General features: G+C 36.2%; 67 protein-coding genes, 3 riboswitches and 2 other annotated features (1 of these 72 only partly in view). Of the genes, 52 read left to right on the forward strand and 15 right to left on the reverse strand.

What is annotated here, in order from left to right; genetic code table 11:
- From MKX31_RS05115 to MKX31_RS05125, 3 genes are all read left to right on the forward strand, one after another.
- Positions 1-94, forward strand: the end of a protein-coding gene (locus tag MKX31_RS05115; RefSeq protein WP_000041146.1) for a flavodoxin. The gene continues 353 nt to the left of window position 1, outside the view; the window shows 94 of its 447 coding nt (coding positions 354-447); its start codon lies off the left edge, out of view; it ends in the stop codon at positions 92-94.
- 24 nt (positions 95-118) lie between these two features.
- Complete coding sequence (locus MKX31_RS05120; protein WP_088048377.1) at positions 119-892, forward strand: hypothetical protein; 774 nt, start codon at positions 119-121, stop codon at positions 890-892.
- A gap of 98 nt (positions 893-990) precedes the next feature.
- Positions 991-1,152: a hypothetical protein gene (locus tag MKX31_RS05125; RefSeq protein ID WP_016088745.1), complete on the forward strand. Its 162-nt coding sequence runs from the start codon at positions 991-993 to the stop codon at positions 1,150-1,152.
- Positions 1,153-1,154: 2 nt separating this feature from the next.
- On the opposite strand, the gene MKX31_RS05130 is transcribed toward MKX31_RS05125, so the two are convergent.
- Positions 1,155-2,057: an aminoglycoside phosphotransferase family protein gene (locus MKX31_RS05130; RefSeq protein ID WP_098103453.1), complete on the reverse strand. Its 903-nt coding sequence runs from the start codon at positions 2,055-2,057 to the stop codon at positions 1,155-1,157.
- Between the two features lie 83 nt (positions 2,058-2,140).
- Between MKX31_RS05130 and MKX31_RS05135 the strand changes: the two genes are divergently transcribed.
- Positions 2,141-2,659 carry a hypothetical protein gene (locus tag MKX31_RS05135; RefSeq protein ID WP_064476700.1) on the forward strand — a complete coding sequence of 173 codons (519 nt, stop codon included), beginning with the start codon at positions 2,141-2,143 and terminating at the stop codon, positions 2,657-2,659.
- 63 nt (positions 2,660-2,722) lie between these two features.
- Here MKX31_RS05135 and MKX31_RS05140 read toward each other — a convergent pair whose 3' ends face one another.
- The 3 genes from MKX31_RS05140 to MKX31_RS05150 all read right to left on the reverse strand — a co-directional run bounded on the left by MKX31_RS05140 (position 2,723) and on the right by MKX31_RS05150 (position 4,498).
- Positions 2,723-2,872, reverse strand: coding sequence for a hypothetical protein (locus tag MKX31_RS05140; protein WP_000744621.1), 150 nt, complete (start codon positions 2,870-2,872; stop codon positions 2,723-2,725).
- A gap of 18 nt (positions 2,873-2,890) precedes the next feature.
- Entirely contained in the window at positions 2,891-3,064 is a 174-nt protein-coding gene (locus tag MKX31_RS05145; RefSeq protein WP_000343561.1) for a hypothetical protein, read from the reverse strand.
- 69 nt (positions 3,065-3,133) lie between these two features.
- Entirely contained in the window at positions 3,134-4,498 is a 1,365-nt protein-coding gene (locus MKX31_RS05150; RefSeq protein ID WP_000665397.1) for an MATE family efflux transporter, read from the reverse strand.
- Between the two features lie 181 nt (positions 4,499-4,679).
- Here MKX31_RS05150 and uppP point away from each other — a divergent pair, with 181 nt between their 5' ends.
- On the forward strand, positions 4,680-5,471 hold the full coding sequence (gene uppP, locus MKX31_RS05155; protein ID WP_000796250.1) for a bacitracin resistance undecaprenyl-diphosphatase: 792 nt from the start codon (positions 4,680-4,682) through the stop codon (positions 5,469-5,471).
- A gap of 29 nt (positions 5,472-5,500) precedes the next feature.
- On the opposite strand, the gene MKX31_RS05160 is transcribed toward uppP, so the two are convergent.
- Positions 5,501-6,088 (reverse strand): thioredoxin family protein, encoded by a 588-nt coding sequence (locus MKX31_RS05160; protein ID WP_002070995.1) that lies wholly within the window; start codon positions 6,086-6,088, stop codon positions 5,501-5,503.
- Between the two features lie 33 nt (positions 6,089-6,121).
- On the reverse strand, positions 6,122-6,553 hold the full coding sequence (locus tag MKX31_RS05165; protein WP_001287952.1) for a YrvL family regulatory protein: 432 nt from the start codon (positions 6,551-6,553) through the stop codon (positions 6,122-6,124).
- Between the two features lie 162 nt (positions 6,554-6,715).
- Here MKX31_RS05165 and MKX31_RS05170 point away from each other — a divergent pair, with 162 nt between their 5' ends.
- Positions 6,716-7,135, forward strand: a complete 420-nt coding sequence (locus tag MKX31_RS05170) for a MarR family winged helix-turn-helix transcriptional regulator (RefSeq protein ID WP_000081442.1) — start codon at positions 6,716-6,718, stop codon at positions 7,133-7,135.
- Between the two features lie 136 nt (positions 7,136-7,271).
- Positions 7,272-7,427 carry a hypothetical protein gene (locus MKX31_RS05175; protein WP_000184929.1) on the forward strand — a complete coding sequence of 52 codons (156 nt, stop codon included), beginning with the start codon at positions 7,272-7,274 and terminating at the stop codon, positions 7,425-7,427.
- Between the two features lie 22 nt (positions 7,428-7,449).
- Here the strand turns inward: MKX31_RS05175 and MKX31_RS05180 are convergent, their stop codons facing one another.
- Positions 7,450-8,673 carry a dicarboxylate/amino acid:cation symporter gene (locus MKX31_RS05180; protein ID WP_340980226.1) on the reverse strand — a complete coding sequence of 408 codons (1,224 nt, stop codon included), beginning with the start codon at positions 8,671-8,673 and terminating at the stop codon, positions 7,450-7,452.
- Between the two features lie 783 nt (positions 8,674-9,456).
- On the opposite strand from MKX31_RS05180, the gene MKX31_RS05185 reads away from it, so the two are divergent.
- The gene (locus MKX31_RS05185) at positions 9,457-10,800 is read left to right on the forward strand and encodes a TrkH family potassium uptake protein (RefSeq protein ID WP_000454120.1); all 1,344 of its coding nucleotides are present in this window, start codon (positions 9,457-9,459) and stop codon (positions 10,798-10,800) included.
- A gap of 33 nt (positions 10,801-10,833) precedes the next feature.
- On the opposite strand, the gene MKX31_RS05190 is transcribed toward MKX31_RS05185, so the two are convergent.
- Positions 10,834-11,226 carry a hypothetical protein gene (locus tag MKX31_RS05190; protein WP_002007169.1) on the reverse strand — a complete coding sequence of 131 codons (393 nt, stop codon included), beginning with the start codon at positions 11,224-11,226 and terminating at the stop codon, positions 10,834-10,836.
- 203 nt (positions 11,227-11,429) lie between these two features.
- Between MKX31_RS05190 and ytfJ the strand changes: the two genes are divergently transcribed.
- Both ytfJ and MKX31_RS05200 read left to right on the forward strand, forming a co-directional pair.
- The gene (gene ytfJ / locus MKX31_RS05195; protein ID WP_064476678.1) at positions 11,430-11,897 is read left to right on the forward strand and encodes a GerW family sporulation protein; all 468 of its coding nucleotides are present in this window, start codon (positions 11,430-11,432) and stop codon (positions 11,895-11,897) included.
- 108 nt (positions 11,898-12,005) lie between these two features.
- Positions 12,006-12,095, forward strand: coding sequence for a hypothetical protein (locus tag MKX31_RS05200; protein ID WP_000608225.1), 90 nt, complete (start codon positions 12,006-12,008; stop codon positions 12,093-12,095).
- A gap of 351 nt (positions 12,096-12,446) precedes the next feature.
- Here the strand turns inward: MKX31_RS05200 and MKX31_RS05205 are convergent, their stop codons facing one another.
- Together MKX31_RS05205 and MKX31_RS05210 are read right to left on the reverse strand one after the other, a co-directional pair.
- Entirely contained in the window at positions 12,447-12,686 is a 240-nt protein-coding gene (locus MKX31_RS05205; RefSeq protein ID WP_000101010.1) for a YkuS family protein, read from the reverse strand.
- A gap of 126 nt (positions 12,687-12,812) precedes the next feature.
- Positions 12,813-13,052, reverse strand: coding sequence for a DUF3911 family protein (locus MKX31_RS05210; RefSeq protein ID WP_340980230.1), 240 nt, complete (start codon positions 13,050-13,052; stop codon positions 12,813-12,815).
- 68 nt (positions 13,053-13,120) lie between these two features.
- Between MKX31_RS05210 and MKX31_RS05215 the strand changes: the two genes are divergently transcribed.
- The 21 genes from MKX31_RS05215 to MKX31_RS05315 all read left to right on the forward strand — a co-directional run bounded on the left by MKX31_RS05215 (position 13,121) and on the right by MKX31_RS05315 (position 31,717).
- On the forward strand, positions 13,121-13,327 hold the full coding sequence (locus MKX31_RS05215) for a hypothetical protein (protein ID WP_048561401.1): 207 nt from the start codon (positions 13,121-13,123) through the stop codon (positions 13,325-13,327).
- Between the two features lie 141 nt (positions 13,328-13,468).
- The gene (gene ilvE, locus MKX31_RS05220) at positions 13,469-14,365 is read left to right on the forward strand and encodes a branched-chain-amino-acid transaminase (protein ID WP_064476677.1); all 897 of its coding nucleotides are present in this window, start codon (positions 13,469-13,471) and stop codon (positions 14,363-14,365) included.
- Between the two features lie 17 nt (positions 14,366-14,382).
- Positions 14,383-14,610 (forward strand) — a binding site (T-box leader).
- A gap of 73 nt (positions 14,611-14,683) precedes the next feature.
- Positions 14,684-16,384: an acetolactate synthase large subunit gene (ilvB, locus tag MKX31_RS05225; RefSeq protein WP_064476676.1), complete on the forward strand. Its 1,701-nt coding sequence runs from the start codon at positions 14,684-14,686 to the stop codon at positions 16,382-16,384.
- Positions 16,381-16,890 carry an acetolactate synthase small subunit gene (gene ilvN, locus MKX31_RS05230; protein ID WP_000822948.1) on the forward strand — a complete coding sequence of 170 codons (510 nt, stop codon included), beginning with the start codon at positions 16,381-16,383 and terminating at the stop codon, positions 16,888-16,890. Before ilvB ends, ilvN begins: the two co-directional genes overlap by 4 nt.
- Positions 16,891-16,910: 20 nt before the next feature.
- A complete protein-coding gene (gene ilvC, locus MKX31_RS05235; protein ID WP_340980233.1) occupies positions 16,911-17,927 on the forward strand; it encodes a ketol-acid reductoisomerase in 1,017 nt (338 codons plus the stop codon).
- 1 nt (position 17,928) lies between these two features.
- On the forward strand, positions 17,929-19,449 hold the full coding sequence (leuA, locus tag MKX31_RS05240) for a 2-isopropylmalate synthase (RefSeq protein WP_340980234.1): 1,521 nt from the start codon (positions 17,929-17,931) through the stop codon (positions 19,447-19,449).
- A gap of 77 nt (positions 19,450-19,526) precedes the next feature.
- The gene (gene leuB / locus MKX31_RS05245) at positions 19,527-20,591 is read left to right on the forward strand and encodes a 3-isopropylmalate dehydrogenase (protein WP_340980235.1); all 1,065 of its coding nucleotides are present in this window, start codon (positions 19,527-19,529) and stop codon (positions 20,589-20,591) included.
- Complete coding sequence (leuC, locus tag MKX31_RS05250) at positions 20,591-21,985, forward strand: 3-isopropylmalate dehydratase large subunit (RefSeq protein WP_064476672.1); 1,395 nt, start codon at positions 20,591-20,593, stop codon at positions 21,983-21,985. The genes leuB and leuC overlap by 1 nt, the downstream gene beginning before the upstream one ends.
- Positions 21,963-22,544 carry a 3-isopropylmalate dehydratase small subunit gene (leuD, locus tag MKX31_RS05255; protein ID WP_064476671.1) on the forward strand — a complete coding sequence of 194 codons (582 nt, stop codon included), beginning with the start codon at positions 21,963-21,965 and terminating at the stop codon, positions 22,542-22,544. Before leuC ends, leuD begins: the two co-directional genes overlap by 23 nt.
- Before the next feature lie 308 nt (positions 22,545-22,852).
- Positions 22,853-24,115, forward strand: a complete 1,263-nt coding sequence (hisZ, locus tag MKX31_RS05260) for an ATP phosphoribosyltransferase regulatory subunit (protein WP_064476670.1) — start codon at positions 22,853-22,855, stop codon at positions 24,113-24,115.
- Positions 24,091-24,726, forward strand: coding sequence for an ATP phosphoribosyltransferase (hisG, locus tag MKX31_RS05265; protein WP_001244476.1), 636 nt, complete (start codon positions 24,091-24,093; stop codon positions 24,724-24,726). Before hisZ ends, hisG begins: the two co-directional genes overlap by 25 nt.
- Before the next feature lie 11 nt (positions 24,727-24,737).
- Positions 24,738-26,027 carry a histidinol dehydrogenase gene (gene hisD, locus MKX31_RS05270; RefSeq protein ID WP_088048380.1) on the forward strand — a complete coding sequence of 430 codons (1,290 nt, stop codon included), beginning with the start codon at positions 24,738-24,740 and terminating at the stop codon, positions 26,025-26,027.
- On the forward strand, positions 26,027-26,611 hold the full coding sequence (gene hisB, locus MKX31_RS05275; protein ID WP_001206365.1) for an imidazoleglycerol-phosphate dehydratase HisB: 585 nt from the start codon (positions 26,027-26,029) through the stop codon (positions 26,609-26,611). Before hisD ends, hisB begins: the two co-directional genes overlap by 1 nt.
- Positions 26,612-27,241 (forward strand): imidazole glycerol phosphate synthase subunit HisH, encoded by a 630-nt coding sequence (hisH, locus tag MKX31_RS05280; protein WP_000560364.1) that lies wholly within the window; start codon positions 26,612-26,614, stop codon positions 27,239-27,241.
- Positions 27,214-27,933, forward strand: coding sequence for a 1-(5-phosphoribosyl)-5-[(5-phosphoribosylamino)methylideneamino]imidazole-4-carboxamide isomerase (gene hisA / locus MKX31_RS05285; RefSeq protein WP_088048381.1), 720 nt, complete (start codon positions 27,214-27,216; stop codon positions 27,931-27,933). The genes hisH and hisA overlap by 28 nt, the downstream gene beginning before the upstream one ends.
- Entirely contained in the window at positions 27,927-28,685 is a 759-nt protein-coding gene (gene hisF, locus MKX31_RS05290; RefSeq protein ID WP_064476667.1) for an imidazoleglycerol phosphate synthase cyclase subunit, read from the forward strand. Before hisA ends, hisF begins: the two co-directional genes overlap by 7 nt.
- Positions 28,682-28,987: a phosphoribosyl-AMP cyclohydrolase gene (gene hisI, locus MKX31_RS05295; RefSeq protein WP_340980239.1), complete on the forward strand. Its 306-nt coding sequence runs from the start codon at positions 28,682-28,684 to the stop codon at positions 28,985-28,987. Before hisF ends, hisI (MKX31_RS05295) begins: the two co-directional genes overlap by 4 nt.
- Before the next feature lie 10 nt (positions 28,988-28,997).
- A complete protein-coding gene (gene hisI, locus MKX31_RS05300) occupies positions 28,998-29,321 on the forward strand; it encodes a phosphoribosyl-ATP pyrophosphatase (RefSeq protein ID WP_064476666.1) in 324 nt (107 codons plus the stop codon).
- Positions 29,322-29,334: 13 nt separating this feature from the next.
- Positions 29,335-30,354: a histidinol phosphate phosphatase domain-containing protein gene (locus tag MKX31_RS05305; protein WP_064476665.1), complete on the forward strand. Its 1,020-nt coding sequence runs from the start codon at positions 29,335-29,337 to the stop codon at positions 30,352-30,354.
- A 67-nt stretch (positions 30,355-30,421) separates the two neighbouring features.
- The gene (locus MKX31_RS05310) at positions 30,422-30,598 is read left to right on the forward strand and encodes a DUF4025 domain-containing protein (protein WP_088048382.1); all 177 of its coding nucleotides are present in this window, start codon (positions 30,422-30,424) and stop codon (positions 30,596-30,598) included.
- Positions 30,599-30,745: 147 nt separating this feature from the next.
- Positions 30,746-31,717, forward strand: coding sequence for an NAD(P)-dependent oxidoreductase (locus MKX31_RS05315; RefSeq protein ID WP_340980242.1), 972 nt, complete (start codon positions 30,746-30,748; stop codon positions 31,715-31,717).
- 29 nt (positions 31,718-31,746) lie between these two features.
- Here MKX31_RS05315 and pssA read toward each other — a convergent pair whose 3' ends face one another.
- Positions 31,747-32,448 carry a CDP-diacylglycerol--serine O-phosphatidyltransferase gene (pssA, locus tag MKX31_RS05320; protein ID WP_000285422.1) on the reverse strand — a complete coding sequence of 234 codons (702 nt, stop codon included), beginning with the start codon at positions 32,446-32,448 and terminating at the stop codon, positions 31,747-31,749.
- A gap of 182 nt (positions 32,449-32,630) precedes the next feature.
- Positions 32,631-34,517 (reverse strand): LTA synthase family protein, encoded by a 1,887-nt coding sequence (locus MKX31_RS05325; protein ID WP_088048383.1) that lies wholly within the window; start codon positions 34,515-34,517, stop codon positions 32,631-32,633.
- Positions 34,518-34,770: 253 nt separating this feature from the next.
- Between MKX31_RS05325 and MKX31_RS05330 the strand changes: the two genes are divergently transcribed.
- The 12 genes from MKX31_RS05330 to MKX31_RS05385 all read left to right on the forward strand — a co-directional run bounded on the left by MKX31_RS05330 (position 34,771) and on the right by MKX31_RS05385 (position 45,778).
- On the forward strand, positions 34,771-35,166 hold the full coding sequence (locus MKX31_RS05330) for a DUF3888 domain-containing protein (protein ID WP_001228833.1): 396 nt from the start codon (positions 34,771-34,773) through the stop codon (positions 35,164-35,166).
- 89 nt (positions 35,167-35,255) lie between these two features.
- A riboswitch (Lysine riboswitch) is annotated at positions 35,256-35,437 on the forward strand.
- A 178-nt stretch (positions 35,438-35,615) separates the two neighbouring features.
- Complete coding sequence (gene lysA / locus MKX31_RS05335) at positions 35,616-36,932, forward strand: diaminopimelate decarboxylase (protein WP_064476662.1); 1,317 nt, start codon at positions 35,616-35,618, stop codon at positions 36,930-36,932.
- A 117-nt stretch (positions 36,933-37,049) separates the two neighbouring features.
- A riboswitch (SAM riboswitch) is annotated at positions 37,050-37,158 on the forward strand.
- Between the two features lie 72 nt (positions 37,159-37,230).
- Entirely contained in the window at positions 37,231-37,374 is a 144-nt protein-coding gene (locus MKX31_RS05340) for a YezD family protein (RefSeq protein ID WP_000116163.1), read from the forward strand.
- Positions 37,375-37,460: 86 nt separating this feature from the next.
- On the forward strand, positions 37,461-38,165 hold the full coding sequence (locus tag MKX31_RS05345; protein ID WP_064476661.1) for a phosphoadenylyl-sulfate reductase: 705 nt from the start codon (positions 37,461-37,463) through the stop codon (positions 38,163-38,165).
- A 38-nt stretch (positions 38,166-38,203) separates the two neighbouring features.
- The gene (sat, locus tag MKX31_RS05350; RefSeq protein ID WP_064476660.1) at positions 38,204-39,340 is read left to right on the forward strand and encodes a sulfate adenylyltransferase; all 1,137 of its coding nucleotides are present in this window, start codon (positions 38,204-38,206) and stop codon (positions 39,338-39,340) included.
- A gap of 12 nt (positions 39,341-39,352) precedes the next feature.
- Positions 39,353-39,946, forward strand: coding sequence for an adenylyl-sulfate kinase (gene cysC / locus MKX31_RS05355; RefSeq protein WP_048561381.1), 594 nt, complete (start codon positions 39,353-39,355; stop codon positions 39,944-39,946).
- A gap of 11 nt (positions 39,947-39,957) precedes the next feature.
- On the forward strand, positions 39,958-41,580 hold the full coding sequence (locus tag MKX31_RS05360) for a nitrite/sulfite reductase (protein ID WP_088048384.1): 1,623 nt from the start codon (positions 39,958-39,960) through the stop codon (positions 41,578-41,580).
- Between the two features lie 10 nt (positions 41,581-41,590).
- Positions 41,591-41,791 (forward strand): DUF3906 family protein, encoded by a 201-nt coding sequence (locus MKX31_RS05365; RefSeq protein WP_064476658.1) that lies wholly within the window; start codon positions 41,591-41,593, stop codon positions 41,789-41,791.
- A gap of 85 nt (positions 41,792-41,876) precedes the next feature.
- Positions 41,877-42,653, forward strand: a complete 777-nt coding sequence (cobA, locus tag MKX31_RS05370) for a uroporphyrinogen-III C-methyltransferase (protein ID WP_000521275.1) — start codon at positions 41,877-41,879, stop codon at positions 42,651-42,653.
- A gap of 1 nt (position 42,654) precedes the next feature.
- A complete protein-coding gene (locus MKX31_RS05375) occupies positions 42,655-43,410 on the forward strand; it encodes a sirohydrochlorin chelatase (protein WP_340980245.1) in 756 nt (251 codons plus the stop codon).
- A complete protein-coding gene (locus MKX31_RS05380; RefSeq protein ID WP_098111202.1) occupies positions 43,385-44,002 on the forward strand; it encodes an NAD(P)-binding protein in 618 nt (205 codons plus the stop codon). Before MKX31_RS05375 ends, MKX31_RS05380 begins: the two co-directional genes overlap by 26 nt.
- A gap of 61 nt (positions 44,003-44,063) precedes the next feature.
- Positions 44,064-44,311 (forward strand) — a binding site (T-box leader).
- Positions 44,312-44,422: 111 nt separating this feature from the next.
- A complete protein-coding gene (locus tag MKX31_RS05385) occupies positions 44,423-45,778 on the forward strand; it encodes a sodium-dependent transporter (RefSeq protein ID WP_064476656.1) in 1,356 nt (451 codons plus the stop codon).
- Between the two features lie 30 nt (positions 45,779-45,808).
- Here the strand turns inward: MKX31_RS05385 and MKX31_RS05390 are convergent, their stop codons facing one another.
- Positions 45,809-45,970 (reverse strand): hypothetical protein, encoded by a 162-nt coding sequence (locus tag MKX31_RS05390; protein WP_001096003.1) that lies wholly within the window; start codon positions 45,968-45,970, stop codon positions 45,809-45,811.
- 102 nt (positions 45,971-46,072) lie between these two features.
- Positions 46,073-47,344 (reverse strand): murein hydrolase activator EnvC family protein, encoded by a 1,272-nt coding sequence (locus MKX31_RS05395; protein WP_340980247.1) that lies wholly within the window; start codon positions 47,342-47,344, stop codon positions 46,073-46,075.
- Positions 47,345-47,837: 493 nt separating this feature from the next.
- Here MKX31_RS05395 and gltP point away from each other — a divergent pair, with 493 nt between their 5' ends.
- The 9 genes from gltP (at position 47,838) to MKX31_RS05440 (ending at position 55,572) form a co-directional block, all read left to right on the forward strand.
- On the forward strand, positions 47,838-49,109 hold the full coding sequence (gene gltP / locus MKX31_RS05400; protein ID WP_064476654.1) for a glutamate/aspartate:proton symporter GltP: 1,272 nt from the start codon (positions 47,838-47,840) through the stop codon (positions 49,107-49,109).
- A 66-nt stretch (positions 49,110-49,175) separates the two neighbouring features.
- On the forward strand, positions 49,176-49,694 hold the full coding sequence (locus MKX31_RS05405) for a DUF402 domain-containing protein (protein ID WP_088048387.1): 519 nt from the start codon (positions 49,176-49,178) through the stop codon (positions 49,692-49,694).
- A 120-nt stretch (positions 49,695-49,814) separates the two neighbouring features.
- Positions 49,815-49,920: riboswitch (SAM riboswitch) on the forward strand.
- Between the two features lie 94 nt (positions 49,921-50,014).
- Positions 50,015-51,331, forward strand: a complete 1,317-nt coding sequence (locus tag MKX31_RS05410; RefSeq protein WP_064476694.1) for a Na+/H+ antiporter NhaC family protein — start codon at positions 50,015-50,017, stop codon at positions 51,329-51,331.
- Positions 51,332-51,560: 229 nt separating this feature from the next.
- On the forward strand, positions 51,561-51,917 hold the full coding sequence (locus MKX31_RS05415) for a lmo0954 family membrane protein (protein ID WP_064476652.1): 357 nt from the start codon (positions 51,561-51,563) through the stop codon (positions 51,915-51,917).
- Between the two features lie 67 nt (positions 51,918-51,984).
- Entirely contained in the window at positions 51,985-52,647 is a 663-nt protein-coding gene (locus MKX31_RS05420; RefSeq protein ID WP_098111205.1) for a PspA/IM30 family protein, read from the forward strand.
- Positions 52,648-52,753: 106 nt separating this feature from the next.
- The gene (gene liaF / locus MKX31_RS05425; protein WP_098111206.1) at positions 52,754-53,494 is read left to right on the forward strand and encodes a cell wall-active antibiotics response protein LiaF; all 741 of its coding nucleotides are present in this window, start codon (positions 52,754-52,756) and stop codon (positions 53,492-53,494) included.
- The gene (locus MKX31_RS05430) at positions 53,494-54,549 is read left to right on the forward strand and encodes a sensor histidine kinase (RefSeq protein ID WP_064476649.1); all 1,056 of its coding nucleotides are present in this window, start codon (positions 53,494-53,496) and stop codon (positions 54,547-54,549) included. The genes liaF and MKX31_RS05430 overlap by 1 nt, the downstream gene beginning before the upstream one ends.
- Positions 54,546-55,178: a response regulator gene (locus tag MKX31_RS05435; RefSeq protein ID WP_098111207.1), complete on the forward strand. Its 633-nt coding sequence runs from the start codon at positions 54,546-54,548 to the stop codon at positions 55,176-55,178. Before MKX31_RS05430 ends, MKX31_RS05435 begins: the two co-directional genes overlap by 4 nt.
- Before the next feature lie 97 nt (positions 55,179-55,275).
- Positions 55,276-55,572, forward strand: a complete 297-nt coding sequence (locus MKX31_RS05440; protein ID WP_116329309.1) for a DUF3922 domain-containing protein — start codon at positions 55,276-55,278, stop codon at positions 55,570-55,572.
- A gap of 23 nt (positions 55,573-55,595) precedes the next feature.
- Here the strand turns inward: MKX31_RS05440 and brnQ3 are convergent, their stop codons facing one another.
- A complete protein-coding gene (gene brnQ3 / locus MKX31_RS05445) occupies positions 55,596-56,951 on the reverse strand; it encodes a branched-chain amino acid transport system II carrier protein BrnQ3 (RefSeq protein WP_064476648.1) in 1,356 nt (451 codons plus the stop codon).
- Between the last annotated feature and the right edge of the window lie 44 nt (positions 56,952-56,995).

Raw genomic sequence — 56,995 nt, forward strand, 5'->3', positions numbered from 1 at the left:
GTTAGAAGGACTAAAAGTAGAATTAACGCCAGAAGATGAAGATGTAGAAAAATGTTTACAGTTTGGAGCTGAATTTGTAAAACACCTTTCTTAATGGCAGAAGGGAGATGAAGAGCAAGTGCATGAGAAAATCGCAATCAAAACGATGACAGATTATCATTTGTATGATTTTATGCGTTGTCCGCATAAATTTTATTTCCGTCATATAAAAAGAAGAGAACCTTCTTCATTTGAATGGCAACAAATCGCACAAATGATTGTGAATCGAATTATTAATGAATATTACACACTACCTGCGGGCCAACAAACGAAAATCGTACTTTTAATATTAATAGAAAAGTATTGGAAAAAGGTAAGGATTAATATGTTTGCTTCAAAGACGGAGTATTATATTGTGTTAGCGAAGCTAACGGATCACTTATTACAGTTTGTTGAAAGAGATGATAGTCAGATACCGCCGTTATTTTTATATGAAAAATTTCAAACATATATGGAAGAGTTAGGTGTCCACATGTCATTGACAGTAGAAGTTGGTGAGTGGAGTACTGAGTCGTTTGTAATTAAAAAGTATGTTGTCGATGCGGATGAGGAAATGCTTGCTCTTTGTCAAAAGTTAATGACAGTATTCAGTTATAAAGCTTTTGGCATTCTTCCCGGAAAAATTGAAGTTATTAATTTAATAGAAGGAACTAAGTATGAGTACATTCCGAAACAGGAAGATATTATAACTGGAATGGCTGATTTATCTAGAATGAAAGAAATGTTGCAACAACCTGAGCATTATACAGAGCGTCATTTTCGTTCTGAGTGTATAAGTTGTGCGTTTCGTAGTGAATGCCAAAGGGAAGAAGCAAAGAAAGAAGCGAAACAGAAGAAAAATATCGTACATTAAAGGATACAAGTTTGTATCCTTTTTTGTTATTGACATGAAAAGCTTTTCATCATATACCGTATATTTGTAGCAGATTTTAATAAAGGGAGGAATAATCAATGAAAGATGAAACGAAAGTATTTCAATGGTTAAAAGAACAGAATGCTCCTTTTGGAATTCAACTGCAAATTTTACAAGCATTTCAACTGTATCAAGTTATTGTTGAAATGGATAAAAAGTTAATGATGTATGAGGAGAGAGAGTATAGGGAGAGAATGTAATCTCATCCCTGTAGTATTACTTTCAGTTGTTCTGTACCCGCTAGGAATTCAAGTTCATTCTTTGTTTCAAAGCTATAAACAATATTATGTAGTAAAGGGCTGTATTGATAAAAACTCGTGATGCGGTGAATGAGTAATGGGTCATCGTGTGAAGTAAGCGTACTGTATTGTTTATATACAGCTGTAGTAAATTCATGTCCGAAATTATAGTATAGTCCAGCAAAGTCAAAAGCAGGATCGCCAATTTGAGCATCACCAAAATCGATAATCCCTGAAATGTTTTTGTTCTGCTTATTAAATAAAATGTGATGATGTGTAAAATCAGCGTGAATAATTGTATTTTGAAAAGTGGTTGTATCGATAAAAGTAAAGAAATTTTCGAATAACCGATTTAAAGATGATTTCTGTAACGAAGTAAGACTGTTAGTAACATACTGATTTAATTTAGTTTGTAGCTCTTTCCAGTAGGTCAGTTTTTTTTCTATAGGGAATTCTAACGCTTCCACACGTTTTAAAGGAATACTATGTAGAGTCGCAAGGAAGGTGGCTAATTGTGTAATAAGTGCTTCCCGCTCTTGTTTTTCTAGTGTAGTAACTATTTCTGGTTTTAACGGCTCACCATGAATGAGTGTATAGTAACTACAAAGTGGAACCGCATCAGCATTATTGCTATATAATAGGTGATACTGTGGGACCTCAATTTCATGTAGTGAACAAGAGAGAAGTGTGCACAGTTCTTTTTCTAACGGAATTCGCATTGCATATTCCTGTTTTCGCGGGAAACGAAACAGTAGTTCATCATTGATAATAACCGCTACATTATCCCATCCTTCTTCATTTTGTTTATATGAATGTATAGAAAGATTAGGCAAAGCTTCTTTTATATATTGTTTGTAAGAGTCCATAATTGTTCCTCATTTCTATGTTAACTTATTCCACTTTATGATATCAGAATTTTCTTTCTATATGTTAAAATATACCTATCATTATGAAGAGGGGCGGGAGTATTATGAAGAAAAGACTATTCATCACTTCTTTATGTATCGCTTTTGGATTGTTTTGGTCATATAAAGAAGAGGTTTTTGCTAGCTTTAAACTGATTGATCAGTACGGATTAAATAATGAATTAAAGAACAAAAGTATAGAAACTTTAACTCATAATGAAATGAAAAAGGTAGGAGAACATTTTGTGACAGAGCAATTATCAGTGTTTGGGCTTAATAATAAAGAAGATGTGAAACGAAAAGGTGAAGAACTATTTGTAAATAGAGGATATGAACAATTAATAGGAAATTATTATCCAAATCGGTTTCGGGATTTAGAGTATAAATTTATAAACGAGGACATACGTGAAGTGACGGATGAAAGTTTTCGTTATCAAACTGCAGCGTACGTTGCGGGTACTGAAAATGGTAAGAGAAGCGAAATGAAATTGAATTATGAAATGAAAATTGTAAAGGTTAATAATATATTTAAGGTGTTAGAACAAAAACAGTACGTACAATAAAGTGAAACATGAATGAGTGCCACAAATAGCCGATAAAAAAATCCCCCAGTTCTTTGAGGGATTCTAAAGATTTTCATTTTGTTGACCAAGTTCTTTTTGAGCAATATATAAATTTCCTTGCTCGACTTGTTTCTGAGTAAGAACAGAATCACCTGCATATCCTTTTTCTGTTTTTACAGTTCTTTTTGAACGATTGGAATTTTGTTTCTTCATATAATAGACCACCCTCCATCAAAAATAAACGAAAATGATGAGTACGAGTAACACAGCGGCAAAAATGGTAATGCCCATTAAAAACGAGGTGTTTTTATATTTAGGTGTCTTATGTACATCTTGCCGATATCCAGGTGAAATTTCAGGGGCGAATTCTTCATCGAATGATTGCTTTTTTTCTTTTTCGTCCATATGTATCCACCTTTCTTTTTCATTATGTTATACGTTCAAAGAAAAAATATGCATAAAGAAAACCACCCTCTATCGTGAGCGGCGGTTTTCTGTTGTATATTTTCTTTGAACTTGAAAGAGACGGACAAGAAGGAAAGTGGCACCAAATGCTAGACCGATAATAAGACCGATCCAATATCCTTTTGCTGCCCAGTCAGTGTAAGTTGCTAATATGTAACCGAGAGGGAGACCTATTACCCAATAAGCGATTAATGTCATAATTAAGGAAACATTTACGTCTTTATAACCACGTAGTGCCCCTTGTACAGGAGTTGCAATTGCATCTGAAATTTGAAATAAAATCGCAAATATAAGAAATTCTTTTGCTAAATGATGAACTTGTATATCTGTCGTATAAATAGAAGCAATTGCATCATCAAAGAAATAGAGAAGAATTGAATATAATAGGGCGAATGCAAGTGCTAAGCCAATCCCGATAAATCCATATTGTTTTGCGTTATTGTATCGCTTTGCTCCAACTTCGAATCCAACAGCGATGGTCATTGCCATTGCTAAACTTAAAGGAGTCATATATAACAAGGAAGCGAAGTTCATAGCTGCTTGATGAGCTGCGATTGTTGTCGTACTAAAATTACTCATCATAAGTGTCACCGCAGCGAAAATACTTGTTTCAAAAAAGATAGCAAATCCAATAGGGACGCCAAGTTTTAAGAATTCAGTCCAACTTGAAAGAGAAGGACGATATAATTGTTTAAAGATATTGAAAGATGCGAAAGGTTCTTTCGTACGAATAATAATAACGGTAATAATTAAAATGCACCAATAGGTTGCTGCAGAAGCAATTGCCGCTCCAACACCACCGAGTTTTGGAAAACCGAAATGACCAAAAATTAATACATAATTTAATACTACGTTAATTGGTAATGATAGTAATGTAATGATCATCGTTGTGCGAGTTTTTCCTAATGCATCAATAAACCCGCGTAAAACAGTGTAAGTAAATAAAGGGATAATTCCAATTGCAATAATACTTAAAAATTGTGCCGCAATACGTTCCACAGGTTCTTCCAGGCGCATGCCGTTTAAAATAGGTGAAACAGCGAAGAAACCGATAAGGATGACCACGAAACTAGCACAAATTGCTAAATATACTGCTTGTATGACAACTTGGGGAACATCCTCTTTTTTCTTGGATCCAATGAGCTGTGCAACAATTGGAGTGGTAGCCATTAAAATTCCTGTTAATCCGGTACTAACGGGAAGCCATATACTTGTTCCGATAGCAACACCCGCTAAATCAATAGGACTTGCGTGCCCTGACATTGTCGTATCGAAAAAACTCATTGCAAATAATGACATTTGCGTTACGAAAATCGGGAAAAATAGTAATACAAATTGCTTTAATTTTTGTGAGAATGAATTAGTTTCTTTCATAAAATCCCCTTTCCGCTAAAAAAACAAACTCTTACTATCATACAATTTAATCAAAAAATAGAAAAGAAATACGCGCATACAACATGTACAATCAATAAAAAAAGGATGCACTTTAAAAGGGGATAAGGTATTATGATAAGGTGTGAAAAATTACATATTCGTTATTAAGGAGGCACTACTCGTGGCTGATTGGTTAATTGGAATAATCATGGGGGCTGTTGAAGGTTTAACAGAGTTTTTACCAGTTTCATCAACAGGACATATGATTTTAACAGGTCATTTACTTGGATTTGACGACGAGAGAGCGAAAGTTTTCGAAGTTGTTATTCAATTGGGATCGATTTTAGCAGTTGTTGTTATATTTTGGAAGCGTCTATGGTCTTTAGTAGGTATAGGGAAAGTAACAGAGGGACCATCGTTAAATTTATTACATATTATTATCGGGATGATTCCTGCTGGCGTACTTGGCGTATTGTTCCATAGTGCGATTAAAGAAGTTTTATTTGGGCCAGGCCCAGTTGTCATCAGTTTAGTGGCTGGTGGTATTTTAATGATTGTTGCTGAGAAGTTTTCGAAACCAAGTACAGCAAGAACATTAGATGAAATCACATATAAGCAAGCTTTTACAATTGGAATGTTCCAATGTTTAGCGCTTTGGCCAGGATTTTCTCGTTCTGGTTCTACAATAAGTGGTGGTTTATTAGCTCGCGTGTCACATACAGCGGCGGCTGAATATACATTTATTTTAGCAGTACCAATGATGGTAGCTGCAAGTGGTTTAGATTTAATTAAAAGCTGGGATATATTAAGTGCGGCTGATATCCCGTTATTTGCAACAGGATTTATTACAGCATTCGTTGTTGCGATGCTTGCAATTGTTTCATTCTTAAAATTATTAGGTCGTGTAAAACTAACACCGTTCGCTTACTACCGTTTCATTTTAGCTGCGGTATTCTATTTCTTCATTATGTAATAAAAAAACTGCCGAGTTCGGCAGTTTTTTTATTTTACTACTTTTTCCATCATGCTTTCCATTACATGTTCCCAAAGAGAAGTATCATCCGCTAATGTAGCACGGAAATTAGCGTACATTTCTTTTTGTTTTTCTTCGAATGTTGGATCTTCTTTTTCAGGTAATGTAGCGCGCATTGAAGTTACTAACTCTTGTACTTTTGGAGCGCGTGGTCCCCAAACGGCTTGTTCATTTCCATCTTTATCAATGAAAATAAAAATTGGAATGGCACGTGCTGTTCCATTTGTTAAATATTGATCCATTAATTCTAAGTTTTCATCGCGAATTAATAATCTCATATCAATATTTGCAACTTCAGAAATTCGTTTCATAACAGGTACGCATAAAAGAGCGTCACCACACCAATCAGCTGTTAATACGATAACACGCCAGCCATCATTTTGGCGTTCTTCTAATACAGGAAGTAATTCATTTGGAATTAAAAAGTTATTGTAAATGTGCAGTAGCTCGTATTGATTTACTTTCATTTCATTCACATATGTATCAAAGGACATACCTTTATCAGCCCATTGTTGTAAGTTCATAAGTAACACCTCTTTAGTATGATTTGTTTTCATTGTACCAATTTTTATATAGAAAAGCTTGTATTCTTACTCCTTCTTGTCACTTAATAATTTATTTAATAGGAAAAGGAATAGTACGACACATAATTCAGCAATGTTGGACAGTTGAACACTCTCTATCCAATCGTCGGCAGTATGAATGACGAACCAATCTAGCGTAATTTCAATGATTGCAAAAAGAGTAATAGCCAGCCAGTTTGGCATGTTTTTTGTCATTGGATATAGCAACGCCTTGAGGAAACCGAAGATAAAGAATGTAATACCGTCTAAGAAAGTGATTAATAAAAAAAATAGAAGTAAAGCAGTGCGTGATCTATACTCTATACCTGTAATATGAAAGATTCCTACATATACAAAGAATATAAATGCAAAAATTATAATGAGAAACAGAATAACAAAACCAATAATCAAAGTCTTATCTTTTAGATTGAGATTAGAAAATTTGTCTTCTTCACTCACTATTCTATCTCCTTTTTCTGGAAATTTAATTTTATTGTATCATGAAATGTCTATTAAAAAACTACGAATTATGGGGAAATAAGGTGACAAAAAGTAAGATTTCATGTAAAATTATTAATAAGGTTTTTATTTAACTAAATGAAATAAAAGGGGCTGTCAAAATTGTCTCAAAATCGAGAGCAATTAATGGAAGAACTATCGACAAATGTTTTTGCTATGTTCCGCACGTTGCGTAATGATATTGGAAAGATATTTGGTGGTTACATACCGTGGAATGAGTTCATCGTCCTTAGAATATTGAATCGTACGAATAAAGAAATGGTATCACGTGTAGCCAATGAGTTAAATGTGTCGAATAGTCATATTACAGCTGTTACAGAAAAATTAATTAATAAAGGCTTTGTAACCCGTTCACGTTCTACATCAGATCGCAGAGTTGTATATTTAGAGATTACAGAGCAAGGAAAAGATTTAGTTGCAAAAATGGAAGGGGAGAAAAAGAAATATTTACAAGAAAGATTCTCCGCGCTTTCAGAAGAAGAAATGAATATAATGATATCTATTTCTAAAAAACTTATTTAAGTCATTACAAGTAAGAAAACGCTTACGTATTGAAGAAGAAGGCTTTCCTTATATGAGGAAGGTCTTCTTTCGTATGTAAAAGATTATAAAAAAGAAAATATGTAACATACTACTAGTAAAGGAAGGGGGCAAAAATATGACAAATCGAAATGGTAGTAAAGGGAGCGGAAATCAAGGCTCACCAAAATCAGGACAATTTCAGCAAGAGTTTAGTGCGGAATTTGATACTGGTAATGATAACAAAGGAAAAGAATATCGTTCGAAAAAAGGAAGTAAATCAAAAAAGGAGTGAATCATTTCACTCCTTTTTTGATTTAAGATGCTGCAGATTGATCTGTATTATATTTTTCTTCTGATTTTGCGACGATCATTGCACAAATTGCATCACCAGAAATATTTACAGCTGTTCTTGACATATCTAGAATGCGGTCAATACCGATAATTAAGGCAATACCTTCTACTGGTAGATTTACTTGATTTAAAACCATCGTAAGCATTACAAGTCCAACACCTGGTACACCGGCAGTACCGATACTAGCTAGTACAGCAGTTAATACGACGACAGCTAATTGGGACATAGTAAGATCAACTCCGTATACTTGAGCGATAAACACAGTTGCTACACCTTGCATAATGGCAGTACCATCCATATTAATCGTTGCACCTAGTGGTTGTACAAAAGAACTTATCGCTTTTGGAACGCCAAGTTTTTTCATCGCAAACGGAAGAGATGCATTAGAGCTAGATGTACTAAATCCAATTGCCATTACCGGTCCGAAATGTTTAAAGAAACGGACAATACTTTCTTTTGCTAATACCTTTAATAATCCGCCATAGACGAAGACGCCGTGAATAATAAGTACTAGCATAACGACAATCATATACTTGAACATCGCAGCGACGCCTGCAAGACCCATTTTACCAACGGATGAAGCGAGCAATCCAAATGTTCCGATTGGCGCTAATTTCATAACGAGATTAACAAGATACATCATTAATTCGTTGCCCTGTTCAAGTAATGAATGGATACCTTGAACCCGTTTTCCTAAAATAGCTATACCGAGTCCGATTAATATGGCAAAGGCAATAATTTGTAACATGTTTCCATCAGCCATCGCTTTTGCTGGGTTATCTGGTACGATATTTAGCAATGTATCCACGAAAGATGTTTCGGTTTTTGCCCCTTCATATTTAAGCCCTTCTGTTTTAAAGTTACCGCCAGATCCTGGTTGAATAATCAGTGCAAATGTAACTGCAATAGAGATAGCAACGGCTGTAGTTACAAGAAAGAATGAAATTGATTTTAAGCCGATTCTTCCAAGTTGTTTCGGGTCTCCAAGCCCAGCAGCTCCGAGCACGATAGAAATGAATACAACAGGAACAACTAGCATTTTAATGAGGCGAATAAACAATTGACCAAGTGGATTGAACACATATTGGTTTAATGGTTCAAAAATGGATGGTGCAGCTAAATTTAAAGTGAGTCCAACAACTAAACCGAGAAATAATGCAATTAAGATTGCTTTTGTTTGTTTCAATAAAACCCCCCTTATTTTTGTGAAATTGCTTTCTACATTAATTGTACCGAAAAACTACTTGTTTTGACATTATTTTCTGAATATTTTGTATAAAAATTTGTGTTTAAATATAGATTGCTTTTGCTAAAGTAAGCAAAAAAGTTGGGGAATCTAGTTAGAAAACAAAGTAGACCATCACATAAGATGGTCTAGGGAAGGGGACAATTTATGTCAATTTAATTAGGGATGGAAGTTGTTCAAGACACTGGGGAATGTCTTATAAATTAGGGAGGAACAACTTCGATACATATACTATAAAAGATAGAAGTGACCTTGGTGTGAACATAGAGTGAAAGGGAGAGGGAGTTTTAGATAAGAGATAGAGTAAACAAAAAATAAGACCATCACATAAGAGATGGTCAAGGAAGGGGACAATTTATGTCAATTTAATTAGGGATGGAAGTTGTTCAAGACACTGGGGAATGTCTTATAAATTAGGGAGGAACAACTTCGATATATATACTATAAAAGATAGAAGTGACCTTGGTGTGAACATAGAGTGAAAGGTATGAGAATTTGAGAAATGATACATATAAAATGATTGTTGCGAGAGTTGTAGAGTACGAATAAATATAATAGAAAGTTTCTTGTCATAAAATGAAGTGGAGTTCGAGTATAAATAAAAGTTGAAATCTTTAAAAAAAAGGATTATGCTCAACTATATTATAAGAATATAAGGTTTATCCCGCTATGTAAGGTTTCTTATAAGCCTTTAGTTATGAGGGGAAAAGGGAGTTAGTGAATATGGAAGTAACAAAAAGACAAGGGCTGTATAATCGTTTTATACGATTAAATCCACCACAAATATTAGCATTAGGTTTTTTCTGCTTAATTGTGGTTGGCGGTTTGTTATTAAAGTTACCATTCGCAACGAAAGTACATATTAGTTGGGTAGATGCTTTCTTTACGGCAACGTCAGCAGCAACTGTAACGGGATTAGGGGTAGTAGATACTGCAAGTACGTTTACGATGTTTGGCGAGATTGTTATTATGTTTTTAATTCAAACAGGTGGTTTAGGTCTTATGACAATTGCCATTTTAATTGTTTGGGTATTAGGTAAAAAAATCGGGTTACGCCATCGATTATTAATCGGAGAGGCATTTAATCAGACAAATATAGGTGGTCTTGTAAAATTAGTAAAGCGTGTCTTTATATTTTCAATTTGTATTGAGCTTATTGGAGTCATCTTTTTATCGTTTCGCTTTATTCCAGAGTTTGGCTTTGGAAAAGGTGTATACTATAGTATTTTTCACGTTATTGCATCTTATAATAATGCTGGATTTGCTCTATGGCCGGATAATTTAACAAGGTATGTAGGAGATCCTATTATTAATATTGGGATTTGCTCTTTAATCGTAATAGGTGGTCTCGGTTTTACCGTATTAATTGATATATGGTATAGTCGTAGCTTTCGAAAATTATCACTTCATTCTAAAATCATGATTGTTGGAACAGTAGCGTTAAATGTTATAGCAATGATTGTGATTTTTGTATTGGAATATAATAATGTGAAGACGTTAGGGAATTTACCTTTAAATGAAAAGTTATGGGCTTCTTTCTTCCAAGGTATTACTCCTCGTACTGCTGGATTTAATACAGTTGACTACGGGGGAATGGAAGAATCATCTATATTATTTACGATGGTTTTAATGTTTATTGGTGCAGGAAGTGTATCAACAGGTGGAGGGATTAAATTAACAACTTTTGTTATTTTAGTTACATCCGTTCTTTCTTTCTTTAGAAAAAAAGAGGAAATCGTTTTATTTCAGCGCACTATAAAAATGTCAACAGTAACGAGAGCGTTAGCCATTGCTGTTGCCAGTCAAATACTCATTTTTGCAGCAGTATTTGTATTAATGCTTACAGAAAACTTTAGTTTTATTCAGTTACTATTTGAAACAATTTCAGCGTTTGGAACAGTAGGGTTAACGATGGGGATTACTGCAAAGTTATCAGCGTTTGGAAAATGTATTATTATGTTTGTTATGTTTTGTGGATTAATTGGACCGTTAACACTTGTTTTTTCTTTAGCGCGACCAGCAAAACAAAAAATCAAATATCCATCGGAAGATGTATTTACAGGATAAGGTATCCCGCATAAGCGAGATACCTTTTTCTTTTTAAAAAAGGGAGAACAATAATCCGACAAGTGCTACTCGGAATAAAATTGCAATGAGTGCTGCAATTCCGCCGACAATCGCAGCGATACCACCAGTTACAGTAGCTCCGCGATTATAAGCGTAAATTCCTAGTAATACAGAAACAAGACCAAATAATGTTGGGAAGGTAAAGAGTGATAAGATAGATAAGGCAAGAGCGATAAAGCCAGCAGTTGATCCAGCGGCGGACGATCTTACATCATCTTTATTATCTTTCTCATCGTAATCATAATCAATGCGCTGTGGTGCAACCTCAGCTGCATATTCTTCTTTATAGTCACTATAATCACTATCTATTCTATCTCTTTTTTTATACTCATCAAATTTCTCAGTCAAAGTCATGACTCCTTTCATAACAAGGTTCAATAGTAGTATGCATCTCTTTTTCTTTTTTATCCCGCTATTTGTGGCCCGCAAACGCCCGATTGGTAAGGGTTAATACTTAGTGGGTGATGAACAAAACCTCATTGATTAAAATTTTACTTTATCCGAGCTTGTACAAGGCGTAATTCCACTTAGAAGAGTGGAATTATTTTTTTGAAATAGGAAAAGTTAGTATGACTTCCTCTATTTTGGAAAGTATAAAAAAGAATAATGAGGAAAGGGTGCAATACATAATGGAACATCCAATTGAAAATTTAATGAAAACAGCAATGACAAATTTAAAAGAAATGGTAGATGTAAATACGATTGTTGGAAGTCCAGTTTCAACAGCTGATGGAAATGTAGTATTAACAGTATCTCAAGTGGCTTTTGGTTTTGGTGCCGGTGGAAGTGACTTTAAAGGTGATTTTATTTCCGAAAAACATAATAACGGACAAGGGCAGCATAAAGAGCACAAGCAAAGTCATCCATTTGGAGGCGGAAGCGGGGCTGGGGTTTCTATTAGCCCAGTTGCTTTTTTAGTAGTCGGTTCTAACGGTGTGCAAGTATTACACCTCAATAGTAGTACACATTTAATTGAAAAGGCTTTAAATACGGTACCAAGCACTGTAGATAAATTTGTAAATGGTCGCCAAAAGTGAACTTGCATTTTTTAGGAATTATGATATATTAGAAAAAGTGCGCTTTAAGATGATCGGAATAATTGAACTGTAAATATATATGATGTGTGGAATAAGGGAGAGGAATTTATGATTAATATCAAAAACTTAGTAGTTGGCTTATGTATGTTAGTAAGCGGTTTTGTTGTATATGTAATAAAAGAAAAAGCTCCATTCTAAAACAGACAAACCGTTACTGTCTGTTTTTAATTTGTAAAAAATGTTGACAAGTTATTGTATTGGTGTTAAAATTTTAATTCGTGTCTCGGTTACAGCTAGTATAAAGTAAATAAATCTTATAAATGTAATACGAAAAGTTTGCGAAAGATCGGGTAGTCTTACCAACAACTTTTGTGAACAAACCCTATAAATTATTATTGTAGGCTTTATATGTATACTAGTGAATCAAGGAGCGGTCAGTGGAACCGTAATGATGAGAGAGAGGTAGGGCTTTCATCCAGTATATGTTACTTTCCCGTTAGGTGAATATAAAAAAGAGGACTCCTTTTCAAAAGGAGTCCTCTTTCTTTTTTAAGTGCGGCTCTCAACTTGCTGACAAATTTCATCTGTTGTTAAACCATGAGCTGCAATTACCGATCCCTTAATTGATGCATCTGCAATACCCATCATATTAGAATCTTGCCCAGTTACAACACAACAATCGCACCCTTGTGCATCATGTTCTGAGCCCAGGGTAACAACTTCATGTCCCTGTTGCTGAAGAGCTTGTTGAACATCTGTTAATGAGTTTTCAACGCCAATTCTAGCCATAATTCTCACCTCCTACCATCTAGTTGCTAGTATGCTCTAGTACATCGTATATATTTATGCAAAGACGGTAGGAAGCATATATTTATCCTGCTATTTACGGATAGCTTGATTAAAGTATCACTTTATTTAGTCGTTATATACACCAGTAAGCATTTGACTTACGAATTGATCGTTTAAAGTATCTTGGGCAGAAGAAGTATTTGAATGAATGTCAATTGAAGCAATAAAATTATTATGTTCTTTATTATTTGATTCTACCTCTACATAATTATCGAATTTACAAAAACCTTTCGTATCCATTAGATCAAATAGTTGAAGCATTTCTACTACCTCTTGTCTCGTTCCTTTAATTTGTACACACGCCATATTGATTTCCTCCTTCATTTTGACAAATTGTTTTTTAAAAATAGGATTATGATTACGAAACGAAAAATATGAATGTTATTTTTAGACAGCGTTATTTTTATTATTTTCCCCCTTTTTCAGCAAAAGTCGTTATATATTCCCGAATTTATAAAAACGGACGTCCGTTTATTGAATACAATAGATTCGTATCAATTGATGAAAATCCTTCTTTTAAACAAATATTTTTTTTAGGGGAAATTGACGAAAAAAATTTTTTGACTTTTTGTAAACGTTAACAATGCTGTTAAATCAATATAATCAAAGATGTATGTACGATTAAAAATTAAAAATTTTCTAAAAATTTACTTGATTTATTTAGAAAGGAGAGTAAACTAGGAAACAATAAAAAATTCATAGAACATAGGAGGCGCTTTCCAGTGAACGAGCAATGGATTTTCTTAAATGGAGAATTTGTTCCAAAAGACGAGGCAAAAGTTTCAGTATATGATCATGGTTATTTATATGGCGATGGAGTATTTGAAGGAATTAGAGTATATAGCGGTAATGTTTTCCGTTTGAGAGAGCATCTTGTCCGGTTATATGAATCAGCAAAATCCATCATGTTAGAAATTCCATATTCTTTAGATGAAGTAACGCATATTGTTGTTGAGACGATTCGACAAAATAAATTATCTAATGGATACATTCGCCTTGTTGTATCGAGAGGAGCAGGAAATCTTGGATTAGATCCTGATTCTTGTAAGAAACCGAATGTAGTAGTAATTGCAGAACAACTATCTTTATTCCCGCAAGAATATTATGAAAAGGGGATTCCGGTTGTAACAGTTGCAACGCGCCGAAACCGTCCAGATGTTTTGTCGCCTCAAGTAAAATCTTTAAATTACTTAAACAATATTTTAGTTCGTATTGAAGCGAAATTAGCTGGAGTACAAGAAGCACTTATGTTAAATGATCAAGGATACGTAGCTGAAGGATCGGGAGATAACGTGTTTATTGTAAAAGGAAATAAATTAATTACACCACCAAGTTCTGCTGGAGCGTTAGAAGGCATTACACGAAACGCTATATTAGAAATCGGTGAAAAACTTGGATATGACGTTAGAGAAGAGTTATTTACAAGACATGATGTATATGTAGCTGATGAAGTATTTTTAACAGGAACGGCTGCTGAAGTAATTGCTGTTACGACAGTAGATGGTAGAACGATTGGTTTAGGGCAAACAGGTCTACATACGAATCGTTTATTAGAAGAATTCCGAAAGTTAGTTGTAGAAGATGGAGAGAAGATTTACGAAGAAAATAAAGTTGGATAGCAACTCTTTATAACAATAAGAAAGCGTTGAGAGGGAGGAGTAGTTGATTGTGAAGCCTCACAGAGAGTCGGTGGTTGCTGAAAACCGATGGTTCACGTCGACGAACATCGCCCTTGAGTGCTAAGCTGAAGCATTTGTCTAGGCTTAGACGGTAGCTCCGTTATTAGCTAGACTCATTTATGGGTCACTGAGGCAAGAGTATTCTTGCGAAGAAGGGTGGTACCGCGAAATCTTTCGTCCCTTCAGCACATAGCTGGAGTGTGGACGTAGGATTTTTTTTATTGATAAAAGTTTTCAAAAAGGGGGCTTATAAGAACAATGTCTTCAAAAACGGAAGAGAAACTGGCAACTGGTGCACAGCTATTGTTAGAAGCGTTAGAAAAGGAAGGAGTAGAAGTAATTTTCGGTTATCCTGGTGGTGCTGTTTTACCTCTTTATGATGCACTCTATGACTGTGAAATTCCGCATATTTTAACAAGGCATGAGCAAGGAGCTATTCACGCCGCGGAAGGGTATGCCAGAATTACTGGCAATCCAGGGGTTGTCATTGCAACGAGTGGGCCAGGTGCTACAAATGTTATTACGGGCCTAGCAGATGCGATGATTGATTCATTACCACTTGTTGTATTTACAGGGCAAGTAGCAACGACATTAATTGGAAGTGATGCTTTCCAAGAAGCGGATATTATGGGGCTTACGATGCCAGTGACAAAACATAACTATCAAGTGCGAAAGGCTTCAGATTTACCTCGAATTATTAAAGAAGCATTTCATATTGCTAGAACAGGAAGACCAGGCCCAGTCGTTATTGACCTTCCGAAAGATATGGTAGTAGAGCAAGGAGAACGATGTAATGACGTACAAATGGATTTACCAGGATACAATCCTAATTATGAACCGAATTTACTCCAAATAAACAAATTATTACAAGCAATTAGGGCTGCAAACAAGCCGTTAATTTTAGCTGGAGCAGGTGTATTGCATGCGAAGGCTTCGAAAGAGTTAACAAGTTTTGCTCGTAAATATGAAATTCCTGTTGTGCATACATTACTTGGTCTTGGTGGGTTTCCGCCAGATGATGAACTTTTTCTAGGAATGGGAGGAATGCACGGTTCTTACACAGCCAATATGGCGTTATATGAATGCGACTTACTTATTAATATAGGTGCAAGATTTGATGATCGTCTTACTGGGAATTTAGCTTATTTTGCTAAAAAGGCGACTGTTGCGCATATCGATATTGATCCAGCCGAAATCGGAAAAAATGTGCCGACTGAGATTCCAATTGTTGCAAGTGCTAAGCGAGCGCTGGAAGTATTACTTCAACCAGAAGGAAGGAAAGAAAATCATCATAAGTGGCTCTCTTTATTAAAGAGTAGAAAAGAAAAGTATCCACTATCTTATAAAAGGAATTCGGAAAGTATTAAGCCTCAATACGCAATTGATATGTTATATGAAATTACGAAAGGAGAAGCGATTGTAACAACAGATGTTGGGCAACATCAAATGTGGGCAGCCCAATATTATCCGCTCAAAACTCCTGATAAATGGGTAACTTCAGGAGGATTAGGAACGATGGGCTTCGGATTTCCAGCAGCAATTGGTGCGCAAATTGCAAAGCGTGAGGAATTAGTTATTGCAATTGTAGGTGACGCTGGATTTCAAATGACCTTGCAAGAATTAAGTGTGTTAAAAGAACACTCATTGCCTGTTAAAGTATTTATCTTAAATAATGAAGCTTTAGGAATGGTAAGACAATGGCAAGATGAATTTTATAATCAAAGATACTCGCACTCTTTACTGTCGTGTCAACCAGATTTCGTCGCTCTTGCGAATGCGTATGGCATAAAAGGAGTTCGTATAGATGATCCACTTCTTGCAAAGAAGCAAATACAGCAGGCGATTGAATTACAAGAACCAGTCGTAATTGATTGCCGTGTACTTCAATCAGAAAAGGTAATGCCGATGGTTGCGCCAGGGAAAGGTGTTCACCAAATGGAGGGAGTGGAAAAAAGGTGAAGAGAATTGTTACAGCGACAGTTCGAAATCAAAGTGGTGTGTTAAACCGAATTACGGGTGTTATGACACGAAGACATTTTAATATTGAAAGTATTTCAGTAGGTCATACGGAATCATCGGACATATCGCGGATGACGATTGTTGTACACGTTGAAAATGAACAGCAAGTGGAACAGTTAATTAAACAACTTCATAAGCAAATTGATGTTCTGAAAGTATCAGATATTACAGAAGAAGCGATGATCGCAAGAGAACTTGCACTTATTAAAGTAGCAACATCAGTAGCAAGAGCAGAATTATATAGTTTAATTGAACCGTTTCGAGCCGCTGTAATAGATGTTGGGAAGGATTCCATAGTTGTGCAAGTAACTGGTACGCAGGAGAAAGTAGAAGCATTAATTGAATTACTTCGTCCGTATGGTTTGAAAGAAATTGCTAGAACAGGTGTAACAGCGTTTACGCGTAGTATGAAAAAACAAGATAAGCAAGTTATGTTAATTCAATAACCATTTAAATATAGGGGGAAATGAAAATGACAAAAGTTTATTATGAGAGAGATGTAACGGTAAATGTATTAAAAGAAAAGAGAGTAGCAATCATTGGATATGGCTCGCAAGGTCATGCACATGCACAAAACTTACGTGATAACGGATTTGATGTAGTAGTAGGTTTAAGAAAAGGGAACTCTTGGGATAAAGCGAAAGAAGATGGATTTTCTGTATATACAGTAGCAGAAGCAGCGGAAAAAGCTGATGTAGTAATGATTCTACTACCGGATGAACTGCAGCCAGAAGTATATGAAGCGGAAATTGCGCCAAATTTAAAGGCAGGAAATTCTCTCGTTTTTGCTCACGGATTTAATGTGCACTTTGATCAAGTGAAACCACCAACTAATGTAGATGTATTTCTAGTAGCACCAAAAGGTCCAGGGCATCTTGTGCGCCGTACATTTGCTGAAGGCGGAGCTGTTCCTGCATTATTTGCAATATACCAAGATGCAACAGGAGTTGCGACTGAAAAGGCACTTTCTTATGCTGATGGAATTGGAGCGACGAGAGCCGGTGTATTAGAAACGACGTTTAAAGAAGAAACAGAAACAGATTTATTTGGAGAGCAAGCTGTGCTTTGCGGCGGAGTAACTGCACTAGTAAAAGCTGGATTTGAAACGTTAGTTGATGCCGGTTATCAACCGGAACTTGCATATTTTGAATGTTTACATGAACTAAAACTAATCGTTGACCTTATGTATGAAGGCGGACTTGAAAATATGAGATATTCAGTTTCAGATACAGCGCAGTGGGGCGACTTCGTATCAGGCCCACGCGTTGTTACGGAAGATACGAAGAAAGCGATGGGTGCAGTGCTAGCAGAAATTCAAGATGGTACATTTGCAAGAGGCTGGATTGCAGAGCATAAAGCAGGAAAACCAAATTTCCATGCGACAAATGAGAAAGAGAATGAACACGAAATCGAAGTAGTTGGACGTAAATTACGTGAAATGATGCCGTTTGTACAGCCGCGAGTAAAGGCAGGGGTTAAATAATATGAAGCAGATTTTGTTCATGGATACGACGCTACGTGATGGCGAACAATCACCAGGAGTGAATTTAAATGAACAAGAGAAATTGCAAATTGCAAGGCAATTAGAGAGACTAGGTATTAATGTCATGGAAGCTGGTTTTGCAGCAGCTTCCGAAGGGGATTTTCAATCGGTAAAACGCATCGCAAATACCATTCAAAATGCTACAGTTATGAGTTTAGCTAGAGCGAAAGAAAGTGATATTCGAAGAGCATATGAAGCCGTGAAAGGTGCTGTATCTCCTCGTCTACACGTATTTTTAGCTACAAGTGATATTCATATGAAATATAAACTTTGTATGTCAAAAGAAGATGTATTAGATAGTATTCACCGCTCGGTGACACTCGGGAAATCATTATTTCCGACAGTACAATTTTCAGCAGAAGATGCGACAAGAACAGCAAAAGCTTTTTTAGTTGAAGCAGTTGAAGTTGCAATTCGTGCAGGAGCGAATGTAATTAATATTCCAGATACAGTTGGATATACGAATCCAGAAGAATATTATTCTCTTTTTAAATACTTACAAGAATCCGTTCCTTCATATGAAAAAGCAATTTTCTCTTGTCATTGTCACGATGATCTTGGGATGGCAGTAGCGAATTCATTAGCTGCGGTTGAAGGCGGAGCGTTGCAAGTAGAAGGAACAATTAATGGAATTGGAGAAAGAGCAGGGAATGCGGCGTTAGAAGAAGTCGCAGTTGCTCTTCATATTAGAAAAGATCTCTATAAAGCGGAGTCTTCTATGACGCTAAAAGAGATTAAAGCGACGAGTACATTAGTAAGCAGATTAACCGGTATGGTTGTACCGAAAAATAAAGCGATTGTTGGAGCGAATGCATTTGCTCATGAATCAGGAATTCATCAAGATGGTGTATTAAAAGAAGTGACAACGTATGAGATTATTGAACCAGAGCTAGTAGGCGAATCTCAAAATCTATTCGTACTTGGAAAACATTCTGGACGTCACGCGTTTACAGAAAAAATGAAAGAGCTTGGTTATGAATTTACAAAGGAAGAACGAGATACGGTGTTTGAAGCCTTTAAAAAATTAGCTGATCGTAAGAAGGAAATTACTGAGGAAGATTTACGTGCACTTATGCTTGGGGAATCAGCATTTGCGGCTCAGCAATATAACATTACGCAACTACAAGTACATTTTGTATCAAATAGTACACAATGCGCGACAGTTGTGCTAAAAGACGAAGAAGGAAATGTATACGAAGATGCAGCCACTGGTTCTGGTAGTATTGAGGCGATTTATAATGCAATCCAAAGAATTTTAGGATTAGAATGTGAATTGGCGGATTATCGCATACAATCTATTACACAAGGCCAAGATGCACTGGCTCATGTTCATGTTGAATTAAAAGAAGGAACGCATCAAGTATCAGGTTTTGGTGTTGCACAAGACGTATTGGAAGCTTCGGCGAGAGCATATGTCCATGCAGCAGGGAAATTGAAATCTTTTATCCAGCTTGTGAAATAAGTGTTTGATAGGTGAGAGAAGCCTTCCTCACCTATCAAATTAAAGTTCTGAAAATTCAGTTAAAAGGAGTGTTGAAATTGGAAAAACGTATCGTTTGTTTAGCTGGTGATGGTGTTGGCCCAGAAGTTATGGAAAGTGCGAAGGAAGTATTGCATATGGTAGAGAGGTTATATGGGCATCATTTTCATTTGCAAGATGAGTATTTTGGCGGGAGTGCTATCGATGTAAATGGGCAACCATTACCGCAACGAACGCTTGCCGCTTGTTTAGCAAGTGATGCGGTTTTACTTGGAGCGGTTGGTGGACCAAGGTGGGATAGCGCGAAGGAAAGACCGGAGAAAGGATTATTAGCTCTAAGAAAAGGGCTTGGAGTATTTGCAAATGTTCGCCCTGTAACGGTAGAAAGCGCAACGGCACATTTATCGCCATTAAAAAACACTGATGAAATTGATTTCGTTGTCGTTCGTGAATTAACAGGTGGAATTTATTTTTCTTATCCGAAAGAAAGAACGGACGAAGTAGCAACAGATACACTTACGTATCATCGACATGAAATTGAACGGATCGTTTCTTATGCCTTTCAATTAGCGAGTAAGCGGAAGAAAAAAGTAACATCTATTGATAAGGCGAATGTTTTAGAATCTAGTAAACTATGGAGAACTGTTACGGAAGAAGTAGCACTTCGTTATCCAGACGTTGAACTAGAACATATTTTAGTAGATGCAGCTGCGATGGAGTTAATTCGGAATCCAGGACGGTTTGATGTAATTGTAACGGAAAACTTATTTGGGGATATTTTGAGTGACGAAGCTTCAGTATTAGCGGGATCATTAGGAATGCTTCCATCAGCAAGTCATGCAGAAAAGGGACCTTCATTATACGAGCCTATTCACGGATCAGCGCCGGATATTGCCGGAAAAAATAAGGCGAATCCAATTGCAATGATGCGCTCTGTTGCAATGATGCTTGGGCAATCATTTGAATTAACGAGAGAAGGGAATGCAATTGAATCTGCGATATCTGCAGTTCTTAAATTAGGAAAATGTACAGTAGATATCGGAGGAGATGAGACGACAACTTCATTTACGAAGGCAGTTATACAAGAGATGGAAGAGCAAGCGTTAGTAGGGAGAGGGAGATAATGGGAAAAAGGCTGCTAGATAAACTTTGGGAAAGACACGTAGTTACGACAAACGAAAATGGATTAGATTTATTATATATCGATCTTCATCTTGTTCATGAAGTAACGTCACCGCAAGCCTTTGAAGGCTTGCGGCTTACAAATCGAACGGTTCGCAGATCTGATTTAACATTCGCAACGATGGATCATAATATTCCAACGAAAGATGTTTGGAATATTACCGATCGCATTGCGAAACAGCAACTAGATACACTCCGGGAAAATTGTAAACAATTTCAGGTGCCGTTAGCAGATATCGGGGATGAAGAGCAAGGGATTGTTCATGTTATCGGACCAGAACTTGGACTTACACAACCAGGAAAAACAATTGTTTGTGGTGATAGTCATACAGCAACGCATGGTGCGTTTGGCGCGCTAGCATTTGGCATTGGTACGAGTGAAGTGGAGCATGTATTGGCAACGCAAACGTTATGGCAACGAAAGCCGAAAGCGATGGGTATTGAGTTAAAAGGAAAATTACAGAAAGGTGTTTACGCAAAAGATATTATTTTGCATTTCCTTTCAAAGTACGGTGTAGCAGTTGGAACTGGATATGTAATGGAATTTTACGGAGAGACGATTGAGGCTATGGAGATGGAAGAGAGAATGACGCTTTGTAATATGGCAATTGAAGGAGGAGCAAAGGCTGGTATTATAGCACCAGATGAAAAAACATTTGCTTATGTAAAAGGACGTAAATATGCACCGAATGACTTTGAAACATTCGAGAAGAAATGGTCTGAACTTTATACAGATTCAGATGCAATTTATGATTTACATATTACGATAGATGTGACGGATTTAGCACCGTACGTTACGTGGGGAACCAACCCGAGTATGGGTGTTCGTATTGATGAAAAATTGCCAGAAAAGCAGGATGCAAATGACGAAAGAGCATTTTCTTATATGGGATTAAGCCCTGGACAAAGCACGTATGACATTCCTGTTCAGCATGTTTTCATTGGATCTTGTACAAATTCCAGGCTTTCTGATTTAGAAATTGCTGCATCTGTTGTGAAAGGGAGAAAGGTAAAAGAAGGTGTGCGAGCGCTCGTTGTACCTGGATCGAAAAGAGTAAGGGAAGCTGCGATGCAAAAAGGGCTACATCACATATTTGAAGAAGCTGGATTTGAATGGAGAGAACCTGGATGCTCAATGTGTCTTGGAATGAATCCAGATCAAGTACCTGAAGGAGAACATTGTGCTTCGACTTCAAATCGTAATTTTGAAGGAAGACAAGGAAAAGGGGCACGAACACATTTAGTTAGCCCAGCAATGGCGGCAGCAGCTGCGTTATACGGTCATTTTGTTGATACTAGAAAGGAGAGTTATGATGGAGCCATTTCGTATTCATAAAGGTACTGCTGCAGTACTGATGAATGATAACATTGATACAGATCAAATTATTCCGAAGCAATACTTAAAGAGAATTGAAAGGACGGGATTTGGAAAATATTTATTCGATGAATGGCGTTATGATAATAACCGCCATGAAAACCCTAATTTTCCGCTTAATGCACAAAATAGAAAAGGAGCAAGTATATTAATTACAGGTGATAATTTTGGTTGCGGTTCTTCAAGAGAACATGCTCCGTGGGCGCTTGCTGATTATGGTTTTCGCGTTATTATCGCCGGCGGGTTTGCAGATATTTTTTATATGAATTGTATGAAAAATGGTATGTTACCAATTGTAATGGATAAAGAAATGCGAGAACAACTTGCCAAAACGGATGCGAGAGAACAAATAGAAGTAGATTTAGAGAATGAGGTAATTACAACGAGTACGCACAGATTTCATTTTACGATCGAGAAAATGTGGAAAGAGAAATTATTAAATGGTCTAGACGAAATTAGTATTACGATGCAATATGAACAAGAAATTGTAGAGTATGAAAGGAAAGTAACTTTATATTAAGAAATAACGGAATGTTCAAAATGTATTTACATTCAGAATTAAGTATTATATACTATGTAAAAATCAGAGGAGAAAGGGAGTAAGTATTATGAATATCATGCAATCTATTAAAATGCTTACACAACTACATCATCATACATAAAGCCCTTGAACCTAGCGTGAAAACGTGTAGGCACAAGGGTTATTCCCGTTGTACCTACACTCTACTAAAGAGCCTTGTAGGTATTTTGTCTACAAGGCTCTTTTTATTTTCGGTTTAGGTGAATGAAATGGGCATACATTAGAAAGGGAAAGGTGTGAGAATTTAGATGACAAAATGGAAACGGGCAAACCCAAATGGAACGAGAGACTATTTATTCGAAGAATGTACGTTAATTGAAGAAGTGGAGCAAAAATTAAGACGTACTTTTTTAGGGCGAGGTTATGAGGAAATAAGGACACCTACAATTGAATTTTATGATGTTTTTGCTTTTCAAAATAGACCGATAGATGAAGAAAAGATGTATAAATTTTTTGATGAAAAAGGACGGATTATCGTGTTACGTCCAGATATGACAATTCCTTTAGCGAGAGTGATGGGAACGCAGAGGTGGGATACGCCGCTTAAACTGACGTATGGCGGGAATGTATTTCGGGCGAATGAGTCCCTTACTGGAAAATATAATGAAATTGTACAAAGTGGTATTGAAATTATAGGGATTGATAACGTAAGAGCTGAAATTGAATGCGTCATAAGCGTCATTCAATCACTTCAAAAGGTGAAGGTGCAATCTTTTACAATAGAGATTGGGCAAGTGCAGTTATATAAATGTATTGTAAAAAAACTCTCCATTCATGAGGAAGAAGAGAGAGTACTTAGGACATACATTGAAAGTAAAAATTATGCGGCTCTATCAAATTTTATTAGAGAAAAGAAATTAGATCAATGTGATGAAACAGTAAGATTACTTGAGAAATTACCAAGGCTATTTGGGAATTTAGAAGTGATTGAGGAAGCAGAAAAACTCGCCTCAAGTAATGAAATGAAAATGGCGATTGCAAGAGTGAAAGAAATATATGAAGCAATTGAAAAACTAGGCTATGGATCTTACATATCAATTGATTTAGGTATGATCCAACATTTAGATTACTATACGGGAGTTATTTTCAAAGGGTATATATATGAAATTGGAGAAGAAATTGTTAGTGGCGGAAGATATGATGAGTTAATTGGAAATTTTGGAGAGATGCTGCCGGCTGTTGGACTCGCGGTGCAAGTCAATCAAATTGTGAAGGCGCTGCAAGAGCAACAAGAACCATATGAACGAAAAGGAATAGATATTATTATTCATTATGAGTTAAATAGATTAGCAGAAGCGGAAAGATTACGAAATTTGCTTCAAAAGAACGGAAAAAAAGTAGAGCTATCCTTATTCTCTAATGTAAACGACACCTTTCAATTTGCAAGAAAAAATCAAATAGTAACGGTCGTTGAGGCAAAGAACGAATCATTAGTGGAATATGTATGGAAAGAGAAATGGGTAGTCCAGAAAGAAGGAGAAACTTCATGCGTAACATTCAAATTGCGTTAACGAAAGGAAGATTAGAAAAACATGTGATTCCGCTCTTTGAGCAGATTGGGATTGATTGTTCGGAGCTCAAAAATAAAGGACGAAAGCTTGTCTTTCAAAGTAAAAATACAGATATCTCATTTATTTTAGTGAAAGCAGTAGATGTTGCTACTTATGTAGAACATGGAGTAGCTGATATTGGGGTCGTTGGAAAAGATATTTTAATGGAAAATGAGAAAGATATTTACGAAATGTTGGATTTAGGAGTGGGCGTGTGTAAGTTTTGTGTTGCTTCTATTCCTACGTATAATCCGAAGAGCTACCGAAAGAAACGCATTGCGACGAAATATCCACATATTACTTCTAACTATTTTCATGATAAAGGGGAGGATGTAGAAATTATCAAAATAGAAGGTTCTGTAGAAATTGCTCCTATTCTTGGATTGGCAGATGCAATTGTTGATATTGTGGAAACAGGAAAAACATTACAAGAAAATGGGCTCATTGTATTTGAGGAAATGTGTTCTATATCTGCTCGAATGATTGTAAATAAGGCTGCATTAAAAACTAAAAAAGACGAAATATTCAGTATTGTAAATATGATGGAGCAAGAAATTTTGTCAGGAAAATAGGGGGACTTGTAATGGAGATAGTTTGTGAAGATTTTCAAAAGGCGTTATCGAAAATAAAATTGCTACGAGAAAACGCTAATATAATAGAAGAAACTGTTCAAAGAAGTGTAAGTGAAATCGTTCGAAATGTAAGGAAGAGTACGGATGAGGCTCTATCTTTTTATACAAAAAAGTTTGATGGTGTGGAGACTAAAGCGTTTCGTGTAAGTGAAGAAGAAATAAAACAAGCGGGTATGTTTGTAGAACATTCATTTTTAGAAGCGTTACAAGAGGCGAAGAAAAACATTATTTCGTATCACGAAAAGCAAAAAAGGCAATCTATATTCGATTGCGCGAGTAAAGGTATCATTAGAGGACAAATCATTCGGCCTTTAGAAAATGTAGGGGTATATGTACCGGGCGGAACGGCTTCGTACCCTTCATCAGTATTAATGAATGTATTGCCAGCAAAACTCGCAGGTGTGAAAAAAATTGTAATGGTAACACCACCAAGGCAAGGGGGAATTGATCCACATATTTTAGTTGCTGCAAGCCTTGCAGGAGTAGATGAAATTTATACGATAGGTGGTGCGCAAGCAATTGCTGCTTTAGCATATGGGACGGAATCGATTCCAAAAGTGGATAAAATAGTTGGACCAGGAAATTTGTACGTCGCTCTGGCGAAACGAGAAGTATACGGAATAGTAAATATCGATATGATTGCTGGACCGTCAGAAATTGTAGTTATTGCTGATGAAACCGGTAATGCAAAATATATCGCTGCTGATTTATTATCACAAGCAGAACATGACGAGAGAGCAACAGCAATTTGTATTACAACGAATATAGAGTTAGCAAAAGAAGTAGAAAGAGAGATAGAAAGACAGTTAGAAACATTACCAAGAAGCGAAATTGCACGTGAATCGATAAATAGAAATGGAGCTATCTTTATCGTTCCTTCTTTAGATGAGGCGCTACAATTATCGAATGAAATCGCTCCAGAACATTTAGAGTTACATATAAAAGAACCGATGAATGCTCTAGCTTATGTGAAACATGCAGGATCTATCTTTCTTGGTTCATATGCACCGGAACCGCTCGGTGATTATTTAGCAGGACCGAATCACGTGTTACCGACAAGTGGAACGGCAAGGTTTTTCTCACCGTTATCAGTCGATGATTTCGTGAAAAAATCAAGCTTTCTGTCTTATACGGAGGAAGCGTTAAGAGATGTACAACATCATATTGTAGAACTTGCCAATAAAGAAGGGTTACATGCGCATGCGAGAGCAATTCAAATAAGATTTGAGGAGGAAGAATAATGCGTGAGTGCAGTCAAATACGTGAGACGACAGAAACAAAAATAAAATTAAGTTTACAGCTTGATGAAGGCAAGAACGTTTCTGTACAAACGGGAGTTGGATTTTTTGATCATATGCTAACTTTATTTGCAAGGCATGGAAGATTCGGTTTACAAGTGGAGGCGGAAGGCGATGTATTCGTTGATGCGCATCATACAGTTGAAGATGTTGGAATTGTACTCGGAAATTGTTTGAAAGAAGCATTGCAAAATAAAGAGGGGATTAACCGTTATGGCTCCGCATATGTACCGATGGATGAATCTTTAGGTTTTGTCGCAATTGATATTAGCGGGCGCTCATATATTGTGTTTCAAGGAGAATTAACGAATCCGAAGCTAGGGGATTTTGATACAGAACTAACAGAAGAATTTTTTAGAGCAGTTGCTCATGCTGCCAATATTACATTACACGCTCGCATTTTATACGGAAGCAATACACATCACAAAGTTGAAGCGTTATTTAAAGCGTTTGGTAGAGCGCTTAGAGAAGCAGTCGAAAGAAATGCCAGCATTACTGGTGTAAATTCCACGAAAGGGATGTTGTAATTGATTGCTATTATAGATTATGGAATGGGAAATATTCGCAGTGTGGAACAAGCATTACAATATATTGGAGCAGAGTACATCGTAACGGGTGATAAAGAAAAGATTTTTAGAAGTGATGGAGTAATCTTACCAGGAGTAGGTGCATTTCCGAAAGCGATGGATGTATTGGAAGAAAAAAATTTAGTGCGTGTATTAAAAGAAGTCGGGAGTTCAGGAAAACCGCTTCTGGGCATTTGCCTAGGGATGCAGCTTTTATTTGAAAAAAGTGAGGAACTACAAGACTGTAACGGATTAAGTTTATTGCCAGGTGTTATTCGAAAGTTAAAGGTTCCTTATAAAATTCCACATATGGGATGGAATGAGTTAAAGAAAGAGGGAGAAATAGCACTTTGGAATGGAGTAGAGGACGGTTCTTTCGTATATTATGTTCACTCTTATTATGCAGATTGTCCAAATGAAATTGTGTATGGGATAAGTGAATATGGAGTGAAAGTACCTGGTTTTGTAGCAAAAGGAAATATATACGGCGCACAGTTTCATCCTGAAAAAAGCGGTGACATTGGAATGCAAATGTTGAAAAATTTCAAAGGGGTGGTAGAGGCATGGAAATCTTCCCAGCTATCGATTTAAAAGAGGGGCGATGCGTTAGACTTTATCAAGGAGAGTTTAGTAAAGAAACAGTAATGAATGAAGATCCGGTTGCGCAAGCGATTATATTCGAAAAATTGGGAGCGAAAAAGTTGCACATTGTTGATTTAGATGGTGCAATTGCTGGCGAGTCAGTAAATTTGCTCGTTATTGAAAGAATTTGCAAGGCAATACGTATTCCTGTGCAAGTTGGAGGCGGAATTCGATCACTTGTAGCGGTAGAGAAGTTATTGTCAGTAGGTGTAGATAAAGTGATTTTAGGAACAGCTGCTCTTTATGATAAGGAATTTTTAGAAGAAGCAGTTCTTCTATATAAAGAGAAAATCATTGTTGGAATTGATGCGAAAAATGGTTTCGTAGCAACGAGAGGCTGGCTTGATGTGTCTGAAATTTCTTACATTTATTTAGCGAAGCAAATGGAGAATGTAGGTGTTCAAACGATTGTGTTTACAGACATTTCGAAAGACGGGACACTTGCAGGGCCGAATTTAGAGCAATTGGAGTTACTACAAAAAAGCGTGAGCATTCGTCTTATTGCTTCTGGAGGAGTGGCATCTATTCAAGATGTGAAAAAATTAAATGATATGAATATATACGGCGTCATAATTGGTAAGGCTCTTTATGAGAAAACGATTGATTTAGAAGAAGTGCTAGAGGTAACAAAGTTATGTTAGCGAAACGCATTATTCCATGTCTAGATGTGAAAGAGGGCCGAGTCGTAAAGGGTGTAAATTTTATAGGGTTACAAGACGTCGGTGATCCTGTTGAAATAGCCGCTTTATATAATGAGGCGGGAGCAGATGAAATTGTATTTTTAGATATTACGGCAACGCATGAAGGACGAAAAACAATTATAGATGTTGTAGAAAAAACAGCTTCGAAAGTATTTATTCCTCTTACAGTTGGCGGGGGGATTTCAAGTGTTAAAGATATGTACAATTTACTAAGAGCTGGAGCGGATAAAGTTTCAATCAACTCAGCGGCAGTGGGAAATCCAAAGCTAATCGAAGAAGGGGCAGAACACTTTGGCTCACAATGTATTGTCGTAGCAATTGATGCTAGAAAAGTAGCAGAAGAAAAGTGGAATGTTTATGTGAACGGCGGAAGAGTTGATACGGGTATGGATGCAATCGGATGGGCAAAACGCGTTGCCGAGCTAGGGGCAGGCGAAATTTTGTTAACGAGTATGGATGCAGATGGAACGAAAAACGGGTATGATCTTCGTTTAACAGAAGAAATTTCAAAAAGCGTTTCCGTACCAGTCATCGCGTCAGGCGGATGTGGTCATGTTGATCACATTATAGAAGTTTTTCAAAAGACAACAGTTGATGCAGCACTTGCGGCATCCATCTTTCATTATGGTGAGGCGACAGTGCAGGACGTAAAGAGAAAATTAAGAAATGCAAATGTTGAGGTGCGGTTATGAAACCTAACTTTTCAAAAGGATTATTACCAGCAGTTGTAATTGAAGAAGGGACAAAAGAAGTTTTAATGCTAGCTTATATGAATGAAGAAGCATATGAAAAAACGCTAGAAACGAAAAGAACATGGTTTTATTCTCGTTCAAGACAATCGTTATGGAACAAAGGAGAAACATCAGGAAATGTCCAATATGTGCAATCTCTTTATTTAGATTGTGATCAAGATTCAATTGTTGTTGTCGTAAAGCAAGTGGGACTTGCTTGTCATACAGGAGAGAAAACATGTTTTCACTACAAAATTATATAGGGGGATACATATGGAAAATGCCTTTAAATTACTATTTGAAACAATTGAAGAACGAAAGGGAAATCCACTTCCTGAATCGTATACAAATTATTTATTTTCAAAAGGAGAAGATAAAATTTTAAAGAAAATTGGTGAAGAATGCACGGAAGTAATTATCGCATCTAAAAATAATGACAAAAAAGAATTAGTGAAAGAAATGGTTGATGTATTGTATCACTGCTTTGTTTTATTAGCTGAAAAAAATATATCATTAGAAGATGTTATGGAGGAAGTGACAGAAAGAAATGGGAAGCTTTCGCGAGTAGGGGACAGAAGTGAAATAGATACATTATAAGGGGGAAATGTAGATGAAGGTGGATTATCACATTCATTTAGAAGAAGGGCCATATTCAATAGGATGGCTAGCTAAAATAAATGAAGCATTGCAACATTATGAACCGCTTAAAGAAGAAAAACATTCTATGGAATGGCTTGTGAAAACACAAGAACACCTGCAAAGACGTGTGAAAGAAGGGCCATTTACAACGAAATGGATTGATTTATATTTAGAAGAAGCTTTGCGAAAAGGTATAAAAGAAGTTGGTATTGTCGATCATTTATACCGTTTTTATGAAGCGAAAGAATACTATGAAAGATATGTCGATATAAGTGATTCAGGGCTTGGTCGTTTACAGAAGGAATGGTTAGGTCAAGTAAGGGTAGCGTCACTGCATGATTTTACAAAGACAATTGAAGAGGCGAAAGAACGATGGAGTAAACGAGGCGTGATGCTAAAACTTGGAATTGAAGCGGATTATTTTATTGGTGGTGAACAAGAATTACAATCTTTACTCGCATTAGGAGATTTTGATTATGTAATTGGTTCTGTTCATTTTTTAAATGGCTGGGGATTTGATAATCCAGATACGAAAGAATATTTTAAAGAACATGACTTATATGCTTTATATGATACGTTTTTCAAAACGGTTGAGTGTACAGTTCGCTCTAATTTATTTGATATTATAGCTCATCTTGATAACATAAAAGTATTTAATTATCGGTTAGATGAAAATGAACAACTTTCATATTATAAGGAAATTGCGCGTGCGTTAGTAGAAACAAATACGGCAACGGAAATAAATGCAGGATTGTACTATCGCTATCCTGTACGCGAAATGTGTCCAAGTCCGCTATATTTACAAGTATTAGCTAAGTATGGCGTTCCAGTTACTCTCTCCTCAGATGCTCATTATCCGAATGATTTAGGAAAATATGTGGCAGAGAATATAAAGACGTTACGTAATCATGATATTTCTCACATAGCTACATTTACGAAACGAGTAAGAACGATGAGATTACTGGAAGAAGAAGTAACAATTTCAAAATGATCACGATTTTTTGATGAAAACCACCCTTTTTGTTCAAAATAAGAAAGAATAAGAAGGAGGGTAAGAAATGGCGAAACAACAAAATAAACAAAATGTACAAGATGTACAAGGTGCACAGCAACAAGCTTATACTTCTGAAACGAATGCTACATCTCAATCAGTTATTGAGGAACAAATTAGCGATACAGTTGCAGAGGGAACGATCGATGCAAAGCTTGGACAAGAATCGCAAGAGAAAGCGTAAGAAAAGGGGAGAGATGGATCTCCTCTTTTCTTATGGGGAAAAAATGTCGATTTTCAAAACTATGATCAAATTCCTTGGTTTTTATAGGTGGATTTCTTACAATGAAAGATAAGAGATATCTTATTTTTTATAGAAGAGGTGTTAGTAGTGGCAAAAATATTAGTAGCAGGGAAAATTCCAGCAATCGGATTAGAACTATTAAAGGATCATGATGTAGAAATGTATGATAAAGATGCATTAATTTCTTTAGATGAATTAACAGATCGTGTAAAAGATAAAGATGCATTGTTAAGTCTACTTTCTACAAAGGTGACAAAAGAAGTTATTGATGCGGCACCTAATTTGAAGATTGTTGCAAACTACGGTGCTGGTTACGATAATATTGATTACTCGTATGCCGGAGAAAAAGGGATTGCGGTAACGAATACACCGAAAGTATCAACTGAAGCGACAGCAGAATTAACATTTGCACTTCTTTTAGCAGCTGCACGTAGAATTCCTGAAGGCGATACATTATGTCGTACAACTGGATTTAATGGATGGGCACCATTATTTTTCTTAGGCCGTGAAGTACACGGTAAAACAATTGGAATTATTGGTCTTGGAGAAATCGGAAAGGCAGTTGCAAAGCGTGCGAAAGCGTTTGGAATGAATGTTTTATATACAGGACCAAATCGAAAGCCTGAAGCTGAAAGTGAACTGGAAGCAACATATGTAACATTGGAAGAATTATTACAAACAGCAGAATTTATTACAATTAATTGTGCTTATAATCCGAAATTGCATCATATGATTGATGATGAACAGTTTAAAATGATGAAGAAAACAGCGTATATTGTAAATGCTTCACGTGGACCAATTATGAATGAAGCGGCACTTGCTCATGCATTAAAAACGAATGAAATTGAAGGAGCAGCTCTTGACGTGTTTGAATTTGAACCGAAAATTACAGAAGAGCTAAAAGGATTAAAGAATGTAGTACTTGCTCCTCACGTAGGAAATGCAACGTTCGAAACGCGTGATGCGATGGCTGAAATGGCAGTAAGAAATATTTTAGCCGTATTAAAAGGGGAAGAGCCTGTAACACCTGTAAATCAAAAAGTAGTAGTTACAAAATAAAAAGAAACCTTCCGGAATCGGAAGGTTTCTTATTTTTCTTTATTTGCTCTTTTAGACGGTCTTTGTCTGAGAAATTGAGATAGCATATACAAAATATATAGTGGAATAGCAATGAATAAGAAAACAGAAAAATTACCGAACCCTGTTTGGTACATTGTTATAATGATTCCAACTAGAAATAGTGTAATAATGATGCTATATCGTGGAATTGGTACATCTTTTAAACTTGGGATACGAATGCGGCTCACCATTAAAAATGCGAACGTTACAAATACTGTAATAAGAACGATTTTTGGAATGGTATGTGAAAATAATGTTAAGAAAGCAACAAGCCCTCCCGCTGCTGTAATCGGTACGCCAGTGAAATATTTCATTGAAGTAGAAGATGGTGTTACATTAAATCGTGCTAAACGGTATGCTCCGAAAAGAGGGAATAGTCCCGCTATGTATAGTCCGATGATTCCGTAATTGGAGAAAGATGTGTAATACATGAGAACAGCAGGTGCTGCACCAAATGTTACGACATCCGCCAGCGAGTCAAGCTCTTTTCCCATTTGTGAATCAACACGTAATAAACGAGCAACACGTCCATCAAGACTATCTAACATCATCCCGATAAGTACTAAAATAGCAGCTGATTTATAATATCCTAAAGATGCATAGCCGATTGATAAGAATCCACTATATAAATTTCCGAGCGTAAATAAGTTTGGAATAGCTGCTCTATACAAAATCTGATCCCTTGCTTTCTGTAATAAATTCTTAATTAGTTTATGAAATTTTACTTATTTTATCATACCATAAATTTCTTCCTCATACGAAAAAAATTCCCAATTTGTGAAAGATTTCATAGCGGAATGATTTGAAAAATAAGTAAAAAAAGAAGCAACTTTTATAAAAGTTGCTTCTGGTGCTATTCAAATTTCGTTGTCATTGTTCCGGTTTTATAACGATTGTTAGGGTCGAAACGTAATAAGTCTCCATAAATGAGTTTGTCGGAAAGTTTCAATTCAGTTTTTGCTTTTTCAATATTTGGTTGACATAATGAAATGTCCGCTTCTTCACCTGTATTTCGTTTATAGCACATGTTTTTTGTATAAACATAGTTTTCCGAAACGAAGCTACCATCACGCATTACCATAAGTGGATCTTCTTCTTTAATAAATAGGTCAGTTCCAAATTCAACTGATTGATTTGTTTTAACACCAAGTAAATGAAGTAGCGTTGGTTTAATATCAATTTGACCAGATACTTTAGAAATGACTTTTCCTTCTTGACCAGGTACATGAATAATGAGAGGGACGCGTTGTAATTGCATAGAATCAAACGGTGTAATAGCGTCTTTCCCAAGGAACTGAGCCATAGCTGCATTATGGTTTTCAGAAATACCGTAATGATCTCCATAAATGACAATAACGGAATTATCATACAGTCCTTCCTCTTTTAATTGTTTAATAAATAATTTCAGAGCTTCATCCGTGTAACGAACGGTTGGGAAGTAGCGGTTTACAACACCACTTTCCGAATTAAACTCATCAACATATTGATCTTCTGGATTTAGAAGAAATGGAAAATGGTTTGTTAAAGTAATAAATTTTGTATAGAACGGTTGTGGTAAAGATTTTAGCTTTGGAATCGATTGTTCAAAGAACTCTTTATCTTTTAATCCCCAACCGACAGACATTTGTTCTATGCCTACGTAATCATTTAAATTAAAGTAACGATCATATCCAAGTGCAGGATACATTACATCACGATTCCAAAACGTTTTATCGTTGGAATGGAAGACAGCAGAAGAATATCCGTATTTTTTTAATTGTTCTGGTGTAGCTGTATATTCATTTGTTGCGTGAGTAAAGAATACAGAACCGCGGTCTAGCGGATAAAGTGAATTTTCAACGATAAATTCAGCATCAGAAGTTTTACCTTGTCCTGTTTGATGATAGAAGTTATCGAAATAAAAACTATCTTTAATAAATTCATTTAAAAATGGAGTAATTTCTTTTCCATTTATTTTTTTATTAATAACAAAACTTTGTGTAGATTCCATTGAAATCAAAATGACATTTTTACCTTTTGCAGCTCCAAATAAGTTTTTATCAACTTGCTTATCTTTTGAGTCTGTATAGTTTTTAATTTCAGAGAACCCGTCACCACTTGCAAATACACGTTCAGCCGAAGATTTAGATTGAAGTGTAATATCAAATAGATGATATGTGTATAAGCCTAAATTTTTCACGACAGTTTGACGATCAAATGAGCGTGAGAACATTTGCGGCTTATAAATAACTGAAACGGCAATTTGTAGTGCTAATAGAGCTGTTACACCGCTAAAGAAAGTTCGCTTCTCAGAGCGAGAAAGTGGCGTCTTGTCGCAAAATGCTGGGAATTTACGTGAAAGAAACATTAAAATAATTGCATCTGCAAATAAAAGTAATGTTTTGTACGTAAAGAGTTCTTTTATACTTGTCCCTAAATCAGCCATATTATTTGTTTGAAATAAAACTGGGAACGTAACGAAATCGTTATAAAACCCATAAAACATTGCATTTCCAAATAAAATAAAGGACAGTATAAAACTGATTCCAACTATAATGCGGTTTCGGTGCTTAGATGCAAGTAAAGCAAAACCGAAAAATAAAAGTAACGCAGCTAGTGGATTAATAAAAAGCATAAATTCTTCAAAGAAGTTATCAATTTTAATATCAAATGCTAGCTTGTACACAATATATGTTTTTATCCATAATAAAACGACTGCAACGAGTGCAAATCGCAGTTTTGGAAACAGACGTTGTAGCATAATATACTCCTCTCCTAAAAAGCATGACAGTTCTTGTGAGCCGGTTTGATTAGCGCCTCATTTTATATATACGAACAGTCCTTTGTTATTATGTTTATTATACTATGAGTATCATTATACGAAAATAAAAGAGAGTTGTGGACTTTTTTATAATAATTGAGTAGAAAAAGGGCAGTGGGAGACAATAAAACGGAGTTTCTATGTATGATAATTATCGTGCGCAGAAGAATCGTGTAATAATACGGAGGTTATAATGCGAAAATTATTATATTTTATAGTATGCAGTAGTGTTATACTTTTTGCTTCACCGAGTGTGTCGGTAGCCCAATATGATGCACCTCTTATGGAAGATGCCCTTTATTCTGTTTTATTTCCGAAAATAAATAAAGCAATTGAAAAACAATATGGGAGCTTGAAGCCTTATCAATGTCCTAAAATTATTAGTTTAAAAAAAGTGTATAGCGGTACATATTTATTTCAAGCAAGTATTGAAGTAACGAAGTATGAACGAGTTGCTGGGAAAATTGCTCCACCATTTGAGAAGGTAACGATTACATTTAATAATGAAGAAGGCGAATGGGAAGTGTCAAAGATTTCAGTAAAGCGCTTACCAAATGATACGAAATTAAACTGTAAAAAAACAATATAAAAAATTGTTTGACAAATAAAATGGTCCTTTGGTATTGTTAATAGCAACAATTAGATGTTTGAAAATTAAATAGACTTACCTCATCTACTCTCAAAGGTAGAGGCCGCGATAGGAAAGAGTAAGCTATGGGAGATTTAATGGAATCTGTGATCATAGGTTGAAAGGGACTATTGCCGAAATATATGAATAACCACCTTATTCATATATTGGGACTGCATTGAATAAATGTAGTACTGTCATAATATTTATTTTATGGAGAGCTATTTGGAGATGTTGATGCGGTTTCTTATTTTGAGGAGATAACAACTCGTTTATTTTTTCTATATATTTTTCCTAATAAGAAACGCGTGTGAACATTGTTCCGCGCGTTTTTTGTCTATCTAAAAGCGTGCTGCAATGAATAGAAGATTGGGGTTATGAGTTTTAGAGGAAATAAGGGAGGAATTCAAATGTATTTACACGGCACAAGCCGAATCAATGGGCAAGGACACTTAGAAATTGGAGGGTGCGATACGACGCAGCTAGCAAAACAATACGGAACACCACTTTATGTATACGATGAAGAGTCAATTCGAGGAAAGTGCCGTGCGTTTCATCGTGCGTTTAAAGAAAGTGGTTTCTCTTATCAAGTAGCATATGCAAGCAAGGCGTTCTTGTGCATGGAGATGTGCCGAGTAGCTCGTGAAGAGAATATGTCATTAGATGTTGTTTCTGGAGGAGAATTATATACTGCGCTTCAAGCAGGATTTCCAGCATCGCGCATTCATTTTCACGGCAATAATAAAACAGAAGAAGAAATCGTGATGGCTCTGCAGGCGAATATTGGTTGTTTTGTCGTAGATAATTTCTTAGAATTAGAAATTTTGCATGATTTAGCAGTGCAACATGGGAAATTTGTGAACATATTAATCCGTGTAACGCCTGGAGTAGAGGCGCACACACATGAATATATTACAACAGGTCAAGATGATTCGAAATTTGGATTTGGCGTGTCAAATGGTCAAGCGATGCAAGCAATTGAGTTTGCTTTACAAAAATCAAATTATAATGTGTTAGGAATTCATTCACATATCGGATCACAAATATTTGAAACGGCTGGATTTGTTCGAGCGATTGAAGTTCTTCATCAATTTTTAGAACAAGTGAGAGAGCGCGCGAACTATGTAGTAAAAGTATTAAATGTAGGCGGAGGATTCGGAATACGCTACACAGAGTCAGATACACCATTAACTCTTGAGACATATGTGCGAGCTGTAACAAGTGCGGTGAGGGAACAATTTACGGTATGTAATTATCCGCTTCCAGAAATATGGGTTGAACCAGGCCGTAGTATTGTAGGGGATGCTGGAACGACAATTTATACAGTCGGATCTGTGAAAGACATTCCTGGTATTCGGAAATATGTATCAGTGGATGGTGGGATGACTGATAATTTAAGACCTGCTTTATATAACGCTCGTTATGAAGCGATGTTAGCGAATCGAGGGAATGATGAGAATGAGGAACTTGTTTCGATTGCTGGGAAGTGCTGTGAGAGTGGAGATATGTTAATTTGGGATATTACTCTACCGAAAGTTGCTGCTGCCGATTTACTAGCAATTTCTTGTACAGGGGCATATGGGTACTCGATGGCGAATAATTATAATCGGATTCGTAGACCAGCTGTCGTCTTCGCGAAAGGCGGCACATCACAAATTGTTGTAGAGCGCGAAACATATGAAAATATTATTGGGAACGATCGCATACGTATTAAAGAACTTGTTTAAATGAGGAAAAAGGAGTTGTTCGGATGGGCAATTCCTTTTTTATAAAATAAAATAATTAAAATATATCGGAAAACTAGGATTGAAAAAAATCAGAATTGTGATAAAATACAAATACAAAGCTTATCAAGAGAAGCGGAGGGAACTGGCCCGACGAAGCTCGGCAACCTGCTTATAGAAAGCAAGGTGCTAAATCCAGCAAAATGGAATCCATTTTGAAAGATAAGGTAAAATATATTACCGAACAGTCTTTTCGAAATGGGAAAGATTTTTTTTATGAATAAAAAGGGGGGCTGTTCGCGTGAGTGTACGGGAACATTTTGAGGAAGTATCTGAGAAAATTCAAGCGATGCTTGCTGATATGAAATATGGTTCAATTACAATTGTTGTGCAAGATGGGAAAGTCATTCAATTAGAGAAAAGTGAAAAGGTACGTTTAAAGTAAAAAGCGCTGACTAGAAAAACTAGAGGCGGTTTTAACCTATTATATTAGGTTAAAACCGTCTTTTTGCTTTTACAGGGGGAAAGAACATGTTGACGTATGAAACGTGGGAAGAAAATAATGTTTCATTTTCAGAAGAAGATGAAACGAAAGGCGCGCTATCAGTATTAAGTTGGGCTTATAAAGAATATAAAAGTGAAATTGTATACGCATGTAGCTTCGGAGTGGAAGGGATGGTATTACTGCATCTTATAAACCAAGTAAATCCATCTGCTAAAGTTGTATTTTTAGATACAAATGTTCATTTTCGAGAAACGTATGAATTAATTCAAAAAGTGCGGGAACGATTTCCTTCATTAAATATTATAGAAAAACAGCCGGAACTTACGCTTGATGAACAAGCGAAGTTACATGGTGAGAAATTATGGGAAAGTAATCCGAACCTTTGTTGTAAAATTAGAAAAATTTTACCGTTAGAAAAATCATTAGCAGCGGAAAAAGCGTGGATTTCGGGCTTAAGGAGGGAACAATCAGAAACACGTAAGCATACAAAGTTTATAAATCAAGATCATCGCTTTCAATCTATTAAAGTTTGTCCACTCATTCATTGGACGTGGAAAGAAGTGTGGCGATATGTATACAAACATAGCTTGCCGTATAACCCGCTGCATGATGTTGGATATCCAAGTATTGGGTGTGAGAAATGTACGTTACCTGTAGGAGAGGGTGGCAATTCGAGAGATGGTAGATGGGCCGGGAAAGTGAAAACAGAATGTGGTCTTCATTACCAATAAGATGAATTTGAAAATAAAGCTAAGAGAGGGTACTGAAAATGAGTACAAGAAACGAATTAATAAATCGAATAGACGAGACATATGACGTATCACAAATTAAAAAAGAAATTCAACTAGACAACATTGCATTAAGTGATTTAGAGCTATTAGCGACAGGGGGATATAGCCCACTTACAGGTTTTTTAGGAAAGAAAGATTACGATTCGGTCGTAGAAACGATTCGTTTAGCTAATGGGAGCGTTTGGAGTATCCCCATTACATTACCGGTAACAGAAGAAGTAGCAGAGAGTCTAAAAATTGGAGAGGAAGTAAAGCTTGTCAGTGATGGAAATATATATGGTGTCATTCAAATAGAAGATATTTTTGTACCAGATAAAGAAAAAGAAGCGTTACTTGTATATAAAACGACGGATGAGGCTCATCCAGGAGTGAAGAAGTTATATGAGCGACCGAACGTTTATGTCGGTGGAGCTATTATTCTTACAAAACGCTTTGAAAATAATCCGTTTCCTTCTTATCATTTAGATCCAATTGAAACGAGAGAAGAATTTAAAAAACGTGGTTGGAAAACAGTAGTCGGATTTCAAACGAGAAACCCGGTACATCGTGCTCATGAGTATATTCAAAAATCTGCTCTTGAAATTGTAGATGGTCTCTTTTTAAACCCTTTAGTTGGGGAAACGAAGTCGGACGATATTCCTGCTGATGTAAGGATGGAAAGCTATGAAGTATTACTTCAAAACTATTATCCGAAAGAGCGTGTCTTTTTAGGGGTATTTCCTGCAGCAATGCGTTACGCAGGACCGAGGGAAGCAATATTCCATGCATTAGTTAGAAAGAATTTTGGATGTACTCACTTTATTGTAGGACGCGATCATGCAGGGGTAGGAGATTATTACGGTACGTATGAAGCACAAGAAATTTTTACAAACTTTACAGTGGAAGAGTTAGGAATTACACCGTTATTTTTTGAACATAGTTTTTACTGCACGAAATGTGAAGCGATGGCTTCGACGAAAACATGCCCGCACGGCAAAGAAGATCATGTTATTTTATCGGGTACGAAAGTAAGAGAACTATTACGAAACGGTGAGGTTCCGCCAAGTACATTTAGTCGTAAAGAAGTAGTGGAAGTGCTAATTAAAGGTTTGAAAAAAGAAGTAGTAACAGAATAGGGAGAGAATGACATGGACACGAATATTACTTGGCATACAGCATCTGTTTCAAAAGATGAGAGAAGAGTAAGAAATGGGCATCATAGTTTTGTAGTTTGGTTTACTGGTCTATCAGCTTCAGGTAAATCTACGGTGGCGAACGCGGTTGCTCGTAAACTATTTGAAAAGAATATTGGAAACTATGTACTAGATGGGGATAATGTACGCCACGGTTTAAATAAAGACTTAGGTTTTTCTGAAAGTGATCGTATGGAAAATATAAGAAGGATTGGCGAAGTGGCGAAGCTATTCGTAGATCAAGGCACTGTTGTTCTTACAGCGTTTATTTCACCGTTTCGAGTAGACCGAAAACAAGTAAGAGATTTATTAGCAGCAGATGAGTTTATAGAAGTGTTTGTAAAATGTCCAATTGAAGAGTGTGAAAAGCGTGATCCGAAAGGGCTTTATAAAAAAGCAAGACAAGGTGATATTAAAGAATTTACTGGTGTTGATTCACCGTATGAGGAACCGGAGAAAGCGGAATTAATTGTAGAAACGCACAAGTATTCTATTGAAGAATGTGCAGAACAAATCGTGAAGTACTTACAAGAGCGTAGTTTTATATAGGGGGATAAAAAATGAGTTATGAAAAAGTATGGGCTAGCAATGAAAAATTAAATCAGACTGAGAAAAATAAATTAAAAAAAGATGGATTGGAAATCTTTAATGATATTCCTTACTATGCAGAGAATGGCTTCGAATCTATTCCGAAAGAAGAGTGGGACGCATTCAAATGGGCAGGGTTATATTTACAAAGACCGAAAGAAGCTGGTTATTTTATGATGCGTGTAAATATTCCTTCGGGGATTATTACGAATGCACAGGCAGAAGTGCTTGCTTCTATCGCTGAGGATTATGGACGTGACGTAATAGATATTACGACAAGACAGGCGATTCAGTTTCACTGGTTAGAAATTCATCAAATTCCAGATATTTTTAAAAGATTGGCAAGAGTTGGGTTATCTTCAGCAGGGGCGTGTGGTGATATAACGCGTAATATTACAGGGAATCCACTTGCTGGCATTGATGCAAATGAACTGTTTGATACAACTGGTATTGTGAAAGAGGTATATGACTATTTCCAACATAATGAGGAGTTTTCTAACTTACCACGTAAATTTAAAATGTCTATTAGTTCTAACATTTATAATTCAGCAAACGCAGAGATTAACTGTGTTGCATTTACACCTGCTACGAAAGAAATAGATGGTGAGAAAAAAGTTGGTTTTCATATAAAAGTAGGTGGTGGATTATCAGCTCGTCCATATTTAGCTGATGAATTAGATGTATTCGTTTTACCAGAAGAAGTGAAGACGGTAGCGATTGCGATTGCGACGATATTCCGTGATTTTGGATACCGTGAAAAACGTCATTTAGCCCGTTTGAAATTTCTAGTTGCAGACTGGGGAGCAGAGAAATTTAAAGAGAAACTAATAGAGTATACAGGACCATTGCAAAGTAAAGGAGAAAGTGCTCTCAAAGGTTGGAATGCTGGATACTTTTATGGTGTTCAAGATCAAAAACAAGATGGACTTAAATATGTAGGTTTTAATGTGCCGGTAGGACGTTTACATGCAAAAGAAATGTTTGAGATTGCAAAAATTGCTAAGCGGTATGGAAATGGACAGATTCGTACATGCAACTCTCAAAATTTCATTATTCCGAATGTTCCGCCAGAAAATGTAACGGGTTTACTGAATGAGCCGTTGTTTGAAGCAATATCAGCAAGCCCGAAATCATTTATTGGTCATGCGGTTTCCTGCACTGGTATTGAATATTGCAATCTTGCTTTAGTAGAAACGAAAGAAAGATTGCGAAAAATTGCCGAATACTTAGATACACAAATTGCACTCGATGTTCCAGTTCGTATTCATATGGTAGGATGCCCGAATTCATGTGGTCAACGTCAAATTGCTGACATTGGATTACAAGGGGTGAAAATGAAAACGAAGGAAAAAGGAATTGTTGAAGCATTTGAAATATATGTAGGTGGAACGTTGTTAGATGGAGGGGCTTACAATCAAAAGCTAAAAGGAAAAATAGATGGTGAGGACCTACCTGAAGTACTTGCATCATTTATAAGTTATTTCAAAGAGAATAAATTACCAGCCGAAACGTTTTATGATTTTGTCGGTCGTGTTGGTATAGAGACACTACAAAGAGTGTTAAATACCGTGTTAGAAGAAGTAATAGCGTCTTAGGAGGGACAATATGGATTTATATCGATTTGAAGCTATGTTAGTAAATAGTATTGTTCCGATTGTTGTTGTTGCTCAAAGTGAAGAACAGGCGTTTAAGCTCGCGGAGATGGAGCTTGAAAAGCATTTTTTACCGCTGCCAGAAGTAAAGGAGATTTCTCTATTTGAAAAAAAGAAGATTCGAAAAGGTGCGGCATTTGTTATTCATGAGTAGGGAACAGGTAATAGGAAATAATGAAAACTTCCATTCGTATATAAGGATGGAAGTTTCACTTTAATAGTAGAAATGAGGAGAGATGATGGGGAAGGTTTATATCGTTGGTGCAGGTCCTGGTGATCCAGATTTAATTACTGTGAAAGGGTTGAAATGTATTGAGAAGGCAGACGTTATTTTATACGACCGTCTCGTGAATAAAGAGTTACTTTCATACGCAAAGCCTGAAGCAGATTTAATTTATTGCGGAAAACTACCAAATTATCACACGATGAAGCAAGAGACGATTAACACGTTTCTTATTAAATATGCGAAAAAGGGAAAAGTTGTAACGAGGCTTAAGGGCGGCGATCCATTTGTATTTGGTAGAGGAGGCGAAGAAGCTGAAGCGTTAGCAAAGCAAGGTGTACCATTTGAAATCGTTCCTGGTATTTCAGCTGGAATAGCTGCTCCTGCTTATGCTGGCATTCCAGTGACACATCGTGATGCAAGTGCAAGTTTTGCTATTGTGACAGGGCATAGGAAAGAAGGTGTTGAGGAAGAAGTGAAGTGGGAACATTTAGCGAAAGGTGTAGAGACTTTAGCTGTATATATGGGGGTTAGCAATTTACCCTACATATGTGAACAACTGATGAAGCATGGAAAAGACAAAAGTACATCTGCGGCTATTATTGAGCGGGGAACGACATCAATGCAGCGCACAGTTGTTGGGACGTTAGGAACAATTGTAGATGTTGCGAAAAAAGAACAAATTCAAAATCCGAGCATGATTGTAATTGGAGAAGTGGTCCGTTTTAGAGAAAAAATCCATTGGTTTGAGAAACAGACAGAAAGTACGTATCAAGTAAGCGGAGTGTTATAAAATGAAAGCCATCTTATATATATGTCATGGAAGTCGTTTGAAAGCAGCTAAAGAAGAAGCGGTTGCATTTATTACGTCATGCATGAACCGTGTAGAGGCAAGTATTCAAGAAGTTTGTTTTTTAGAGTTAGCGAGTCCAACGATTGATGAAGGGTTCCGTACATGTGTGAAGCGTGGTGTTACAGAGATTATTGTTATTCCAGTTTTTTTATTAGCGGCAGGTCATGTGAAAAAAGATATACCGTTTGAATTGGAAAAGTTAAATAATCAATTTTCGAATGTTAAAGTGACCTACGGTAACCCGTTTGGTGTATCAGAAACACTTGTTAAATCGGTGTATAGCGGAAGTGGCATTGAACAGGAAGATAAGGATGAAGTAACGCTACTTCTCGTTGCAAGAGGGAGTAGTGATCCTGACGTATTAAGAGATATAAACTGGATCGCTTCTTTATTTCAACATGAAGAGAAAATTAAAAAAGTAGAGGTTTGTTATTTAGCGGCTGCCGAGCCAAAATTTGAGGAGAAGTTAAAGGAAGTTGTTGAACGAAAAGAAAAGAATATCGTTGTATTGCCTTACTTATTATTTACAGGTTTACTTATGAAACATATTGAAAAAGAAGTGCGCCAATATGAGTCGGATGAGATAAAAATAAGTCCGTATTTAGGAAAAAATGAAGCGTTTCAATATATGTTAATTCAGAAAACGAAGAAATTATTGAAGGGAGATCAATATGTATCCACTTACAGTGCGAGTTGAGAAGAAACGTGTTGTTGTCATTGGTGGAGGAAAAGTCGCGGGATTTAAAATTATTCCTTTACTAAAACAAGGTGCGGATATAATTGTGATAAGTCCTGAATTGGATGCGAATTTAGTGAAACTAGTGGAAGAAAAGCAAATTCGTTGGTATCAAAGGGAGTATGAAAAAAGTGATATTCAAGGTGCTTTTTTAGTTGTTGCAGCGAGTAGTGATGCCGTATTAAATGAACAAATTGCTGAAGATAGCACAGAAAATCAATTAGTAAATGTTATTACGAACCCGGAAAGTGGCAATGTTCATTTTCCGGCGGCGATTCATCGTGGATTACTGAATGTGGCTGTTTCTACTGGAGGAGCAAGTCCGAAATTGGCAAAAAAAATCCGTGATGATATCGCAAATAAATATGATGAGGCGTATGAATCGTATCTTGATTTTTTATACGAAGTTAGAATAAAAGTGAAAGAATTACAAATAGAGAAAAGAGAGAGAAATACATTGTTGCAAGAAGTATTAAAGTCGATATATGTTCAAAATGAACAAAAAAGAAAATTGTTTTTACAAGAATTAGAGAGAAGAGTTCATATAGGATAATGAATAAATTGTACTTTACAACTATAAAAATATAATTTATAATCACAAGTAACTTCAATAAATGAAATCGATGAGCAAGAAGAGTATGTATATTTGATACGTTCAGAGAGCTGGGGTAAGGTGGGAGCCCGGTACGATAAAATATACAGAATGGGCTTGCGAGAGGTATGTTGAACATTGTAGTAGGCAACCCGGGTTCCGCCGTTAAAAGGATAGAGTATCGGAGTTTTCCTGTACTTGAACAAGTGGGATTTATCAATCCAATTGAGGTGGTACCACGGTATTTACATTACATATATCGTCCTCTACATGCATATTTGCGTGTAGGGGACTTTTTTATTTTCTAAAGGAGGTGTGCGAGTATGAAATGAAAGTGTATAATTAATAAAAGTTTAAATATTCAGAAAAGGAGAATTTATGATGAAAGAAACACAGCAATGGACGTCGAAAATAGGCTTTGTACTCGCAGCAGCCGGAGCCGCAGTAGGTCTTGGTGCCATATGGAAATTTCCATATGTTGCAGGTAATGGTGGGGGAGGCGCATTCTTCCTTGTATTTTTACTATTAACTTTATTTATAGGTATGCCTTTACTATTAGCGGAGTTTGTTATTGGACGTAGCACTCAAAAAGAGGCGGTTACAGCTTATAAAGTACTAGTACCAAATAGTAAAGTATATCCTTGGATTGGTCGTATGGGAGTTGTAACTTGTTTTAGTGTACTCTCTTTCTATAGTGTTGTAGGTGGATGGATTTTACTGTATTTATACTATAGTGTTACAGGAAGTTTCTGGAATGGTGTTGTTGATTATGGAAAATTATTTGGTGAAACGATTTCAAATCCAGTAAGTGCGATTGGAGCGCAATTTATCTTTATGCTTTGTACTATTTTTGTAGTAAGTAAAGGTGTAGAGAAGGGAATAGAAAAGGCAAGTAAGTATATGATGCCGCTATTATTTATTTTGTTTATTGCAATCATAGTTCGTGCTTTAACACTTGATGGTGCTTTTGCTGGGGTAGAGTTCTTCTTGAAACCAGATTTTTCAAAGCTGACAGCAGATACGATTTTATACGCGATGGGACAATCGTTCTTCTCACTAACAGTAGGTGCCTCAGTAATGGTCACGTATAGTTCGTACTTGAAGAAAGAAGAACATTTAGCTAAATCAGCAACATCTATTGTAAGTTTAACGGTTTTTGTTACAGTACTTGCAGGATTAGCAATTTTCCCGGCGATTTTCGCATTAGGCGTTAAGCCGACTGAAGGACCAGGACTACTGTTTATCGTCCTTCCGGCAGTATTTGCGAAAATACCATTTGGACAATTTTTCTTCATTATGTTTTTAGTTTTATTCTTCTTTGCAACGTTAACATCTGCTATTTCCATGCTTGAAATTGTAGTAGCATCTGTTGCGAAAGATAATGAGAAAAAGCGTCCGTCAGCATCATTATTAATTGGTATTCTTATTTTTGCAGTTGGAATCCCGTCAGCATTATCGTTTGGAATTATGAGTGATGTGAAAATATTTGGTAAGACATTCTTTGATTTCGTCGATTTTTCGGTAAGTAATGTATTGCTGCCACTCGGAGTACTAGCCATTTCGCTATTCGTACCAAATAAAATGAGTAAAGAGATGTTAATGAAAGAATTAGAAGTTACGGAAACGAAAGGTAAAACATTATTTAATATTTGGTTCTTCTTGCTTCGTTATGTTATTCCAGTAACTGTAATTATTGTATTTTTAAATGCGATAGGCGTATTTAAAATGTTTGCATAATAAAAAGACGGAGATTTCTCCGTCTTTTTATTATGTTGTAGGTGTATTTAATAAACGATTATATGCTTTATAGGCTGTGACGACTGCGATAAATGATCCGATTAAAAATAATGCTGAGCCGCCAAATGTAAATAGCCGGCCGATGTAAGTTTCTCTAGCCTCTTCTATTTTTTGTTGTAATTGTGTATTCATATAATTCACCCCGTAAAATATAGGCGTTTAGTTGTAGTCTATGTGGAATGCCTATATTGTGTGAAGGGTATAGAAAAAACTCGGTGTGCACCGAGTTTTTTTCTATAATCCGATATAAGGAGATGGATCAACTGCATTTGTCTTGCCGACATTCCATTCTCCAAGGTGAAGTTCGAAGTGTAAATGTTGTCCGTATGATTGGCCAGTGTTCCCCATAAATCCAAGTTGAGTGCCTTGTTTTACGGTTTGTCCATTTGATACAGAACGGCTACTCATATGAGCATATACTGTCGTATATGTTTTTCCGTTTATACGGTGAGATAAATACACAACGTTTCCGTAACTAGATGATAATTCCGAGCGGATAACAACGCCGTCAGCGGCGGCAATAATTGGAACGGTTCCTGAAGCTGCGATATCGATTCCTTTATGGTTATCTATAGAGCGCACACCAAAGCCAGAAGTTTTTGATCCAGCTGCTGGCTTAATAAATCCGCCAATATTTGTATCGTGTGGTGTTGGAGCTGCTTGAGCTGTTTGAGCAGATGTAGTAGCTTGTTTACGAGCTTCTTCTGCCTTGCGAGCTTCCTCAGCTTTACGAGCCTCTTCGGCACGCTTTTCTTCTTCAATTGCTTTTTGAACAGCTTGACGCTGATTTTCTAGAATACCTTTGGATTCTTCTAACCCATCAATCTCTGAATCTACTTTTGCTACTTTCGTATGTAGATCGCTAATAAATGTTTGCTGTTGTTGTTGATTCGTTTGCAACTCTTGTTGTTTTTGAACTAATTTCTGTTCAGCGTCTTTTAGTTGTTGCTCTTTTTTCTCAACAGCCTCTTTTTCTTTCGTCACAGCATTTTGATCAGTTGTTTGTTTTTTCACAATATCAGTATCGTTGTTTAAAATTAAACTTACAGAGTACATATTATCAACAAGATCAGCAATGTTTGTAGAAGTTGTTATTACCTCTGTAATGATATTTGTACGAGGTTTTTCTTGCATAGATTGTAAACGTTGCTTAATAACTTCCTGACGCGTATCTATGTTTGTTTGTAATTGCTCTATATGTTTCTTTTTTTCAGTAATTACTTGTTGTGTTTTGTTAATTTCTTTTTTTGTATCGTTTAATTCAGCTTCGTTTTTATTAATAGAAGTAGTTAAGTCGTCAATTTTCTTTTGTAATTCTTGAATTTCTTTTTCTATTTGTTCTTTCTCAGCTGATTTATTTTGTAAGTCATTTTGTTTTCCTTCTAATTCAGATTGAATATTAGATAATTTATCTTGATTCGTTTCAGCGTATACGGGTGAAAGTAGTGGAGAAACAAAAATCGTTCCTACTGCTAAAACACTAAACGCCGCAAATTTCTTTTTCATAGTTGTCTGGCTCCTTTCCCTATGAATGTTATATATCATAAGAAGAAGAGTGTCTATCGTTGTAACCATAATGTAAAGAAAATTTTATAAAATTGCTAAGTTTTGTCGGAAATTATCATTTTTTAATGATAATTGTCATGTTGGATGCGCTTTTTTATTCGTTCAACAAGGATGTATTTTTTGGATTTTGTTGTAAAATAAAGGAAAAATATATTTGTTTTATATAGTAAAATAGTAGACAGGAATCCAATGAAACACTGATAAGGAATCGTTCTCATGTGAGGTTTTCTGACATGGGTTTTGTTTTTGTCAAGAAAATTATTTGCATTCGGGCAAAGTTATTTTGTTGTCAGATTTTAAATTTTGATTTATGATTTTTAACAGGGACAAAATGTAGTGAATTGTCGAATAATATGTAATACTCTTAATTTCGAGTTTTATAGAGATAGAATGAGAGATAGAGTGACACATCGAAGAGGGGGTTACAACAAATATGAAAAGAATAGGACTTGCATGGCAAATATTAATAGGACTTGCGCTTGGTATTGCAGTTGGGGCGATTTTCTTTGGCAATCCGGCAGTGGTGAGTTACTTACAACCAATTGGTGATATTTTCATCCGATTAATTAAAATGATCGTTGTACCGATTGTTGTAGCAAGTATTGTTGTTGGGGTTGCTGGTGTTGGCGATGTTAAAAAATTAGGTCGACTAGGCGGAAAAACAATTCTTTATTTTGAAATTATTACAACAATTGCAATTATTGTCGGTCTATTGATTGCGAATATTTTCCAACCTGGAAAAGGCGTAAATATGGAGCAGTTAACAAAGACAGATATTTCGAAATATACACATACGACAGAGCAAGTGCAAAGTCATTCCTTTGCAGATACATTTGTAAATATTGTTCCAACGAACATTATGAAGTCATTAGCTGACGGAGATATGCTTGCTATTATCTTCTTCTCTGTACTATTTGGTTTAGGTGTAGCAGCAATTGGTGAAAGAGGAAGACCGGTTCTTCAATTTTTCCAAGGTGTAGCTGATGCAATGTTTTACGTAACGAACCAGGTTATGAAATTTGCACCATTTGGTGTGTTTGCGCTAATTGGAGTTACAGTTTCTACATTTGGTCTCGCTTCATTAATTCCATTAGGGAAATTATTAATTGTAGTATACGGAGCAATGATTTTCTTCGTTGTAGTCGTATTAGGACTTACAGCGAAAATATTTGGAATTAACATTTTCCAATTCTTTAAGATTTTAAAAGACGAGCTGATTTTAGCATATTCTACAGCTAGTTCAGAAACAGTTTTACCGAAAATCATGGAGAAAATGGAGAAGTTCGGTTGTCCGAAAGCAATTACATCTTTCGTTATTCCGACAGGTTATTCATTTAACTTAGATGGATCAACTTTATATCAAGCAATTGCGGCTATTTTCTTAGCGCAAATGTACGGTATTGATTTATCTATTACACAACAAATTACATTATTACTTGTATTGATGGTAACATCAAAAGGTATCGCAGGCGTACCGGGCGTATCATTCGTTGTATTATTAGCGACACTTGGTACAGTAGGTATTCCACCTGAAGGTTTAGCATTCATCGCTGGTATTGACCGTATTTTAGATATGGCTCGTACAGCAGTTAACGTTGTAGGTAACTCTTTAGCAGCTGTAGTTATGTCTAAGTGGGAAGGTCAGTATGACGCTGAAAAAGGACAAGCCTACTTGAAAGAAATTTCTAATAAGCAAGCAGCTTAATTATAATTTGAACAAGCTCTCACATAATATGTGGGGGCTTTTCTATATAGAAGGGGAGCGGACGTAATGAAACGTAAATATGGTGACGGTTCTTCGTGGAAGCGACTAATAGAGAAGAATTATACGGTTAAGCAAGTAGAAGAAGGAATGCTAGGAATATTAGAAATAAAAAAGGTAAGAGAACCTAGTTGTAAAGAATATGATGGTAAAGAACTTTGTATCGCAGGGAATCAATATACGTGGATTCAATATTTCATAGACGGGAAAAACTTTGCGATTACAGCTATGTTAGATGATCAGAAAAAATTAGTGCAATATTATATCGATGTGGCGAAAGAATATAAAATTGACGACCGTGGTTTACCGTATTTTGATGATTTATATTTAGATGTAGTGTTATTACCGAACGGTAAAATGTATATATTGGATGAAGATGAGCTAGAGGATGCTTATAAAAGTAGCGATGTTACAAAAGAAGAGTATGAGTTAGCTTGGTACACTACGAAATGGATAATAGATGCAATAAAAAATAATGAATATTATTGGATTTCAATATTGGAAGAAGAAATCAAAAAGTTAAAATGATTGTTGTATTCAAATTTTTGCATAATTACCAAAAAAATCTATACAAAAAATAATTGACTTTTGTTTTGTAAGCGAGTAAAGTTAGGGAAGAAATTATTATTAAAAAATAAATATGAAACCTTCTTATAAAGAGAGGCGGAGGGACTGGCCCTACGATGCCTCGGCAGCGGACTCGATTTCAGAGTGCTGTGCCAAATCCAGCAAGCATGTGCTTGAAAGATGAGAAGAGTGTTTCTTATAGATGTATAAGACCTCTTCTCATTGGAAGAGGTCTTTTGTTATTCATTAGAAAAAGGTTGAAACTAGGGAGAGATGGTACTTTGAAAGAAACGAGAGGAAATGGTTTGGCTTTATTACCGCTTGGGATATTTTTGGCGCTATTTATTGGTTCTGGAATTATTACAGGTGATTTCTATAAATTGCCGATACTTGTAGCAATTTCAATTGCTGTAGGGGTCGCTTTAGCAATGAATCGTAAAGAAAGCTTTAATGTAAAAGTAGAACGATTTGCTAAAGGTGCAGGGAACCCAGATATTATGATTATGGTTCTAATTTTTGTGCTTGCAGGAGCATTTTCTGAAACGGCAAAAGGGATGGGCGGCGTTGATTCTACAGTTAACCTAGCGTTATCAATTTTACCGCAAGGGTTTATCGTAGCTGGAATTTTTGTTATAGGGGCATTTATTTCATTAGCGATGGGAACTTCAATGGGAACGATTGCTGCATTAGCACCGATTGCTGTAGGTATTAGTGGGCAAACTGATATCTCAATTGCACTTACGATGGCTACCGTTGTTGGCGGAGCGATGTTTGGTGATAATTTATCATTTATTTCAGATACAACAATCGCAGCTGTACGTTCGCAAGGAACAGAAATGAAAGATAAGTTTAAAACGAACTTTTTAATTGTATTACCAGCGGCTATTATTACAATTGTACTATTAGTAATCATTACTTTAGGAAGCGATACGCAGATTAAAGCGCATAGCTTTGACTGGATAAAGATTTTACCGTATGCAGGAGTACTTATTACAGCATTGCTTGGTTGGAATGTACTTATTGTGTTAACTGGTGGAACTGTACTATCTGGCGTTATCGGTCTTTTAGATGGAAGTTACACGTTAGAGAGTTTCTTTAAAAGTGTAACGTCTGGAATGGGCGGTATGATGGAGTTAGTATTACTTGCTATTTTAATTGGTGGTATGGTCGAACTGATTCAATATAACGGTGGCATTCAATATTTAATGAATCTTTTAACGCGTAACATTCGTTCGAAAAAAGGAGCAGAGTTCGGTATTGCTGGCTTAGTGAGTCTGACGAATATGTGTACAGCGAATAATACGATTTCTATTATCTTTACAGGTCCGCTTGCGAAAAACATTGCAGATCAATATGAAATTGACCCTCGTAAATCAGCGAGTGTATTAGATCTTTTCTCATGCTGTGTGCAAGGATTAATTCCGTATGGTGCGCAAATGTTAACGGCAGCAGGATTTGCGGCGTTATCTCCGATTGAATTGTTACCATATGCGTTTTATCCAATCTTAGTTGGAGTATGTGGAATCATTTCTATATTAATTGGTTTCCCGAGGTTTTCTAAAGTAGCGGGAAAGAAAGAGTATCACAAAACAGCATAATTTAAAATGAAGTTTATGAATAGTAACGAAAGCCGTACAGAGAATGTTCTCTGTACGGCTTTTTATGTGCAATAAAAGAGTGAATCATCCTATCCTACCGCATATTTTTACAAAAGGCTGAATGCAACTCAGTCTTAAGTCTGAGTCGAAAACGGTTCTTAAGCTCGTTATGGAAAAGTGAAAAAATAGTTAAGATAAGAGTATCAAATCGAAGGGAGGCAAGCACAAGATGAAACAATTTCTAGCGTTTATCGCGGCCGCTATTTTGGCTTTAATTGCTCTTGGTAGTCTTGCTGGTATTGTAGGATTCGCAATCGGAGCAGGAGTTGTGTACTGGAGCTATAAATCATTTGTGCGAGCACAATCATTTTTTGGAAAGTTAGCTTGGGGTATTGTAGGTTTGATCGGCTTGTCCATCGCACTTTCGCACTCCCCAGCATTAATCGGTATCGCAGCATTAGTAGTTTTATACTACGGATACCGTGAGTGGAAAAAAGAAAAAAATGTAGTTGTTGATTCTGCACCAGAAAGTTCTAAACCATATAGCAACTTTGAAGATGAGTGGAACAAGTTAATGAAAAACTAATAAAAAACTAATAAAAAATTAATAAAAACCAAATCAAATTGATAAAGTAGAAGAGAGGAAGATTATAATGAAACAATCTTTATTCGGACGTGTACGCGATGCAATTTTAGCAGATTTTCATAATGTGTTAGATGAGAAAGAAAGAAAGAATCCAATCGCGATGTTAAACCAATATTTACGCGATAGTGAGCGTGAAATAATAAAAATTGAGAAGTTAATTGAGCGCCACAAAACATTAAAATCTAATTTCGCTCGTGAGCTTGAGCAAGCACGTTATTTCGTTAATAAAAGATCAAAGCAAGCGATCGTCGCTCAAGAAGCAGGCGAATTACAACTACATGAGCGTGCGTTAGAAGAAGTAGCGTATTATGAAGGGCAAGTAACTCGATTAGAAGAAATGTATGCAGGTGTTGTAGATCAAATTGATGAGTTAGAGCGTCGTCTTGCTGAGATGAAAAATAAATTAAAAGAAATGCATGCAAAACGTATGGAATTAATGGCACGTGAAAATATGGCACATGCAAATCGTCGTATGAATACAGCGATGCATAAAATGGATGAAAATAATCCGTTCTTACGCTTTGAAGAAATTGAAGATCATATTTGCGACTTAGAATCTCGTATAAATGAGGAGCATGAACGTGACACATTTGATATGAAGATTGCAAAGCTTGAGCGTGAAATGAAAGAGAAGAATGATGTATCGTTAACGAAAGAGTTAACAAAATAATAGTAGTATATTATAAAACAGGCTTATGATATAGTGATAGGAGAAAAGGTGTTGGAAAGCAATGCCTTTTCTTCTATGTATATGTGACAAGAAGGGGGGAGCTGAAATGAAGAAGCATTTTTCAAAAACACAATTAATGGGGATGCTCCTCATCATATTTGGATTCGGTCTTTTTCTTGATATGATACTTGGACATTTTGAACCAGGTGGTCTCATTTTTGCATTTATTATGCTTATGTTTGGAAGGCATTATCGTAAGAAGAATCGTTACGTACGGGGAAATGTATTTTTATTTGTTGGTGGTATCGTATTTCTATTCTTCTTATTTTCATCAGCAGCATTTGTTCTTGTCGTATTTGCTTGTTTAGCTTTAATTGGTTATCAACTGATTCAACAAGGACATCAGCAAAAAGCAATGAAGGTTGAAATTAAAGAAAAAGGGATTATAGATGAAGAGAAGCAAATATATCGCACAGAACCATATTTAAAAAATATGTTTGTAGGGAATATACGAATGATGGATCATATTTATGAACTTGAGGATATTAATGTTCAATATGGTGCTTGTGATGTGGAAATAGATTTAACAACTGCTATGATCCCAGAAGGGGAGACGGTAATTGTTATTCGAGGTGTCGTTGGTAATATTCGTTTATATGTGCCATATGATATTGAACTGTCTTTAAATCATTCTGTTATTGTTGGACGTGTGATCCTGCCAGGTCATGAAGAGACAGGGTTTAACCGCAATGTTACATTTAGAACAGAGCAGTATAAAGAAGCTCCTCGTCGTATTAAAATTATTTCTTCGCTTGTCGTAGGCGATACGGAAGTGAGGAAAGTATAATGAAGAAACAAAAAAATATTTCGTGGATGTATATTCGTTATTCTATGTTGTCTTCTGTTAGTATCGCACTCATTTGTACAATTGTATACGTATGGAAAAGCGAGCAACAAGTGTATGATTTATTATGGAAGGAATCCATTGCTTCTGTTCCAATTGGCTTGTTTATTATGACTACAAGTTTACTTATCGGGGGAATTGTAGGATATGCAATCGGTTACTATATAGAGCAGCGTATACAAGGGTTAAATACTTTTCTATTTGAAGTGGAGCGAGGGAATTTTCCGAGCGATGTTTCGTTTACTGCAGATGATGAATTTCATGAAGTAGAACGAAAAGTAATCGGTCTTGCTCGTCGATTAGAGGAGCAAGCTGGACTCTTTCAAAAAGTAACGAATGAACGAGCTCATTGGAATGAAGAGATGAGACAAGAAGCGATATCCCAAGAAAGGCATCGATTGGCGAGGGAGCTGCATGATTCTGTAAGTCAGCAGCTTTTTGCAATGTCGATGATGATGTCGGCTATTAATGAACAAGTAGCTGAAATTCCAGAAACGACAAAAAAGCAGTTGCAGCTCGTTGAAAATATGGTTGTAAATGCACAATCAGAAATGAGAGCATTGCTTCTTCATTTACGGCCTGTACAATTAGAAGGTAAGAAACTGACACAAGGTATAGAGGAATTATTAACGGAATTATCGCGAAAGCAACATATGAAAATTGAATGGCTAATCGAGCCAATAGAATTGAAAAAAGGTGTAGAAGATCATTTATTTCGTATTGTGCAAGAAGCTTTATCCAATACTTTACGACATGCGAAAGCGAAGAAAACGGAAGTACGTCTTCGGAAAATTGATCAATATGCAATTCTAAAAATTATTGATGATGGCGTTGGATTTGAAGTCGGAGTGAATAAGGCTGGTTCATATGGTTTAAGATCAATGCAAGAGCGTGTTCATGAGATTGGTGGGACATTAAAAGTACTTAGTTTCCCGGCTAAAGGGACGCAAATAGAAGTAAAAGTACCGATTATGATTGAGAGAGGGGGAGAATCATGATAAAAGTGTTACTTGTCGATGATCATGAAATGGTTCGAATGGGTGTATCAGCATATTTATCAACGCAGCCAGATATAGAAGTAGTTGGAGAAGCTGAAAATGGAAGAAAAGGTTCAGAGTTAGCACTGCAATTAAGACCAGATATTATTTTGATGGATCTTGTCATGGACGAGATGGATGGGGTTGAAGCAACACGTGCTATTATTCAGGAATGGCCAGAAGCGAAAATTGTAGTTGTAACGAGCTTTTTAGATGATGAGAAATTGTACCCTGTTATTGAGGCTGGAGCGACAAGTTATTTATTAAAAACATCAAGAGCAAGTGATATAGCAGACGCTGTACGAGCTACTTATGATGGAGAAACGGTATTAGAGCCAAAAGTTACTGGTAAAATGATGTCTCGTATGCGTCAGAAGAAAGAACAAGCTTTGCATGAGGAGTTAACAGAAAGAGAGTCTGAAATTTTGTTATTAATTGCAGAGGGGAAAAGTAATCAAGAGATTGCAGATGAATTGTTTATTGCCCTCAAAACAGTAAAGACACATGTGAGTAATATTTTAAATAAGCTAAATGTAAGTGACCGGACACAGGCGGTTATTTATGCGTTTAGACATCAATTGACGAAATGATAAAGTGAAACTTTAATCAGTGGGGGCTATCCCACTGATTATTAGTTAACGCCAAATCTTTTTATTGACGTTAATAAATGTAATCGTTATCATTAAGTTGTTAACAGTACATACAAAGGGGAGAGAGTGTATGTTAGTTCAAACGATATTTGGCATGGATAAGTCTAAAAAATTAGGGGATTATGTGAACGCATTACAAGCGCTTTGTGAACAATATAATGTTGAAACAGATAAAATTGCAATTGTTGAGGCGACAGAAGAGTACTATTTATTTTTAGTAAAGCAAGAAGATTGCTACGATGTTGTCAAAGTAGAAACAGTGGATACAAATATCGAATATTATACGAAAGCGTATAAAATAAGCAGTTTTAATCATACTGCTTATCAAAAGTAAAAAAACTCCCTTTCGGGAGTTTTTTAGGATGCTTTTACTTCGCGGGAATCGGTTATTAAGGGAACTTTTTTCGCACCGCTTAACTTAGCGATTGTAAGGCCGATAATAGCCCCGGCTAATGCTGGTATTAACCAGCCTATTCCTTCCTTATATAAAGGGATAAATTCAAAGTATGGTGTGATAAATGAAACTGAAATACCACCTTGCTTTAATCCATCAAATACGCTTACGATTGCTGCTCCAATTAAAGCACCTACATAAACAGAGCGATATCCACCGAAATATTTATGAAGTAATGATAGGAGAACGAGTACAATTGCAATTGGATATACAACAAGTAGAATTGGAACAGAGATGGCAATAATTTTCGTTAAACCTAAGTTGGCAACTAATAATCCTAACGCACAAATGATAATCGCGAACATTTTGTATGAAAATGTAGTCAATAATGTTGAGAAATATTGACTACACGCAGATACAAGTCCAACACAAGTCGTTAGACAAGCGAGTGTAACGATTAGAGATAATAGAAGTAAACCGTATGGACCGAATAATTGCTGTACGATAACAGTAAGTAATTGTCCGCCATTTTGTGCATATCCGAGCGAGACGCTAGTTGCACCGAGCCAGCCAAGTGCACCATATACAAGTACGAGACCAGTAGCGGCAATAAGTCCTGCTTTCGCTGTTGCGATAGCAATGGATTTACGATCTTTCACACCTTTAGAGCGAATGGCATTTACAACGATAATTCCAAATGCAAGCGCAGAAATGGTATCCATCGTTAAGTATCCTTCCATAAAGCCTTTGAAGATTGGAGAAGTTTGATACTCTTGCATTGCTGGTCCTGATTGCCCGAGTGGTGTAAATACACTTTTAACAAATAGTAAGAAAATAGAGAGTAATAAAATAGGTGTTAAAATATTTCCGATGCGATCGACAAGTTTAGATGGATTTAAACTAAGCCAAAATACGATAGCGAAGAAGATGACCGTGTATAAAAATAGAGCTAGGTTACTAGAGCGAATTGTTTCCGGTAAGAAAGAACTAACACCCATTTCATAAGCGACATTTGCAACGCGTGGAATTCCCATAGAAGGACCGATTGCGATGTATACAACTACAGTAAAGAAAATTCCGAATAATGGGTGAACATGACTTGCAAGTTGTTGCATACCGTTTCCTGATAAAGAAATTGCAATAACAGTTAATAATGGTAAACCGACTCCTGTTAGTAAAAATCCAATCATTGCCGGCCAAAAGTTTTCACCTGCATTTTGTCCAAGCATGGGAGGGAAAATTAAATTACCTGCCCCAAAAAATAAAGAAAATAGCATAAGACCCGTGAAAAAAATATGTTTTTTTGATACAGTGTTCATTGTTTTTCCTCCTTTTTTAAATTCATTTGTAAGAACACAAAAAA

This window comes from Bacillus sp. FSL M8-0063 (assembly GCF_038005545.1).
In the GTDB taxonomy this organism is placed as follows: Bacteria; Bacillota; Bacilli; order Bacillales; family Bacillaceae_G; genus Bacillus_A; species Bacillus_A wiedmannii.

Coding starts and splice junctions, on each gene's coding strand:
- MKX31_RS05130 (WP_098103453.1), bottom strand. CDS start 2,057: ATGGACTCTTACAAACAATATATAAAAGAAGCTTTGCCTAATCTTTCT.
- leuD (WP_064476671.1), top strand. CDS start 21,963: ATGGAGCCATTTCGTATTCATAAAGGTACTGCTGCAGTACTGATGAAT.
- ilvB (WP_064476676.1), top strand. CDS start 14,684: ATGTCTTCAAAAACGGAAGAGAAACTGGCAACTGGTGCACAGCTATTG.
- MKX31_RS05385 (WP_064476656.1), top strand. CDS start 44,423: ATGAAAGAAACACAGCAATGGACGTCGAAAATAGGCTTTGTACTCGCA.
- MKX31_RS05395 (WP_340980247.1), bottom strand. CDS start 47,344: ATGAAAAAGAAATTTGCGGCGTTTAGTGTTTTAGCAGTAGGAACGATT.
- hisG (WP_001244476.1), top strand. CDS start 24,091: ATGCGTAACATTCAAATTGCGTTAACGAAAGGAAGATTAGAAAAACAT.
- lysA (WP_064476662.1), top strand. CDS start 35,616: ATGTATTTACACGGCACAAGCCGAATCAATGGGCAAGGACACTTAGAA.
- MKX31_RS05380 (WP_098111202.1), top strand. CDS start 43,385: ATGTATCCACTTACAGTGCGAGTTGAGAAGAAACGTGTTGTTGTCATT.
- cysC (WP_048561381.1), top strand. CDS start 39,353: ATGGACACGAATATTACTTGGCATACAGCATCTGTTTCAAAAGATGAG.
- hisB (WP_001206365.1), top strand. CDS start 26,027: ATGCGTGAGTGCAGTCAAATACGTGAGACGACAGAAACAAAAATAAAA.
- MKX31_RS05150 (WP_000665397.1), bottom strand. CDS start 4,498: ATGAAAGAAACTAATTCATTCTCACAAAAATTAAAGCAATTTGTATTA.
- liaF (WP_098111206.1), top strand. CDS start 52,754: ATGAAGAAGCATTTTTCAAAAACACAATTAATGGGGATGCTCCTCATC.
- MKX31_RS05345 (WP_064476661.1), top strand. CDS start 37,461: ATGTTGACGTATGAAACGTGGGAAGAAAATAATGTTTCATTTTCAGAA.
- MKX31_RS05430 (WP_064476649.1), top strand. CDS start 53,494: ATGAAGAAACAAAAAAATATTTCGTGGATGTATATTCGTTATTCTATG.
- hisI (WP_340980239.1), top strand. CDS start 28,682: ATGAAACCTAACTTTTCAAAAGGATTATTACCAGCAGTTGTAATTGAA.
- MKX31_RS05160 (WP_002070995.1), bottom strand. CDS start 6,088: ATGAAAACAAATCATACTAAAGAGGTGTTACTTATGAACTTACAACAA.
- MKX31_RS05310 (WP_088048382.1), top strand. CDS start 30,422: ATGGCGAAACAACAAAATAAACAAAATGTACAAGATGTACAAGGTGCA.
- MKX31_RS05325 (WP_088048383.1), bottom strand. CDS start 34,517: ATGCTACAACGTCTGTTTCCAAAACTGCGATTTGCACTCGTTGCAGTC.
- MKX31_RS05365 (WP_064476658.1), top strand. CDS start 41,591: ATGGATTTATATCGATTTGAAGCTATGTTAGTAAATAGTATTGTTCCG.
- gltP (WP_064476654.1), top strand. CDS start 47,838: ATGAAAAGAATAGGACTTGCATGGCAAATATTAATAGGACTTGCGCTT.
- cobA (WP_000521275.1), top strand. CDS start 41,877: ATGGGGAAGGTTTATATCGTTGGTGCAGGTCCTGGTGATCCAGATTTA.
- MKX31_RS05210 (WP_340980230.1), bottom strand. CDS start 13,052: ATGGCGTGTGTACAAATTAAAGGAACGAGACAAGAGGTAGTAGAAATG.
- ytfJ (WP_064476678.1), top strand. CDS start 11,430: ATGACTTCCTCTATTTTGGAAAGTATAAAAAAGAATAATGAGGAAAGG.
- MKX31_RS05390 (WP_001096003.1), bottom strand. CDS start 45,970: ATGAATACACAATTACAACAAAAAATAGAAGAGGCTAGAGAAACTTAC.
- MKX31_RS05415 (WP_064476652.1), top strand. CDS start 51,561: ATGAAACAATTTCTAGCGTTTATCGCGGCCGCTATTTTGGCTTTAATT.
- MKX31_RS05140 (WP_000744621.1), bottom strand. CDS start 2,872: ATGAAGAAACAAAATTCCAATCGTTCAAAAAGAACTGTAAAAACAGAA.
- MKX31_RS05375 (WP_340980245.1), top strand. CDS start 42,655: ATGAAAGCCATCTTATATATATGTCATGGAAGTCGTTTGAAAGCAGCT.
- MKX31_RS05190 (WP_002007169.1), bottom strand. CDS start 11,226: ATGAAAGGAGTCATGACTTTGACTGAGAAATTTGATGAGTATAAAAAA.
- MKX31_RS05435 (WP_098111207.1), top strand. CDS start 54,546: ATGATAAAAGTGTTACTTGTCGATGATCATGAAATGGTTCGAATGGGT.
- MKX31_RS05215 (WP_048561401.1), top strand. CDS start 13,121: ATGAATGTTATTTTTAGACAGCGTTATTTTTATTATTTTCCCCCTTTT.
- MKX31_RS05305 (WP_064476665.1), top strand. CDS start 29,335: ATGAAGGTGGATTATCACATTCATTTAGAAGAAGGGCCATATTCAATA.
- brnQ3 (WP_064476648.1), bottom strand. CDS start 56,951: ATGAACACTGTATCAAAAAAACATATTTTTTTCACGGGTCTTATGCTA.
- hisD (WP_088048380.1), top strand. CDS start 24,738: ATGGAGATAGTTTGTGAAGATTTTCAAAAGGCGTTATCGAAAATAAAA.
- sat (WP_064476660.1), top strand. CDS start 38,204: ATGAGTACAAGAAACGAATTAATAAATCGAATAGACGAGACATATGAC.
- hisF (WP_064476667.1), top strand. CDS start 27,927: ATGTTAGCGAAACGCATTATTCCATGTCTAGATGTGAAAGAGGGCCGA.
- MKX31_RS05135 (WP_064476700.1), top strand. CDS start 2,141: ATGAAGAGGGGCGGGAGTATTATGAAGAAAAGACTATTCATCACTTCT.
- MKX31_RS05145 (WP_000343561.1), bottom strand. CDS start 3,064: ATGGACGAAAAAGAAAAAAAGCAATCATTCGATGAAGAATTCGCCCCT.
- MKX31_RS05360 (WP_088048384.1), top strand. CDS start 39,958: ATGAGTTATGAAAAAGTATGGGCTAGCAATGAAAAATTAAATCAGACT.
- ilvC (WP_340980233.1), top strand. CDS start 16,911: ATGAAAATGACAAAAGTTTATTATGAGAGAGATGTAACGGTAAATGTA.
- MKX31_RS05330 (WP_001228833.1), top strand. CDS start 34,771: ATGCGAAAATTATTATATTTTATAGTATGCAGTAGTGTTATACTTTTT.
- MKX31_RS05205 (WP_000101010.1), bottom strand. CDS start 12,686: ATGGCTAGAATTGGCGTTGAAAACTCATTAACAGATGTTCAACAAGCT.
- MKX31_RS05185 (WP_000454120.1), top strand. CDS start 9,457: ATGGAAGTAACAAAAAGACAAGGGCTGTATAATCGTTTTATACGATTA.
- hisI (WP_064476666.1), top strand. CDS start 28,998: ATGGAAAATGCCTTTAAATTACTATTTGAAACAATTGAAGAACGAAAG.
- MKX31_RS05405 (WP_088048387.1), top strand. CDS start 49,176: ATGAAACGTAAATATGGTGACGGTTCTTCGTGGAAGCGACTAATAGAG.
- leuC (WP_064476672.1), top strand. CDS start 20,591: ATGGGAAAAAGGCTGCTAGATAAACTTTGGGAAAGACACGTAGTTACG.
- MKX31_RS05200 (WP_000608225.1), top strand. CDS start 12,006: ATGATTAATATCAAAAACTTAGTAGTTGGCTTATGTATGTTAGTAAGC.
- hisZ (WP_064476670.1), top strand. CDS start 22,853: ATGACAAAATGGAAACGGGCAAACCCAAATGGAACGAGAGACTATTTA.
- leuA (WP_340980234.1), top strand. CDS start 17,929: ATGAAGCAGATTTTGTTCATGGATACGACGCTACGTGATGGCGAACAA.
- MKX31_RS05125 (WP_016088745.1), top strand. CDS start 991: ATGAAAGATGAAACGAAAGTATTTCAATGGTTAAAAGAACAGAATGCT.
- MKX31_RS05420 (WP_098111205.1), top strand. CDS start 51,985: ATGAAACAATCTTTATTCGGACGTGTACGCGATGCAATTTTAGCAGAT.
- hisA (WP_088048381.1), top strand. CDS start 27,214: ATGGAAATCTTCCCAGCTATCGATTTAAAAGAGGGGCGATGCGTTAGA.
- MKX31_RS05175 (WP_000184929.1), top strand. CDS start 7,272: ATGACAAATCGAAATGGTAGTAAAGGGAGCGGAAATCAAGGCTCACCA.